The organism is Xanthomonas sp. LMG 8993, assembly GCF_009835065.2.
GTDB classification, from domain to species: domain Bacteria; phylum Pseudomonadota; class Gammaproteobacteria; order Xanthomonadales; family Xanthomonadaceae; genus Xanthomonas; species Xanthomonas arboricola.
This window is the reverse complement of the sequence record NZ_QVIF02000001.1, coordinates 230,687-288,357: the sequence shown is the minus strand read 5'-3', so window position 1 is coordinate 288,357 and position 57,671 is coordinate 230,687. Positions and strand designations below refer to the sequence as shown.

The 57,671-nt window shown below is 61.3% G+C and carries 47 protein-coding genes and 3 pseudogenes (2 of these 50 running past the window's edge); 17 read left to right on the top strand and 33 right to left on the bottom strand.

Annotation, left to right across the window (positions count from 1 at the left end):
• The 7 genes from DYQ94_RS01150 to DYQ94_RS01120 form a co-directional block, all read right to left on the bottom strand.
• Positions 1-202: the 5' end (the start) of an aspartyl/asparaginyl beta-hydroxylase domain-containing protein gene (locus tag DYQ94_RS01150; RefSeq protein WP_126965706.1), read on the bottom strand. The gene continues 1,082 nt to the left of window position 1, outside the view; only the first 202 of its 1,284 coding nucleotides appear in the window; the start codon lies at positions 200-202; its stop codon lies off the left edge, out of view.
• A gap of 171 nt (positions 203-373) precedes the next feature.
• Positions 374-1,339: a cation diffusion facilitator family transporter gene (locus DYQ94_RS01145; RefSeq protein WP_104593526.1), complete on the bottom strand. Its 966-nt coding sequence runs from the start codon at positions 1,337-1,339 to the stop codon at positions 374-376.
• A gap of 797 nt (positions 1,340-2,136) precedes the next feature.
• Positions 2,137-3,039: a 3-hydroxyisobutyrate dehydrogenase gene (mmsB, locus tag DYQ94_RS01140; RefSeq protein ID WP_181097777.1), complete on the bottom strand. Its 903-nt coding sequence runs from the start codon at positions 3,037-3,039 to the stop codon at positions 2,137-2,139.
• 158 nt (positions 3,040-3,197) lie between these two features.
• Positions 3,198-4,385 carry an enoyl-CoA hydratase/isomerase family protein gene (locus DYQ94_RS01135; protein WP_425518999.1) on the bottom strand — a complete coding sequence of 396 codons (1,188 nt, stop codon included), beginning with the start codon at positions 4,383-4,385 and terminating at the stop codon, positions 3,198-3,200.
• Entirely contained in the window at positions 4,370-5,167 is a 798-nt protein-coding gene (locus DYQ94_RS01130; RefSeq protein ID WP_016903185.1) for an enoyl-CoA hydratase, read from the bottom strand. The genes DYQ94_RS01135 and DYQ94_RS01130 overlap by 16 nt, the downstream gene beginning before the upstream one ends.
• A complete protein-coding gene (locus DYQ94_RS01125) occupies positions 5,164-6,345 on the bottom strand; it encodes an acyl-CoA dehydrogenase family protein (protein WP_024938048.1) in 1,182 nt (393 codons plus the stop codon). The genes DYQ94_RS01130 and DYQ94_RS01125 overlap by 4 nt, the downstream gene beginning before the upstream one ends.
• 10 nt (positions 6,346-6,355) lie before the next feature.
• Positions 6,356-7,861: a CoA-acylating methylmalonate-semialdehyde dehydrogenase gene (locus DYQ94_RS01120; RefSeq protein ID WP_065031849.1), complete on the bottom strand. Its 1,506-nt coding sequence runs from the start codon at positions 7,859-7,861 to the stop codon at positions 6,356-6,358.
• A gap of 123 nt (positions 7,862-7,984) precedes the next feature.
• Here DYQ94_RS01120 and DYQ94_RS01115 point away from each other — a divergent pair, with 123 nt between their 5' ends.
• The 4 genes from DYQ94_RS01115 (at position 7,985) to galA (ending at position 16,349) form a co-directional block, all read left to right on the top strand.
• Positions 7,985-9,370, top strand: a complete 1,386-nt coding sequence (locus tag DYQ94_RS01115; RefSeq protein ID WP_046342092.1) for a short-chain fatty acyl-CoA regulator family protein — start codon at positions 7,985-7,987, stop codon at positions 9,368-9,370.
• Positions 9,371-9,732: 362 nt separating this feature from the next.
• Positions 9,733-12,423, top strand: coding sequence for a TonB-dependent receptor (locus DYQ94_RS01110; RefSeq protein ID WP_126965705.1), 2,691 nt, complete (start codon positions 9,733-9,735; stop codon positions 12,421-12,423).
• Between the two features lie 162 nt (positions 12,424-12,585).
• A complete protein-coding gene (locus tag DYQ94_RS01105) occupies positions 12,586-13,785 on the top strand; it encodes a glycoside hydrolase family 53 protein (RefSeq protein WP_126965704.1) in 1,200 nt (399 codons plus the stop codon).
• Positions 13,782-16,349, top strand: a complete 2,568-nt coding sequence (gene galA / locus DYQ94_RS01100) for a beta-galactosidase GalA (RefSeq protein ID WP_126965703.1) — start codon at positions 13,782-13,784, stop codon at positions 16,347-16,349. Before DYQ94_RS01105 ends, galA begins: the two co-directional genes overlap by 4 nt.
• 192 nt (positions 16,350-16,541) lie before the next feature.
• Here galA and DYQ94_RS01095 read toward each other — a convergent pair whose 3' ends face one another.
• Both DYQ94_RS01095 and DYQ94_RS01090 read right to left on the bottom strand, forming a co-directional pair.
• Entirely contained in the window at positions 16,542-16,895 is a 354-nt protein-coding gene (locus DYQ94_RS01095; protein ID WP_126965702.1) for a hypothetical protein, read from the bottom strand.
• Between the two features lie 165 nt (positions 16,896-17,060).
• The gene (locus DYQ94_RS01090) at positions 17,061-18,986 is read right to left on the bottom strand and encodes an alpha-L-fucosidase (RefSeq protein ID WP_126965752.1); all 1,926 of its coding nucleotides are present in this window, start codon (positions 18,984-18,986) and stop codon (positions 17,061-17,063) included.
• 1,197 nt (positions 18,987-20,183) lie between these two features.
• On the opposite strand from DYQ94_RS01090, the gene DYQ94_RS01085 reads away from it, so the two are divergent.
• Together DYQ94_RS01085 and DYQ94_RS01080 are read left to right on the top strand one after the other, a co-directional pair.
• Positions 20,184-20,888 (top strand): hypothetical protein, encoded by a 705-nt coding sequence (locus DYQ94_RS01085; protein WP_119128947.1) that lies wholly within the window; start codon positions 20,184-20,186, stop codon positions 20,886-20,888.
• Positions 20,889-21,054: 166 nt separating this feature from the next.
• Entirely contained in the window at positions 21,055-21,426 is a 372-nt protein-coding gene (locus DYQ94_RS01080) for a hypothetical protein (RefSeq protein WP_104627773.1), read from the top strand.
• 45 nt (positions 21,427-21,471) lie between these two features.
• Here the strand turns inward: DYQ94_RS01080 and DYQ94_RS01075 are convergent, their stop codons facing one another.
• Positions 21,472-23,064: a MobA/MobL family protein gene (locus DYQ94_RS01075; protein WP_160954624.1), complete on the bottom strand. Its 1,593-nt coding sequence runs from the start codon at positions 23,062-23,064 to the stop codon at positions 21,472-21,474.
• Between the two features lie 257 nt (positions 23,065-23,321).
• On the opposite strand from DYQ94_RS01075, the gene DYQ94_RS01070 reads away from it, so the two are divergent.
• A complete protein-coding gene (locus DYQ94_RS01070) occupies positions 23,322-23,576 on the top strand; it encodes a hypothetical protein (protein WP_011346616.1) in 255 nt (84 codons plus the stop codon).
• Between the two features lie 148 nt (positions 23,577-23,724).
• Here DYQ94_RS01070 and cho read toward each other — a convergent pair whose 3' ends face one another.
• From cho to DYQ94_RS01030, 8 genes and pseudogenes are all read right to left on the bottom strand, one after another.
• Positions 23,725-24,588 (bottom strand): excinuclease Cho, encoded by an 864-nt coding sequence (cho, locus tag DYQ94_RS01065; RefSeq protein WP_160954623.1) that lies wholly within the window; start codon positions 24,586-24,588, stop codon positions 23,725-23,727.
• Positions 24,589-24,958: 370 nt separating this feature from the next.
• A pseudogene (locus tag DYQ94_RS01060) lies at positions 24,959-25,375 on the bottom strand (XVIPCD domain-containing protein); the annotation flags it as partial.
• A gap of 988 nt (positions 25,376-26,363) precedes the next feature.
• Entirely contained in the window at positions 26,364-26,639 is a 276-nt protein-coding gene (locus DYQ94_RS01055; protein WP_127169968.1) for a hypothetical protein, read from the bottom strand.
• Positions 26,640-27,152: 513 nt separating this feature from the next.
• Positions 27,153-27,344, bottom strand: coding sequence for a hypothetical protein (locus DYQ94_RS01050; protein WP_080948773.1), 192 nt, complete (start codon positions 27,342-27,344; stop codon positions 27,153-27,155).
• A 69-nt stretch (positions 27,345-27,413) separates the two neighbouring features.
• Positions 27,414-27,893 carry a JAB domain-containing protein gene (locus DYQ94_RS01045; RefSeq protein ID WP_160954620.1) on the bottom strand — a complete coding sequence of 160 codons (480 nt, stop codon included), beginning with the start codon at positions 27,891-27,893 and terminating at the stop codon, positions 27,414-27,416.
• A 396-nt stretch (positions 27,894-28,289) separates the two neighbouring features.
• Positions 28,290-28,514: a hypothetical protein gene (locus DYQ94_RS01040; protein ID WP_047128362.1), complete on the bottom strand. Its 225-nt coding sequence runs from the start codon at positions 28,512-28,514 to the stop codon at positions 28,290-28,292.
• Between the two features lie 372 nt (positions 28,515-28,886).
• Positions 28,887-29,630 (bottom strand): hypothetical protein, encoded by a 744-nt coding sequence (locus DYQ94_RS01035; protein ID WP_235858416.1) that lies wholly within the window; start codon positions 29,628-29,630, stop codon positions 28,887-28,889.
• 51 nt (positions 29,631-29,681) lie between these two features.
• The gene (locus DYQ94_RS01030) at positions 29,682-29,927 is read right to left on the bottom strand and encodes a hypothetical protein (protein WP_184429039.1); all 246 of its coding nucleotides are present in this window, start codon (positions 29,925-29,927) and stop codon (positions 29,682-29,684) included.
• 357 nt (positions 29,928-30,284) lie between these two features.
• On the opposite strand from DYQ94_RS01030, the gene DYQ94_RS01025 reads away from it, so the two are divergent.
• Together DYQ94_RS01025 and DYQ94_RS01020 are read left to right on the top strand one after the other, a co-directional pair.
• Entirely contained in the window at positions 30,285-31,676 is a 1,392-nt protein-coding gene (locus tag DYQ94_RS01025; protein WP_184428984.1) for a site-specific integrase, read from the top strand.
• A 180-nt stretch (positions 31,677-31,856) separates the two neighbouring features.
• Positions 31,857-32,696 carry a site-specific integrase gene (locus DYQ94_RS01020; RefSeq protein WP_237474886.1) on the top strand — a complete coding sequence of 280 codons (840 nt, stop codon included), beginning with the start codon at positions 31,857-31,859 and terminating at the stop codon, positions 32,694-32,696.
• Positions 32,697-33,011: 315 nt separating this feature from the next.
• Here DYQ94_RS01020 and DYQ94_RS01015 read toward each other — a convergent pair whose 3' ends face one another.
• From DYQ94_RS01015 to DYQ94_RS00990, 6 genes are all read right to left on the bottom strand, one after another.
• On the bottom strand, positions 33,012-33,683 hold the full coding sequence (locus DYQ94_RS01015) for an STN domain-containing protein (RefSeq protein WP_160954618.1): 672 nt from the start codon (positions 33,681-33,683) through the stop codon (positions 33,012-33,014).
• 389 nt (positions 33,684-34,072) lie between these two features.
• Positions 34,073-34,882, bottom strand: a complete 810-nt coding sequence (locus DYQ94_RS01010) for an OBAP family protein (RefSeq protein ID WP_160954617.1) — start codon at positions 34,880-34,882, stop codon at positions 34,073-34,075.
• Positions 34,883-34,922: 40 nt separating this feature from the next.
• Positions 34,923-37,532 carry a DNA ligase D gene (ligD, locus tag DYQ94_RS01005; RefSeq protein WP_160954616.1) on the bottom strand — a complete coding sequence of 870 codons (2,610 nt, stop codon included), beginning with the start codon at positions 37,530-37,532 and terminating at the stop codon, positions 34,923-34,925.
• Positions 37,533-37,545: 13 nt separating this feature from the next.
• Positions 37,546-37,722 (bottom strand): DUF3606 domain-containing protein, encoded by a 177-nt coding sequence (locus tag DYQ94_RS01000; protein WP_160954615.1) that lies wholly within the window; start codon positions 37,720-37,722, stop codon positions 37,546-37,548.
• 172 nt (positions 37,723-37,894) lie between these two features.
• Positions 37,895-38,404, bottom strand: coding sequence for a ferritin-like domain-containing protein (locus DYQ94_RS00995; protein WP_082340521.1), 510 nt, complete (start codon positions 38,402-38,404; stop codon positions 37,895-37,897).
• A gap of 154 nt (positions 38,405-38,558) precedes the next feature.
• Complete coding sequence (locus tag DYQ94_RS00990) at positions 38,559-38,741, bottom strand: hypothetical protein (RefSeq protein ID WP_160954614.1); 183 nt, start codon at positions 38,739-38,741, stop codon at positions 38,559-38,561.
• A 318-nt stretch (positions 38,742-39,059) separates the two neighbouring features.
• Here DYQ94_RS00990 and DYQ94_RS00985 point away from each other — a divergent pair, with 318 nt between their 5' ends.
• A complete protein-coding gene (locus tag DYQ94_RS00985; protein WP_160954613.1) occupies positions 39,060-40,886 on the top strand; it encodes an ATP-binding protein in 1,827 nt (608 codons plus the stop codon).
• Positions 40,887-41,041: 155 nt separating this feature from the next.
• On the opposite strand, the gene DYQ94_RS00980 is transcribed toward DYQ94_RS00985, so the two are convergent.
• The 3 genes from DYQ94_RS00980 to DYQ94_RS00970 all read right to left on the bottom strand — a co-directional run bounded on the left by DYQ94_RS00980 (position 41,042) and on the right by DYQ94_RS00970 (position 42,862).
• The gene (locus DYQ94_RS00980) at positions 41,042-41,542 is read right to left on the bottom strand and encodes a hypothetical protein (protein WP_237474885.1); all 501 of its coding nucleotides are present in this window, start codon (positions 41,540-41,542) and stop codon (positions 41,042-41,044) included.
• Positions 41,543-41,612: 70 nt separating this feature from the next.
• Positions 41,613-42,002 (bottom strand): class I SAM-dependent methyltransferase, encoded by a 390-nt coding sequence (locus DYQ94_RS00975; RefSeq protein WP_046342074.1) that lies wholly within the window; start codon positions 42,000-42,002, stop codon positions 41,613-41,615.
• Positions 42,002-42,862 carry a hypothetical protein gene (locus DYQ94_RS00970; RefSeq protein WP_160954612.1) on the bottom strand — a complete coding sequence of 287 codons (861 nt, stop codon included), beginning with the start codon at positions 42,860-42,862 and terminating at the stop codon, positions 42,002-42,004. The genes DYQ94_RS00975 and DYQ94_RS00970 overlap by 1 nt, the downstream gene beginning before the upstream one ends.
• Here DYQ94_RS00970 and DYQ94_RS00965 point away from each other — a divergent pair.
• The 3 genes and pseudogenes from DYQ94_RS00965 to DYQ94_RS00955 all read left to right on the top strand — a co-directional run bounded on the left by DYQ94_RS00965 (position 42,770) and on the right by DYQ94_RS00955 (position 44,584).
• A complete protein-coding gene (locus DYQ94_RS00965; RefSeq protein ID WP_311541747.1) occupies positions 42,770-43,360 on the top strand; it encodes a helix-turn-helix domain-containing protein in 591 nt (196 codons plus the stop codon). The two genes, DYQ94_RS00970 and DYQ94_RS00965, sit on opposite strands and share 93 nt — an antisense overlap.
• Positions 43,361-43,450: 90 nt before the next feature.
• Positions 43,451-43,597, top strand: a pseudogene (locus DYQ94_RS00960) (DUF4236 domain-containing protein); the annotation flags it as partial.
• Positions 43,598-43,741: 144 nt separating this feature from the next.
• Positions 43,742-44,584: a hypothetical protein gene (locus DYQ94_RS00955; protein ID WP_237474890.1), complete on the top strand. Its 843-nt coding sequence runs from the start codon at positions 43,742-43,744 to the stop codon at positions 44,582-44,584.
• 25 nt (positions 44,585-44,609) lie between these two features.
• Here the strand turns inward: DYQ94_RS00955 and DYQ94_RS00950 are convergent, their stop codons facing one another.
• Genes DYQ94_RS00950 through DYQ94_RS00940 form a run of 3 tightly spaced genes read right to left on the bottom strand, consistent with a single transcriptional unit; the run spans position 44,610 to position 48,028 of the window.
• On the bottom strand, positions 44,610-46,544 hold the full coding sequence (locus tag DYQ94_RS00950; protein WP_046342072.1) for a helix-hairpin-helix domain-containing protein: 1,935 nt from the start codon (positions 46,542-46,544) through the stop codon (positions 44,610-44,612).
• Positions 46,545-47,354 carry a PP2C family serine/threonine-protein phosphatase gene (locus tag DYQ94_RS00945; RefSeq protein ID WP_160954610.1) on the bottom strand — a complete coding sequence of 270 codons (810 nt, stop codon included), beginning with the start codon at positions 47,352-47,354 and terminating at the stop codon, positions 46,545-46,547.
• Positions 47,354-48,028 carry a vWA domain-containing protein gene (locus DYQ94_RS00940; RefSeq protein WP_046342070.1) on the bottom strand — a complete coding sequence of 225 codons (675 nt, stop codon included), beginning with the start codon at positions 48,026-48,028 and terminating at the stop codon, positions 47,354-47,356. The genes DYQ94_RS00945 and DYQ94_RS00940 overlap by 1 nt, the downstream gene beginning before the upstream one ends.
• A gap of 323 nt (positions 48,029-48,351) precedes the next feature.
• Between DYQ94_RS00940 and DYQ94_RS00935 the strand changes: the two genes are divergently transcribed.
• Complete coding sequence (locus DYQ94_RS00935; protein ID WP_144410714.1) at positions 48,352-48,777, top strand: hypothetical protein; 426 nt, start codon at positions 48,352-48,354, stop codon at positions 48,775-48,777.
• Between the two features lie 351 nt (positions 48,778-49,128).
• On the opposite strand, the gene DYQ94_RS00930 is transcribed toward DYQ94_RS00935, so the two are convergent.
• The 3 genes from DYQ94_RS00930 to DYQ94_RS00920 are packed head-to-tail and all read right to left on the bottom strand — an operon-like array spanning position 49,129 to position 55,663.
• Positions 49,129-49,344: a DUF8139 family protein gene (locus tag DYQ94_RS00930; protein WP_144410713.1), complete on the bottom strand. Its 216-nt coding sequence runs from the start codon at positions 49,342-49,344 to the stop codon at positions 49,129-49,131.
• Positions 49,344-52,823 (bottom strand): RHS repeat domain-containing protein, encoded by a 3,480-nt coding sequence (locus tag DYQ94_RS00925; RefSeq protein WP_160954609.1) that lies wholly within the window; start codon positions 52,821-52,823, stop codon positions 49,344-49,346. Before DYQ94_RS00925 ends, DYQ94_RS00930 begins: the two co-directional genes overlap by 1 nt.
• Before the next feature lie 44 nt (positions 52,824-52,867).
• Positions 52,868-55,663, bottom strand: a complete 2,796-nt coding sequence (locus tag DYQ94_RS00920; protein ID WP_160954635.1) for an RHS repeat domain-containing protein — start codon at positions 55,661-55,663, stop codon at positions 52,868-52,870.
• A 417-nt stretch (positions 55,664-56,080) separates the two neighbouring features.
• Here DYQ94_RS00920 and DYQ94_RS00915 point away from each other — a divergent pair.
• From DYQ94_RS00915 to hxsB, 3 genes and pseudogenes are all read left to right on the top strand, one after another.
• Positions 56,081-56,277, top strand: a pseudogene (locus tag DYQ94_RS00915) (DNA/RNA non-specific endonuclease); the annotation flags it as partial.
• A 217-nt stretch (positions 56,278-56,494) separates the two neighbouring features.
• Positions 56,495-56,803 (top strand): HxsD-related protein, encoded by a 309-nt coding sequence (locus DYQ94_RS00910; protein ID WP_075285952.1) that lies wholly within the window; start codon positions 56,495-56,497, stop codon positions 56,801-56,803.
• Positions 56,790-57,671, top strand: the 5' portion of a protein-coding gene (hxsB, locus tag DYQ94_RS00905) for a His-Xaa-Ser system radical SAM maturase HxsB (RefSeq protein ID WP_160954608.1). It continues 612 nt past the right edge of the window; only the first 882 of its 1,494 coding nucleotides appear in the window; the start codon lies at positions 56,790-56,792; its stop codon lies off the right edge, out of view. The genes DYQ94_RS00910 and hxsB overlap by 14 nt, the downstream gene beginning before the upstream one ends.

Below are 57,671 nucleotides of genomic sequence, written 5' to 3'. Positions count from 1 at the left end.
ATTCCAGCGCCGCCGTTGCATCGCCGCGCTGGTAGGCGTGCACGCCCAGGCTGTACAAGGCCTGCGGGTGCGTCGGCGCCAACTGGCGCACCTGTGTCCACAATTGCTCGGCCTGTTGCCATTGCCCGGCCGATGCTGCCGCGCCCGCCTCGGCGATCAGCGTGGCGATGCGTTCGTTGCGTTGTTCGATCTGTACCGCCATTGCGCCGCCGGCCTCGCAGTCTTCCCCGGCTCGATCATACGGCCTGGGAGGCAGCCAGGAAGCAGGACGGTTCTCCCCTGGATCGGACCCGATGACCTGGCTGGGCGCTGCTCCAGGCAACGCCATGCCACCGCCGATCAGACAACAAGCCCACTGGCGGCGTGGTCCGCGTCAGTGCGCGTGGCCGCCGTGCGAATGCGCGTGACCACGGTGATCGTCATGCGCGGCGCCTTGCGCGGCCGGGGCCGCGCCACACGGCTCGGTGCCGCAGTCGCCACTCTCCACCTGCAAGGTGACGTGGGTGATCTCGAAACGCGCGTGCAGCAGCTCGGCGAGGGCGTCGCGCAGGCGGTCGCGGTCGGTGGTTTCGCTGACCACCACGTGTGCGGTGAGCGCGGGCGTGCTGGAGGCCAGTGCCCAGACATGCAGGTCGTGCACGTCTTCGACGCCGGGGTAGCTGCTCAGCGCCTGCTGCACCTGCGGCAGATCGATGCCTTTGGGCACGCCTTCTAGCAGCACGTTGATCGCCTCTCGCAGCAGCACCCAGGTGCGCGGCAGCACCCACAGGCCGATCAGCACGGCCAGCACCGGGTCGATCCATTGCCAGCCGGTCCAGCGGATCAGCAACGCGCCGATGATCACCGCCACCGAGCCAAGCATGTCGCTCCAGACCTCGAGATAGGCACCCTTGACGTTGAGGCTCTCGCCGCTGCCGGCGTGCAGCAACTTCATGGCGATCAGATTGATCACCAGGCCGAAACCGGCGATCAGCAGCATGCCGCTGGAGGAAATATCCTGCGGTGCGCGGAAGCGCTGCGCGGCCTCCCAGAGAATGTAGGCGCCGACTGCGAACAACAGCGCCCCATTCGCCAGCGCGCCGAGCGCTTCCAGCCGCACATAGCCGTAGGTACGGCGCGCATCGGCAGGACGACGGCTCAGGCGCACGGCAAGCAGGGCGATCATCAGGCCCACGGTATCGGTGGCCATATGTGCGGCATCGGACAGCAGCGCCAGGCTGTTGGTGATGAACGCACCGATGACTTCCGCCAGCAGGAACGTGGCGGTGAGTCCCAGCGCCCACCACAGCGGTGTCTCGTGGCGGATTTCGCTGGGTGCGTGGTTGTGGTCGTGTCCCATGGATGCGGTGGCCTCGTGCAATGCGCGCACCTTAGGCGCACGCGATGGCGGAGACTATTACACCCGGGCGTGATGACATCACATCACGCGAGCGCGGCGCCGCACCTTGTTGCCCAGGCCGGATAGCGACTTGGGGCGGCCAACAGAACCTCTCGAACGCCGCAGCGATGGCGGCAACGTGTCGGCAACCCCCGCTTTCGTTAGCGGGTGGAGTGATGTCGTATTGGCAGTGACGTTGCTCGATAGAAAGAAGCCGATCAGACCGCACCTCGTCGGACGGCTGCGCTGCATGTGCTGCATGCACCGCCTGCCCCTGCTTGCAACCGTGCGTACCGACCATCGTGACTGGTCCTTGCTCGCCCACCGTCGCGGGACCTTACGCGGCATGGATGCCGCGTAAGAGCCTACAAGGACGTACTTGCGGCGTGTCCCGCGATGGTGGGCGGGCAAGGGCCCTGCAGCAAAACCACAGCGTCGAGTGCGCGGTGCCCTCACCGCGTCAGACAGTTTGCTGGCTGTGCTATTGAAAAAAAAAAATGCACACCGATCAACTCGACTGGTCCTTGCCCGCCCACCGTCGCGGGACCTTACGCGGCAAGGATGCCGCGTAAGAGCCTACAAGGACGTACTTGCGGCGTGTCCTGCGATGGTGGGCGGGCAAGGACCTCGCAGCCAAGCCGCAGATCATCCGCTCTACAGCCGACACCCCTAGTTCGATCAACTCTCCAGACAGAGACGAATCACCACTCCAGCCGCACCTACTTGACGGTGGGCGTAGACACTTTTGCTCGCCGCTCTCAAACCTTGGCCACCAGCTTGATCACGCTGGAGAAATCCAGCGCACCGTTGCCGGCCTGGCTGTTCATCGCGTACAGATTGCGCGCCAGCTCGCCGAGCGGAATCGACACGCCTGCCTGCACTGCGGATTCGGCGACCAGCCCCAGGTCCTTGAGCATCAGATCGTTGCCGAAGCCGCCGCTGTAACCGCGCGATGCCGGCGCGCTGGGCAACACGCCCGGCCACGGATTGCACACTTCGGTGGCCCAGCTGCGTCCGGTGCTGACCGCCATCATCTGCGACAGCACCGCCGGGTCCAGCCCCTGCGCAACGCCGAGCGCCAGCGCCTCGCCGGTGGCGGCCATGATCACGCCCAGCGCCATGTTGTTGCACAGTTTGGCGACCTGGCCGGCGCCGTTGTCGCCAACGTGGAAGATGTTCTTGCCCATTGCCTGCAACACCGGCCGCGCGCGCTCCAATACCTGCGCGGCGCCGCCGACGATAAACGTCAGGCTGCCTGCCGCCGCACCCGCCGTCCCGCCGGAGACCGGCGCATCCAGCACCGCCAGGCCACGCGCCTGCGCCTCGGCGGCGAGCTTGCGTGCGCTGGCGGGTGCGATGGTGCTGCAGTCGATTACCAGGGCACCTTCGGGAATCTGCGCCAGAATCCCGGCCTCGCCCAGGTACAGCGCTTCGACATGGCGGCTGGCCGGCAGCATCGAGATCACGATCTCGGCGTCGGCCAGGGTGTCGTGTGCGGAGCTGGCGGCATGCGCGCCGGCAGCGACTGCCGCATCCAGCGCAGCGGGCACCAGATCGAACACCCGCAGCTGGTGCCCGGCCTTGCTCAGGTTGGCGGCCATCGGCCCGCCCATATTGCCCAGGCCGATAAAAGCGATCTTGCTCATGGTGTGGTTTTCCAGGGTTGGGCGGCCATCACCGACTGGCGCGGCCGTTGAATGGTGTGCCCGGCCGCAGCGCAGTGCGGCAAACGGATGCAGTGGCGTTCCTCGGCCCTGCACTGCGGATGCGGCTCATTGTCCGCATCCGCCAAGACCGTTCGCAGCGGCGTGTCAGCGACTCAACCTGCACCAAGATCGGCAAGTGGATGCCGTGCAGGCGGCCAGGGCGATTGCAGGAATGCCGCCGCCCATTGCGCATCGGCCTGTTCGAGCGCGGCAGGCTGCCACTGCGGCGTGCGGTCCTTGTCGATCAACAGCGCGCGAATGCCTTCGGCGAAGTCGCCATGCGCGGCGGCATGCAGCGCCACCACGTACTCGGTGCGAAAGGTGTCTGCCAGCGTGCCGGTGCCCGGGTGACGTTGCAGCTCCCAGGCCAGGCGCGCCGAGCCGGGGGCGCCGGCGGCCAGCGTTGCACGCGCGGCCTGCAGCCAGGCATCTTCGCTTTGCAGTGCCAGGATTGCGGCGACTACCTCCTGCAGCGTCTGGCCTGCCACCAATTGCGCGATCAGCGCCGCATGCACCTGCAGCGGGCCCGGCGCCAGCGGTTGCGCAATCCCGTGCAGGAATGCGCCGAGCTGGGCGCGATCCTCATCGGCATCGCCTGTCCAGGCATGCGCGTCCAGGGCGTCCAGCACTGCCGCATATTGCGCATGCTCCAGGCGCACATCCGCAAGCCCGGCATAAATGGCATCGCTGGCGTCCAGCGGCGCGCCGGTCAGTGCCAGGAACAATCCGGCGCCGTGCGGCACGCGGCGCAACAACCAGCTGCCACCCACGTCGGGAAACAGGCCGACACTGATCTCCGGCATCGCCAGCCGCGAGCGCTCGGTGACCACGCGATGGCTGGCACCGGACATCAGGCCGATGCCGCCGCCCATGACGATGCCGTGGCCCCAGCACAGCAGCGGCTTCGGGTAGGTGTGGATGCGATGGTCGAGCCGATATTCCTCTTCGAAGAACGCAGCGGCGTGCGCATTGCCCTGCGGTTGCGCGCGACGTTGCTGCGCATCCGGCACCGCCTCGCGATGCGCGCGCATGCTCTGGTACAGACCATGCAGATCGCCACCCGCGCACAACGCCTTCTCGCCTGCGCCACGCAGCACCACGCAGGCAATCTGCGTATCGTCGGCCCAGATGCGCAACTGTGCATCCAGCAGGCGCGTCATCTGCAGGGACAGGCCGTTGAGCGTCCTGGGCGCATTCAAGGTGGCGATACCGATGCGATGCCCGTCGGCGCAATCGCGTTGTTCGAACAGCACCGGGGCTTCTTCGGGGAGGCTCACATCCAGCATCAGCCATTGCTCCACTGCGGTGCGCGCTTCTCGAGAAAGGCCGCCACTCCCTCGGCCTGATCCGCCTGCTCGAACAGGTCGACGAAGGCTTCGCGCTCTGCCACCAGCGCGGCGGCATGCGTGCCGTGGCGGGTGGACTGCACCAGGCGCTTGCACGCCGCAACGCTGGCCGGACTCTGCTTGCCGGCGCGCTGTGCCCAGGCAATGGCCAGCGCGCGCGACTCGCCCGTGCCCACCACCTCTTCCACCAGGCCGATGCGGTGCGCCGTGGCGGCATCCAGACGCTCGCCGAGCAGGATCATGCGCTTGGCCCAGCCCTCGCCGACCAGGCGCGGCAGGTTCTGGGTGCCGCCGGCGCACGGCAACAAGCCGACGCTGGCTTCCGGCAAAGCCAGTTGCGCGTGCTGCTCGGCAATGCGCAGATCGCAGGCCAGCGCGCACTCCAGGCCACCACCCATCGCATAGCCGTTGATGGCGGCGATCGACACGCCGCGAAACGCGCTCAAGGCTTCGAAAGCTTCGCCGAAGCGGCGCGCGGCCTCCCGTGCAGCAGCCTTGTCGCCATCGGCAAACTGCTTGAGATCGGCGCCGGCACTGAAGAACTTCTCGCCGTCGCCAGTGATCACCAGCGCGTAGATGCTGCGGTCCGCATCCAGCGCGCGGACCAGATCGCGCAAGGCTGCAAGACTGTGCACGGTCCAGGTGTTGGCCGGCGGATTGCGCAGGGTGACGATGGCGACATGGCCGTCGCGTTCGACATGTAAACCGGTATGCGTGCGTGTTGCCCAATCGCTCATCGCAATTCCTCCTCGCCGTTGAGCAGGTGGCGCGCAATGATCATGCGCATCACCTCGTTGGTGCCTTCCAGGATGCGGTGCACGCGGCTGTCGCGCAGCAGGCGCTCGATCGGATACTCGCGGATATAGCCGTAGCCGCCGTGGATCTGCAAGGCATCGTCGCAGATCGCAAAGCCGGCGTCGGTGGCGAAGCGCTTGGCCATCGCGCACCACACGGTGGCATCGTGGCTGCCGGCATCGAGCTTGCGCGCAGCGGTGTGCACCATCTGCCGCGCGGCCACCAGTTGCGTGGCCATGTCGGCCAGTTTGAATTGCAGCGCCTGGAAATCGGCCAGCTTCTTGCCGAACTGCCGGCGCTCGCCCATGTAGCGGCGGGCGGCATCCAGCGCGCCTTGCGCCGCTCCCAACGAGCAGGCGGCGATATTGATGCGGCCGCCATCCAGCGCCTTCATCGCCATCTTGAAGCCCTCGCCCTCCTTGCCCAGCAGATTGCCGGCCGGAATGCGCACGTTCTCGAAGCTCACCCCGCGGGTGGGCTGGCTGTTCCAGCCCATCTTCTCTTCCTTGCGGCCGTAGCTGATGCCGGGCGCATCGGCGGGCACCACGAAGGCGCTGATGCCGCGCGCGCCGTCGTCGCCGGTGCGCGCCATCACCACCAGCACATCGGTGGCGCCCGCGCCGGAAATGAAGGCCTTGCTGCCGTTGAGCACGTAGCTGTCGCCATCGCGCTGTGCACGCGTCTTGAGCGAGGCCGCGTCCGAGCCGGCACCCGGCTCGGTGAGGCAGTACGAACCCAGCTTGGCGCCGCTGGTCATCGCCTCGCCCCACTGCGCGCGTACCGCGTCGTTGCCGTAACTGGCGATCAACCAGGTGGCCATGTTGTGGATGCTGATGAACGCCGAGGTGGATGGATCGACCGTGGCGAGTTCCTCGAACACCACCGCGGCATCGAGCCGGCGCATGCCCAGGCCGCCCACGCCCTCATCGGTGTACAGCCCGCAGAACCCCAGCTCAGCCGCCTTGGCGATCGCCTCGCGCGGGAAGTGGCTTTCCGCATCCCAGTGCGCGGCGTGCGGTGCGAGTTCCTTGTCGGCAAAGTCGCGCGCGGCAGCGCGGAAGGCTTCCTGCTCGTCATTCAAATCGGCTGTATTGGCGTGTAGCTGGATGGCTGCATTCATGGCGATCGTGTCACTTGAGGGAGATGGTGGTGTTGACGCCGTGGCCCAGCGTTTCGTCGTCGAACCAGCGCGCGGTCACGGTCTTGGTCTGGGTGTAGAACATCACCACCTGCTTGCCGTACGGGCCCAGGTCGCCGAGCTTTGAGGCACGCGATCCGGTGAACGAGAACAGCGGCACCGGCACCGGGATCGGCACGTTGATGCCGACCTGGCCCACGTCGATGTCTTCCTGGAAACGCCGCGCCGCCGCGCCGGACTGGGTGAACAAGGCGGTGCCATTGCCATTGGGGTTGGCATTGACCAGGGCGATGGCCTCGTCCAGCGTGGCCGCCTCCAGGATCACCAGCACCGGGCCGAAGATTTCCTCGTCGTAGATGCGCATGCCCGGCCGCACGCCGGAGAAGATCGTCGGGCCGACGAAGTTGCCCTGCTCGAAGCCCGGCACGCTGGGCGCGCGCCCATCCAGTTCCAGTGTGGCGCCCTGCTCGACGCCGGAGGCGATCAAGCCTTCCACACGCTCGCGCGCCGCGCAGGAGATCAGCGGCCCGACCTCGGTGCCCGGCGCATTGCCCGCGCCCAGGGTCAGGCCCCTGGCCTTGGCCACCAGCGCCGGAATCCATTGCCGCGCCTCGCCCACCAGCACCAGTGTGGATGCCGCCATGCAGCGCTGGCCGGCCGCACCGAAGGCGGCGCCGACCATCGCATTGAGCGTCTGCTCCTGATTGGCGTCCGGCAGCACCACGGCATGGTTTTTCGCACCCATCATGCATTGCACGCGCTTGCCTGCCAGCGAGGCGCGCCGATAGACGTGCGTGCCGACCCTGGTCGAACCGACAAACGACAGCGCCTTGATGTCCGGGTGGTCGCACAACGCGTTGACCACGTCTTCGCCGCCGTGCACGACATTGAGCACGCCCTTGGGAATGCCCGCCTCCAGCGCCAATTCCACCAGCCGCATGGTCACCATCGGGTCCTGCTCGGAGGGCTTGAGCACGAAGGTGTTGCCGGTGGCGATGGCCATCGGAAACATCCACAACGGAATCATCGCCGGGAAGTTGAACGGGGTGATGCCCGCGCACACGCCCAGCGGCTGCAGCAGGCTATAGGTGTCCACGCCGTTGGCGACGTTGTTGGCCAACTCGCCCAACTGCAGGTTGCCGATTGCCGCGGCGTGTTCCACCACTTCCAGCCCGCGGAACACATCGCCTTCGGCATCGGCCAGGGTCTTGCCCTGCTCGGCGCTGAGCAGCGCGGCCAGCTCGGGCATGTGTTCGCGGATCAGCTGCTGGTACTTGAGGAAGATGCGCGCACGCGTGCCGATCGGGGTCTTGCGCCAGCTCACGAAGGCCTGGCTGGCCGCCGCCACCGCCGCGGCCACTTCGCCAGTGGTGGCGAACGGCACCTGTGCCAGCACCGACTGATCGGCCGGGTTGACCACGTCCTGCCAATGGGTGCTGGCGGAGGTGACGAACTGGCCGTCGATCAACAGGGAAACGCGCGGGACGGAATCACTCATTGCAGGGTCGCTCGCAGAAGGTCGCTACGGATACTTCGCATTGTTCGCAGCGGGACCTGGCATTCCCAGCCCGAGACTGCTTAATCGCGCTAAGCTGCCGCCACTATTTTGCGAATCTTGCGAATGCCGCAGTCGTCCCTCCCGCTCCGCCACCAGCTCGGCCTGCGCCTGCAGCGGCTGCGCCAGCGCCACGGCCTGACCCAGGCGGAGCTGGCACGCCGGCTCGGGCTGTCGCCGAGCTACCTCAACCAGATCGAGCGCAACCAGCGCCCCCTGACCCTGGCAATCCAGCAGCGGCTCAAAGCCACCCTGGGCGATCTGGACGGCCTGCTCGACCTGGACGACCCGGCCGCGCTGGTCGAGCCGCTGGACGAATCGCTGCGCAGCCTGGGCCACAGCCTCTCGGCCGCCGAACTGCGCGTGCTCACCGGCAACCTGCCGCAGGTGGCCCAGGCCCTGCTGGACCTGCACCGCGCCCACCAGCACCTGCTCGAGCGCACCGCCGCACTGGAAATACAGATCGGCGCCGACCACGCCGCACTGCCCTCGCTGTCGCCGGGCGAGCAGGTGCGCGATTACTTCAACCGCGCGCACAACTATCTGCCGGAACTGGATGAGCGCGCCGAGGCGCTGTATGCCGAACTCGGCCTGACCTCGGACAACCTGCCGCTGCGGCTGCGCCAACGCCTGGCCGATCGCCACGGCCTGCTGGTGCAGGACGCGCCCGATCTGCACAGCGACAAGCGCAGTGTGGATACGCAGGCGCGCGTGCTGTGGCTGCCCGCGCATCTGCGCCCTGGCCAGCAGGCCTTCCAGATGGCCGCGCAACTGGCCTTGCTGGAATGCGCGCCCTTGCTCGACGCACGCATCGCCGATGCCGGCTTCGAAGATGCCGAGCGTATCGCGTTGTCACGGATCGGGCTGTCGAACTATTTCGCCGGCGCGCTGGTGATGCCGTATGGCCAATTCCTGCGCAGCGCCCAGCGCTCGCGCTACGACATCGAATGGCTGGCCGATCGCTTCGGCGTCGGCTTCGAGGCGGTCTGCCACCGGCTCAGCACCTTGCAGCGGCGCGGTGCGGCCGGGCTGCCGATCTTCTTCATGCGGGTCGATCGTGCCGGCAACGTGTCCAAGCGCCACTCGGCCACCGACTTCCACTTCTCGCATGTCGGCGGCGCCTGTCCGCTGTGGATCGTCTATGAGGCCTTCAACCAGCCCGACCGCATCCTGACCCAGATCGCGCGCATGCCCGATGGCCGGCGCTACTTCTGGCTGGCGCGCCAGGTCAGCAGCGGCGCGCCCGGCTACGGCCGCCCGCGCAAGACCTTTGCGTTGGCGATGGGCTGCGACCTGCGCCATGCCGATCAACTGGTGTATGCGCGCGGCTGGGACCTGGACGCGGTGGACGATGCGGTGCCGATCGGCCCCGGCTGCCTGACCTGCGAACGCAACGACTGCATGCAGCGCGCCTTTCCGGCATTGCCCCGGTTATCTGCCCACCCGCGCTAGTGCAGAACCCTGGTCCGTCGCGCCGACCAGGCAACCTTGGTCCGCGGTACAGGCCACGCACACCGCAACTGTGACCGGGCAGACGCTACCGCTGCACTGCAGCATTCCAACGCGAGATAGCTCCCGCAAAATGCTTCATTGGAATGGAATGACTTGCGCTTCTACCCTGAAGCGGACACATGCAGGACAGGGGGACGTCAAGGCGATCGACCATCGTCGCAGCGTCACGCAAACGATCAATCAGCTCCACACCGCAGCAACCGCCATGCCCGCGTTGGACACGCCAACGCGCAGCCGCGCCACAGCGCCGCACCAGCGGCCACTATTTCATTCGGTAACTTTGTCCTGGGAGGGATCAAACGATGCCCGTTCACCACACCGGCCACCCGGCCAGCCGGCGCATGCGCCTGCGCCGCACCCCCGTGCGCGACGTTCTCTGCACCACCATCGCCTGTGTGCTGGCCACCGCGTTCAGTGCGCACGCACAGGACAGCGCGCCTGCCGCGCCGCCGGCCACTGATGCCACCACCACGGCTGCGCCGCCGGTCACGCTCGACAACATCACCGTGATCGGCCAGCGCGCCAGCCTGAACCAGGCGGTGCAGGCCAAGCAGATGTCCGATCACGTCATGGAAGTGATCTCCGCCGACAACATGGGCCAGATGCCCAATGTTACCGTCGCCGAAGCGCTGGTGCGCCTGCCCGGCGTCAACGGTACCCGCGACCGCGGCAACGAGAGCCTGGCGACCGTGCGTGGCCTTGGCCCGCGCATGACCATGGGCACCGTCAACGGGCGCGAAATCGCCTCCTCCGAGCCCAATCGCGCCGTGCGCTGGGAAGTGTTTCCCACCGAGATCGTCTCCACCGTCAAGGTCTACAAGACCCAGTCGGCGGACCTGGTCGCCGGCGGCCTTGCCGCGACGGTGGACATCTCCACCATCAGCCCGCTGGACTACACCGGCCCGGGCTTTGTCGGCACCGCCGGCCCGGTGTTCTACGACCACGCCAAGGACGTGGACGGCTATTCCCCGTGGGGCAGCCGCTTCGGTGCCAGCTGGGTGCACCAGATTAACGACAACCTCGCGGTTGCGCTGGGTGCCACCTACCAGAAACAGAAGAACTCCAACTCCTCGATCGGCAGCTGGGGCTATACCGATGCCACCACCTCGCGCGATGTGGACGGCGACGGCCGCGTGGACCCGACCCCGTGGGGCGCGGCCGACCAGCTCAAGCTGACCGAGCAGACCCGCACCGGTGCGATGGGCACCGTGCAATGGCGCTCGGGCAACTTCGAGTTGAAGTTCGACGGCCTGTATTCGCGTATCGAGATCGACGAGGACCAGTTGCAGAACTGGTTCAACGGCCTGGCCTACAGCACCTTCTCGACCGGCGCCAATCCGTACACCACGCCGGGCTCGTCCTACACTATCGTCGATGGCGACGTGGTGGCCGGCACGCTGGCCAACTCGAACCTGCAGGTCGACCATGTGGTCAGCCACTACAACGAGGTCAAGACGCTCACTGCCGGCGGCCTCAACGCCAAGTGGAGCGGCGATGTGTGGACGCTGGGCAGTGACCTGTCGTTCTCGCAGGCCAAGCGCGACAACACTTGGCAGGCGGTGCGCTTCGGCAGCAACCCGGACACCGTCTCGTTCGATTTCCGCCGCAGCGTCACCCCCACCATCAGCACCAGCTCGGACACGCCCGAGTGGGGCATCGCCGGCCAGACCGAGCCGCAGGGGCTGCGCGACAAGATCGCCGCGCTGGCGCTCAACGCCAGCCGCCCGGTCGATGCCGCGGCGTTCACCTCACTGGAATTCGGCGCACGCGCCGCGCGCCGCGAGAAGCAGAACCGCCGCTTCATCAGCAACCAGTCCGGTTACGACCAACCGATCTCGGCGTACCAGGGCCTGATCTATCCGGTGACCATGCCGGACTTGAACGTGCCCACGCTGACCGGCGGCAACATGGATGCCATCGCCCAGATCGGCTTCGGCGGTTTCGACCCGGCCACGCTCGACGAGCAGTTGCTCGACCACTGGAACGTCAAGGAAGACGTGCGCGAAGCCTTCGCCAAGGCGGTGTTCAGCTCGCAGCTGTTCGGCACCGATGTCACCGGCAACATCGGCGTGCGCCTGGTCAACACCAAGACCACCAGCGACGGCTTCGATTCGGTCGGCACCACCGTGCAGGCCAGCAGCGACAGCAAGGAATATACCGACGTGTTGCCCAGTGCCACCGTCAACTTCCTGATCGACGATCAACGCATCCTGCGCTTTGCGGTGGCCAAGGTCATCGCACGTCCGCCACTGGACGAGTTGCGCACCGGCCGGCGCTTGGACGACCCCAACGTCACCGTCGGCCAGCTCACCGGCAGCGGCGGCAACCCGCAGCTGGATCCATTCAAGGCCACCCAGGTCGACCTGTCCTACGAGTGGTACTTCCACAAGGAAGCGCTGGCGGCGATTGCGGTGTATCGCAAGGAAGTGGATTCCAGCATCGGCTACCGCACCGACCGCGAAGTGATCAACGGCCTGGATTACCTGGTCAGTGCGCCGTTCAATGGCGGCGGCGGGCATATCAACGGTGTGGAACTCACCTTCCAGACGCCGTTCTACTTCATCCCGCACATGGAAAACTTCGGCGTCTACTCCAACTTCTCGCTGGTCGATTCCAACCTCAAGGAATTCTCACCGGAAGACAACCCGCTGCCGCTGAGCGGGCTGGCACGCAAGACCGGCACCTTCGACCTGTGGTACAGCAACGGCAGCTTCGAGGCGCGCGTGGGTTACAAGTACCACAGCCCCTACACCGTGGTGTACGGCTGGAATGCGGCGCGGCTGGCACGGCTGCAGAGCGAAGGCACGGTGGATCTGAGCCTGAACTGGCAGTACAGCAAGCAGCTCGGTTTCCGCTTCCAGGCCGGCAACCTCACCAACGAACCGCTGCGCGCCTACACCGACAACAAGCCCAACCGTCTGGCCAACCAGGACGACGGCGGCTATCAGGTGTTCGGCCGTCGCTACGCGCTGGAAGCGACCTACAAGTTCTAAAGCACCGCTGACACCGCTGTTGCACGCCTGCTCCACCACTGCGCGCGGTGTGCGCAATCGCCTACGTCACTGACGTTGTGATTGCGCGCACCGCCCGCACGACGGCACCGCCGCATGCGGCAGGCTGTCACCCGCTCCGCGTTTCATCTGTCGAGGAATTGCATGCGCTCCACACGCCGCCTCTGGACGCCCGCGCTGCTCGCGCTGGCCATCTCCACCTTCGCACACGCCGCCCCGGCCCCCGCCACGCTGTATCTGGGCGCGGACCTGTCCTACGTCAACGAGATGGAGGAATGCGGTGTGCAGTACCGCGAGAACGGCGTGGTCAAGGACCCGTTCGAACTGTTCCATGCGCACGGCGCCAATCTGGTGCGCGTGCGGTTGTGGAACGATGCCCGCTGGACCCGCTACAGCGACCTGTCCGACGTCAAGAAGACCATCGCACGCGCACGCGCGCAAGGCATGCAGGTGCTGCTGGACCTGCACTATTCCGACGACTGGGCCGACGGCGAAAAACAGCTGATTCCTAAGGCCTGGGCCAGCATCACCGATACCGATGAACTGGCGCGCACGCTGTACGGCTTCACCTATGACACGCTCAGCGCGCTCGACCGTGCCGGCCTGATGCCGGAGCTGGTGCAAGTGGGCAACGAAAGCAATTCCGATCTGATGGACAGCAAGCCGTGGGACAAAAAGCGCCCCATCGACTGGCAGCGCAACGCCAAGCTGTTCAACGCCGGCATCAAGGCGGTACGCGACATCGGCGCACGCTCGGCGATCAAGCCGCGGGTGATGCTGCATATCGCCCAGCCGGAGAATGTGGAACCGTGGTTTGCCGCCGCGACCAAGGCCGGCGTCACCGACTACGATCTGATCGGCATCAGCTACTACCGCAAGTGGTCGACCCAGTCGATGGCCGAGCTGGGCAAGACCATCAAGCGCCTGCGCGGCCGCTTTGATGCCGACGTGGTGGTGGTGGAAACCGCCTATCCGTGGACGCTGGACTCCGGCGACACCTCGCACAATCTGCTCGGCCAAGACTCGCTGATTCCCGGCTACCCGGCCACGCCGCAGGGCCAGTTCCGCTACATGGTCGACCTCACCCAGCTGGTGATCGACACCGGCGGCGCCGGCGTCGTGTACTGGGAGCCGGTATGGACCAGCAGCAGCTGCAAGACACGCTGGGGCACCGGCTCGTCGTGGGAAAACGCCAGCTTCTTCGACTTCAAGCATGGCAATGAAGTGCTGCCGGCGATCGACTTCATGCGCCACCCGTATACCGGCGTACCTGCAACGACAAGCAAGCCTGCTGCGGGCACGCCAGGCAACGCTGCGGATACCGACAAGAGGACCCAGCCATGACCGGCATCAATCGCCGCGAACTGCTGCGCGGCATGCTCGCCAGCGGCGTAAGCGCTGCACTTCCGGTCGGTACGGCCGGTGCGTTGCTGCCCGCCATCGCCGCTGCAGCACCAGCTGCAGGTAACACCGCCACGCCGCTTGCCGCGCTCGGCGATGCAGCGTTGGCACCGCGCGAACGGCTGCTGTTCGACTTCGGCTGGCGCTTCCATCTGGGCCATGCCAGCGACCCAGCGCGCGACTTCGAGTTCGGTACCTTCCAGCGCAGCTTCGCCAAGGCCGGCAAGGACACTGCGACCGCCGCGCAACTCGCCTTCGACGACAGTGGCTGGGAACTGCTGGATCTGCCGCACGACTGGGCCGTCACCCTGCCCTTCCGGCAGGAACCGATCTCGGCCACCATCACCGAGGAAGATCCGGCCGCCGCGCACGGCTACAAACCGCTGGGCACGAGCTTTCCGGAAACCAGCGTCGGCTGGTATCGCCGCGTGCTGCAGATTCCCGCAGACGATCTGGGCAAGCGCATCAGCCTGGTGTTCGACGGCGTGTTCCGCGACTGCATCGTGTTCTGCAATGGCCACATCGTCGGGCGCAATGCCAGCGGCTATTGCGGCTTCGAGGTCGACCTCAGCGACGTGCTCGACTACGGCAAGCCCAACCTGATCGCGGTGCGCGTGGATGCCACCCTGGGCGAAGGCTGGTTCTACGAAGGCGCCGGCATCTATCGCCATCTGTGGTTGCACAAGACCGATCCGCTGCATCTGCCGCAGGACGGCGTGTTCGTGCGCAGCACGCTGCAAGGCACCACCGCCACCGCGCAGCTGTCCACCGAGGTGCGCAACGACGGCAGCGCCCCGCGCCAGTGCACGGTGCAGGCGCGCGTGACCGCGCCGGATGGACGCGTCGTCGCACAGGCAGCCAGCGCCGCGGTCACTGTTGCACCCGGCCAGGTGCACCTCGTCGAACAGACCCTGCCACTCGGCGAAGCGGCGCTATGGTCGATCGACACCCCGCAGCTCTACCGCCTGACCACCAGCGTGCACAGCGATGGCAAGGCGGTGGATGCGCTGGTCACCCCGTTCGGCGTGCGCACGGCCGTCTTCGATGCACAACGCGGCTTCCTGTTGAACGGCACGCCGCTCAAGCTGCACGGCACCAACAACCACCAGGACCACGCCGGCGTCGGCACCGCCATCCCCGACAGCCTGCACGAATGGCGCCTGCGCCAGCTCAAGTCGATGGGCTGCAACGCGTACCGCAGCTCGCACAATCCGGCCACGCCCGAACTGCTCGCGCTGTGCGACCGGCTCGGCATGTTCGTGATCGAGGAAACCCGCCGCATGTCCACCGACCCCGAAGCCATGGGCGAGCTGGAGACGATGGTGCGGCGCGGGCGCAATCATCCCAGCGTGATCCTGTGGTCGCTCGGCAACGAAGAGCCGCAGCAGGTCACCGAGCGCGGCGCGCGCATCGTCAGCCGCATGCAACAACGCGTGCGCCAGCTCGATCCCACCCGCCCCACCACTTTCGCCATGGACAAGGGCTTTGGCGATGGCGTCGGCCAGGTCGTGGATGTGGTCGGCTTCAACTACCGCACCAGCCAGATGGACGGCTTCCACGCGCAATACCCGCACATTCCGATCTACGGCAGCGAAACCGGCAGCACGGTGTCGGTGCGCGGCAACTACCGGCGCGACGACGCGCGCGGCTACACCCGCGCCTACGACACCGACCACCCATGGTGGGCCAGCACCGCCGAAGCCTGGTGGAGCTATGTCGCGCAGCGCCCATATATCGCTGGCGGCTTCATCTGGACCGGCTTCGATTACCGCGGCGAACCCACGCCCTACAACCGCTGGCCGAATGTCGCCTCGCAATTCGGCGTGCTCGACAGCTGCGGGTTTCCCAAGGACAACTACTGGTACTACCGCGCGCAATGGACCAGCGAACCGGTGCTGCATCTGTTCCCGCACTGGAACTGGGACGGCCTGCTGCAGCCCGATGACAAGGGCCGCATCCAGGTCTGGTGCCACAGCAATCTCGAAGCGGTGGAACTGCTGGTCAACGGCGTCAGCCAGGGCCTGCAGCAGGTGCCGGCCTACGGCCATGTCGAATGGCGCGTGGCCTACGCACCGGGCGTGATCGAGGCACGCGGCTATCGCGCTGGCAACTTGGTGCTCAGCGAACGCCGCGAGACGGCCGGCAAGCCGGCAGCGATCCGCCTGAGCTGCGACCGCAATGCAGTGCGCGCCGATGCCGAAGACGTGGCGGTGGTCAAGGTGGAGATCGTCGATGCGCAGGGCCGCCTGGTGCCGACCGCCGACAACCTGGTGCAGTTCGCGCTGCGCGGCCCTGCGCGGCTGATCGGCGTGGGCAACGGCGACCCCGCCAGCCATGAGGACGACAAGGCACCGCAACGCAAGGCCTTCAATGGACTGTGTGCGGCCCTGCTGCAGAGCACGCGCAGCGCCGGCAGCATCGTCTTGCAGGCCACCGCACCCGGCCTTGCCGCTGCCACCCTGCGCCTGGAGGCCGACAAGGCCAAACCGCGCGCATCGGTGGCCTGACGCAGGCCGTGGCAGCGGCTGCAGTGATCATCAGGAACCATGTCGGCACCAACCGACCGCAAGACTGGGAGTCCATGACCGGCTCCCGGCACAGTCAGTCGCCTGCGCCTGCGTGCGCAAGCGACAGGCAGTGGCGACACCCGCCCGGCCCACCGCCGCTAGGTCGCGCGACTGGATTGCTGGCGGGCCGGTTCACGCATCCGTGCTCCCTGCATCCGGCGCACGCGGAAAGTAGCGGCTGAGCTTTTCTTCCCACGCCTGGAACTGCTCAAGCGTGTAGGCATCCATCGGCCGCGGATCGGCGGCGACCGCCTTTTTCTGCGCCACATACGCGATGCGCTGGGACGACAGCTCGTCCCACGCCTTGCGCAGCATCACCGGGTCGGGATGCGAGACCATCATCGCTTCCAGCAGCGTGGCCTGCGCCACGCGTGCGGCCAGCAGGTCGCTGAGCGCCTCGGTCACGGCCTGCATCCACTCTTGCTGTTTCTGTTCCATACCCAACCGAATCGCTTGCCTCGTGCGCCGCGCACAATAGCGCGTCATCCGGAACGGCGGTGTGCAAGCACAGTTCAAGATTCAGGTCACCGCGTGCTGCGAACACGTGATTGATCTCTGCATCGCTTCGCCTGATCCATCTCATGCCCGCGACACTGCGTCACCGCAACGATGTGCTCCCGCGCGGCGCGTGGCGGCGCGGGAGCGCAAGCCTCATCGCAAGCGCGAGAACGCACCGATACCCGCGATCGCCAACCGGTCGGCGGGCACCGCCGTCTCCGCGAACGACAGCCGCAGGTAGCGGATCTGGCGGATCTCGGGGAAATTCAGGCGCTGGGTCGAGAGCGCATAGGCGATATTGGACAGCTCGCCGGCGCCAGCCGGCTGCCAGTGCTGCCCATCTTCGCTGGTTTCAGCGCGATAGCCTTTAGGCGGCGCCGCACCGTTCATCACCGTACGCGAGGGCGTGAGGCTGAAACCGGCAACCTGACGCAGCGCACCGAGGTCGATGGTCGCTTGTACGGGATGGCCCGGCGTGGGAGCGGGCGTGATCCAGATCGTACTGGCATCGTCGTCGAGCAACGTGTCCGCGCCTGGCGCGCTGGCCTCGACGATTCGCCAGCCGGCGGTGGACAGCACGTCTGGCGCGTTCGTGGTCGGCCGCGCGACCGGCACCGGCGCGACGGCGCGGAACAGCGCGAATTCGCTGATCGCCGGGCACACCGGCGCCTCCAGCACGAGCAGGCGCACCCGGCGTGCGGCGACCGGGCGATCCAGTCGCACGATGCGCTGTGCACCGATGCACTGCGCTTCGGCCAGCCGCCGCCATTGCCCATCGACCTCGGCTTCGACCGCGAAGCGGGTGACGCGCACGCCCAGCGGCAGATACTCGCGCAGCCGGATCAGGTCGAAGCTGTGCACCGCCGACAACTCCAGCGTCAGCGTCGGCGTGGTGACCTCGTCCGGCGTGGACCAGTAGCTGTCCGGCTGGCGGTCGAGGACGCGCGCCGGCTCGAACCCGGGGCCACGCGATGCGCTGGCACTGGCCTTGGCACCCTTGGCCAAATCAATGGCGAAGCTGGCGCGGATCGCGTCGCCAAAACTCTGCAGCACAGCCACATCGTGGTCGGGGATGCGGCCGCGTCGGTCGGGCGGAAGATTGAGGTTCATGTTGGTGCCACGCGCGACCGAGGTGTCGAAATAGCGCACCAGATTCTCCGGGCTGCGCACCTTGCCGTCTTCATCGGCATGGTAGAACCAGCCAGGGCGGATCGAGGTGTTGGTTTCGGCCGGCCACCACAGCGCACCACCGCGCACACCGGAATTGCCGTTTTCCTGGGTATACGGGGCATTGGGCATGGTTGGCCAGCTCGGATCGCCGGCGATACCGTCCTCGTTGCCGCCCCAGCGGATATCGGCGCCGAGCGGGTCGAAGGTGCAGGCCATCGGCTGGTGCCGATGCACAAGCTCGATCATCCGTGGCCAATTGTAGTAAGCGGGCGCATCGATCTTGCGCGATTCGCGCGCTCCACCGTAGTAGCCGTCGCCGCCATTGGCGCCGTCGAACCAGAACTCGAACAGGTCGCCATAACCCGTGCAGAGTTCGACGATCTGCTTGCGGAAATAGTCGAGATAGCCGGGACGCCCATACTCGGCATGATTGCGATCCCAGGGGGACAGGTAGATGCCGAACGCCAGGCCAGCGCGACGACACGCCGCTGCCATTTCGCCGACGATGTCACCCTTGCCGTTCTTGTAGGGCGAGTTCCGGATGCAATGCTCGGTCAGGCGCGTCGGCCAAAGACAAAACCCATCGTGATGCTTGGCCGTGAAAATAAGCCCTTTCAGATTGCCGGCCTTGGCAGCAGCAACAATCTGATCGGCTGAAAAATCGCTGGGATCGAATTTGCGCGGATCCTCGTCGCCGTAGCCCCATTCCTTGTCGGTGAAGGTGTTCATCGCAAAATGCACGAAGGCGTATTGCTCCCACCGATGCCAGCGCAGCTGTCGCGCACTGGGCACCGCACCCCACGGCGCGGGGCTGCTGGCGCGTGGCGTTTGCGCGATGCGAGCTGCCGAGGCACTGAAGCTGGCGGCGGCCACCACACCCGTGGCAAGAAAGGTACGACGATCGATCATTAGCGCCTCCGACTTTGCACAAGTTTCGATCTTAGCTTTTCCCAAGGCGAAAGAGTTCCAAAGCAACAGGCGGTTTGTGCAATGCGCCGCGCACACGCGGGCCTTTGCGCGGCGAGCGCCGAACAGCGCGCCAAGCAAGCCGGGCATGCGTCGTTTGATGGCTGATGGCCGCGCCGCACGCTGCGTTGTGGGTGCTCGCATGGCTGCATCTTGCGTACGCGAAGCGCGTTCCGCGAACAGAACGGACAATGGCTGACCGACGACAACCAACAAGGACCGCACGACAGCGTCGGCGTGCCAACACCTGCCAAGTTTTGGCATCAACATTGACCGTCGAGGTCTCATCTTGGCTGGTACTGACTTGCGGCAAGTCCACAGGTCATGACGTAGCGGCAAGTGCCTGGGCTGACCGAGCCACACGCTCAGGTGCCAGGCCGCCCAGCCGGCAGCCGTGCGCACTAGCGCCGCTGTCGCCGATTCATCTGCGACAGCGGCGGTATGCGTTGAGCGATCCGGCGATGGACGTTTGAAGGCCCCGGCCCAATGGCAAATCGCCCACCGGGACCCAGGGCCGGCACGCTCTCGACCGCCAGCGCAAGGATTTGTCGGTGGGTGGGCTTAAACTTGCGTCCGCGCCGACGTGAGGCGGCTCCTGGTTCCGTCGCAACATCCTGTGCCATTCCAACGCTTCGACCGTTTCGTCGCAACATCGATTGATCTCGTTTGGAGGGTCGTCGCAACAGCCTCGCAACAAATCACCGTTACTCGCCGCTGGCGACCCTGATTGACCGCCACATCCCGGAAGAACATTTCTTGCAAAGCACTGATACAAAAGAAAAAACCAAGAACGCTAACGGGGCTGTAGAGCACACCCCGCTGATGAAGCAATCTTGGCGTGTAGTGATCGTATAGCTCAAAAGCCTTGTGCAGCAAGCGTATTGAGGAAGCGGACAGGGAGTGTCTAGCCCGTCGCAACAATTTCGCAACATTCTTAGTCTGCTGCACTGGTAGCCGAGTTGCTCGGAGGAGCTCGACCATCACTGAACAGTGGTATCCCTGCCTCTGGCCCTTGGCAGCCGCGTTGCTGGCTTCGATCAATCGACATGCAGCGCACGCAATCAGAGACCGTGTATCTCAACCTATGAGAAAACCTTCGGCGACATTTTGGAGACGTCCCCTCCCACTTGAGTCGAGAAAATGGCCGAGCATCTTTTTGCCCCCATCCCCAGCACGGCCGAACTGCTGACGAAGATCAAAAGACCCCGAGAGGAGCGCTCGACCGCCGCGAAAGTTGAGCGGTGGTGCTTTTACGCGGCTTTGGTCATTGCGGTTCTTATGGCAGCAGCAGCTGGACTCGGAGTGACCGGGATACTGACTGCCGACACGACCAGAGCTGTCTTGATGATCCTGATGATCGTCCTCGCTGCAGATTTCTTGATTTGGTGTGTTACGCAAATTGTGGACATGGTTCTCACGCTTAAAGCCGGGTATCTCGGCGCTGCCACACGGGTAGATGAAGACATCATGCTTGAGCAAAAGATCATCGCCAGCCTGACACGCTGCGAACCGATCCGCCTACGAGAGCATGGCAAGCAACTGGATCTGAAAGCCAAGCTCCTGACCAGAAGATCGCAGATGGGAACAGTGCTATCAGCGGTTGGCGTAGTTGCAATCAATCTCAAGGAGGCTGGTGAAAAAGCCTCCATCTGGGGAAAACTCCAAGATGTCCCACCCTTCGTCTTTGCGGGCAGCTTGGGCGTTCTTATCGGAGCTGCCGCCATCATCATGCTCGCTGGCCAGCTGGAGCGACTATCGGGCTTGCTTATGCTCGCCGCCGACCGGATCGAATCGGACAAGAAACAGGTTGACCGGGCAGCGCCCGGAGACTCCTGTCGCTCCTGAATCACGTAACCAAGCGATTGCCTAATACGTGACGATGGAAGGCTAATACCTCCTATGAAATTACGGCGCAGCCAGCCATCAAATTTGTGAAGTGCCGCGTCAAGCGAGCTCTTGCGTGAAAAGAGCTAACTGATTTTATGGGTGCTTACCCAACACAGGAGCACCCATGCACCACCAAACGCAGATTCAGATCGCCAGTCGCTTGCTCGGCCACCTCCTTCAGCAGCGCACCACCCGCCTTCCCCCTCATGAGGTGGAGGACATCAAATACGCGCTCGACTTGGCTGCCGAGCTACTGAGACTCGGCGGGACAGGGCCAGCCGGTCAGGCGCAGGCATCGACCATGGCCCCATCCCAACCCATCGTCGTCAAACGAGCCGCTGTCGATCGTAGCGTCGTGCCGACCATGCCTGCTTCAATTGAGGAGTGGCGAGAGGCGCGCAAGAAGAACAAGGAGAAGGACAACGTCCCCCGCCCCAAGGAGTCCATTGGAGTCGAGCACATAGATTTGCGCCCTCGTCCTCGGCCCCAGCACTGAGGGCCAAGAGAAAAAGCCCCGCAGATGCGGGGCTTTCGATATTCATCAGGGCCGCGGCCGCCGGCGTGTTGGTTGCAGCGCTGGCACTGGCATCGGCGAAGGCTTGGGCATGGCTGGAGTAGCGTCGATAGATGCAACAGAGCCATGGACGATTTCATGCTCTGGACTTGCGAGCACCGCTTCGCTCCACTGCTCCACCTGAGCCGCGCGGATCTCAATCTCGTTCTCGTCGTCGTTCCACCGCTGCTCGGAGACCGCTGCCCGGGCTGTCGCCAGTTCGGCTGTTCGTTTTTCCAGCACGGCCAACCGCCGTCCTCGTCGCGTTTCCCATTCTTGAGAGGACCACTCGCCATCGGGCCGAGGATGGTCGCCGTTGAACTGCTCCCATGCCTGCTCAGCCAGGTGGAAGAGCTTCTCGGCACGCTCCAAGGCGCTGGTTCGTTGGGCGAACTTCACCACGCTGCGCTTGAGGCGGCCCAGTCGTTCGACCAGCCCATCAAGCCCTCGGCGAAGGTCGACGTTGTCGACAAACGTCGCCGTTTGCGCCGTCCAGTTCCGCAACAGTCGCTGAGTTGCCACCAACACCAGGTCGGACCGAATCGAGAGGATCTCTGCCAGGTCACGAGCCGCTTCCATGACCAACTCACCGATGGAGCGCATTGGTCGAGGTTCTCTCTCTTCTGCAGACCAACCAAGCGCTTCGGACAGGCGCATGCCTCGAAGCCCGTGGATTTCCAATCCAGGCAAAGAGGTCGGGAGATCGTTCTTGGAGCCAGCCCGGCGTCGACGGTCACGCTGCGCCTGGTCATGGCTATGACCATTGGAGCCCGGAACTGCCCTGCCCTCCTGGTCGGCTTGCGCGAGCAACCGTTCGAAGGCCTCTTCGTTTTCTCGAACGATGCGCGCGTTCTCGGCGCCCAGCTCTGTAAGCACGCCTCGGCGTTCGAGGGCGGAGGCCGCTTTGCCCATGTGTTTCGTGGGCTGCCGGGACAGCACCATGGCTTCGGCCCAGTTACCGCGAGCCAGAGCTTCCTCGGCTTGGACCTCCAGGCGGCGATGGTCGACCCGAGCATCGATTCCCGCAGCGGCCAAGTGCGCGTTGATGGTCGAAGCCATGGTGTGGCGAACCCATTCGATCTCGACCTTCCCCGACGCGCCGCCATCCAACTCCCGCGTTTTTTCGGCAAAGCCGTCGCTGGTCAACCTGCGCGTGGTGGCCAGCAGATGCACGTGATGGTTCAGCCCATCCCGTGAGCCCGGGGAGTGGATGCTGGCCTGGACGGCAAACCCGTATCGGGCGACCAGGGCTTGCCCAATGGCCATAGCGAGATCGGACCGCTGCTCGTCGTTGAGCTCGTGGGGCAAGGCCACCTCGAACTCGCGGGCCACCACCGAGTTCTTGCGGTTCTCCGCCGCCTCGGCTTTCGGCCAGAGCTCGGCCGGGACGAAGGCCCATGCCGGGGCATCCTCGGGAGCCAGACACTCAGACGCGACAACTCCACCGCGGCGGCGATAGTCGTGGCGCTGGCCGGTGAGGTGATCGATGAGAAGCAGCCCACCGCGATAAGCGGCAGCGGCGACAGCGGAATCGCCGCGGGAACGACTAAAAACTTTGACGCGGGAGTGGTAGATGGCCATGCAGAGCTCCGGATGAGGTTGCTCCCTTTATGCCGCGGCTTTTGATTTGCGCAAGCGCTTCGCGCTTGGGGTCCGGGGGCGTAGCACCTGGCGCGCGCTATGTCGCAGACATTGCATCAGTGCGCTCTTGCTTCTTTCTTTTAAGCCTTCTTTTTCAGGCTTTTCGATTTTCGAAGCGGCCGAAATTCGAGACCACCTCAACGCTTGACGCAAGCCGTTTTCCTGGTTGACTCATTTCCAAGCGACAGGAGAAACGCATGACCGCAACGAATCACTACCGAGACCAAATTCAGCGGGCCACCGAGCGCTTAGCACAGCTGCAAGCGAAAGAGCTTTTAGCCAACCAGCGCCGCGAAGCAAAGGCGCAGGAAACAGCAAGGCGCGAAGAGATGAGACGGCGGCAGCGAGTGGCTGACCTAGTCTTCCAGACGGGTGCACATGCACTAGACGAGGCAGAACTGGAAACGTTGCTGCTCAATCACATGAGGGACCGGGCAGGCTTGCTCCACTAACCTTGCCCTATCAAGTCAGCTTTTTTGCAAGCCGCCCAATGCTCGCCCATGGTCATCCGAGGCCCTTGCTCCTGCTGGACGCTCCCCGGCTGCATCGGTTCCATGACTTGCCAACGGATCTGGCCCTGTTTGATAGCGCGGAAGAGCTCTACGGGCCGAGGACGGTGATGGCGTGAAGTCCCGACTCTATCGCAGCCCTGATGATCCTGTAGCTGTCCCGGTCGAAGCCCAACGGCTCGCCTTTCAGCTTCCTGGCCGCCGTCAGTGTCGTGACGGTGCCCAGGTAGTGCCAGGCATCCAGCACGTGGAGCTGGCGCAAGTTCTCGCCCTTCTCTTCCAACGCAATCCGGCCACGAAAGGGCCAGGTTGAAAGCTCTAGACGAATGAGTGCAGAACGTAAGCGCTCTTCGTGCTCATCCAGGGTCTCACTTCCCGAGCAAGCGCCCGCGCATCGCTTGAGCATGGCGCGAAAGCATGGGCGGCCCAAAGGCAGCCGCTCGAGCCCTACCAGGGAGTAACAGAGCCGGTGGTCATCGGCGATGCGCCGCAAGCTTTTTTGAGCGGACTGCGGGCTGGAGTAGAGCCCGTAGAGCATCGGTGAGGAGGTCACGTCGTATTCCGCCGAGTGAACGATAGAGACCTCGCCCCGATAGAGGCGGATGGAGAACTGCCGCGGGACCTTCCGAAGCAGCTTGTTGTAGAGCGGCATCTGACGCTTGACCATTTGCGCCTCCAGCAAACGTGCACCAACGTCGCCTGCCATGGAGATACAGGAAACCGAGGTCGTTTGACGAAGCAGTGAGGCCTCTTCTGGGGTGCGGCAATGGTCCATCACCCGGGTGCGCACGTTGATGCTCTTACCGACGTAGAGCGGCAACAGGCCTTCCTTCCCGTGAAAGGTGTAGACCCCTGCTGTTTTGGGAAGTGCTTCCACGCAATCGCGTAAATGCTCTGGGTAAGCGTAATCGAAAACATCGGATGCGCGACGGGCGCGCCTGGCACTACTGGGCATGCGGTGTTGTGAAGGCGGTGATTGTAGGGTGACACTCTGGTGCAACGCCGTCTCAGTCTGTGCGACTGCACTCTGTCCCGCCCGCATCGATCCACTCCGAGCTAGCCTCAGCGTAGCCATGTTCAGCAGAACCTTGATGCAGGGACGCCACCAATCAAGTTAGCGGTAAAGCATCAAAGCGCAGCGGGTCTGGTGCTACTGACGGCTGGACCAGTTCAGCCACGGCATCTCAGACATTCCTAAGAACATGCTTTAGATATAGACCGGGGCAAGGAGAGCCATCTATCAACAACCAGCCTGCCTCTTCGACGCCGTGCGGCGGATAGGAAGGACATTTCTCAATTGAGCCATTCGAGAACGCTCCGCGCGACTACATCGTCATCCTTGGTCCCTGCTCCTGTTGAACGTTTTGCTGCTGCGTCTGTTCGAGCGCCTGCTGGCGGACCTGGTTCTGCTGAATGGTTTCAGCCTGCTGCAGATTCTGCTGGGCCGGCTGCTGGGAGGCTTCGCGTCCATCGACATGGGCATGGAACATGGGCGCGACCCCCACCCCATGTGGAGCGTAGACCGCAAAGACGTTGTGCGCCCCATCTCGGCCTAAGCCCCCGGTGACTTGGTCCACACGTTTCAACAGCGGATCGTCCACCTGCTGCCTGTAGAGCGACGCCGACACGTTGCGGCTCTCCTCGTCGTTCCAGTTGCCCGTGCCTTTGACCCAGTCGTGGATGCGGGCATAGGTCTGATGGTCAGCGTGAGCGGGATTGTCTACCAGCACCTGCGAAGGTGACTGAAGCGAGGGGGGCTCAATGTCCGGGCGATGCTGGGCTGGACCTAGTTGGCGCACTTCCACCTCCCGCTGCTGACCATGAGAGGTATCGACGAATCCGAACGCCCTGCCCTGCCCGCCCAAGTTCAGCCCGGCTCCCTCCAGCTTGACTGTATCGGTGCCGAGCTCTGCGAGGTTGTAACCCAGCCGCGGCAAGGCCTGGGTCGTCGAGCCTGCGCGATCTTTTAGCAACGCAGCCCCTGCGCTCACAGGGTAAGCCGCGTAGTAGCCGGGGTAGTTAGCCGTGCCTTGGCGCCCCATGCTGCTGTCGCTTCTATCGAAGTGGCAAACGGCAACGGCCTCCACAGCCGGGCTGGAAATGCTGTTTCCCGTCCGCTGAAGTCCGCGCTCGTCCAAATGGATGCCTGGCTCAAGCTTTCCGTCTTTCACGCAAGCGGTTGTCGGCTCGACGCGACGCAGAAACTCGGCCTGGTTGAACTCTCCCGTAGTCGTCGTCACTCGACTGGCCACGGAATTCATGCTCACCAACTCGGCCAAGGCTTCGTTCTGCCTCGCGGACGCGATGTATTCCTTGGATGGCGCTGTCACATCAACCACCGATTCACCGTATTGGACGCCGTCTTTTAGAGCGGTATCGAGCTTGAACACAAAGGTGTTCAAGGAAACCTGCGCCGACGGCGCCATCAGCGCATGCCCAGTCTCGTGCCCCAACGTTCCCGCCAACATGTCTAAGCGGTCGGACCGAATGGACGGCGCGAAAATCGAGGTGTTGATGCTGACGGTGCCCGTCCTGTCATCGTAGTGCCCGCCCTCATTCGGCTGGTTGGACACTTCCAGGCGACGGAGGGTGCCCAGATCGATGGCTTGGGTCATGACCGAAGCAAGGTAAGGCGAAGTATCTATGGCTTCACGGAGGTCACGCATCGCACCTTTAGGGAGGCCCGGCTGCCGCTCCAGGTCCTGGAGCAACCGGTCAATGTCGCGCTGATCAGCCATCACGCGGCTCCATTTCGAGCCTGACCCGCGAAACGCAGTGTGGGTCCTCGTGCTTGTCCGTGCTGACGACAACATACAAGCCAAGCCCGTCTGCGAGTGCTCGCTCAAAGTAGACCGTCGGTTTGAAGCCCACCGCGTTCTTGGTCACACCGAACCCGGCTGCAACCAATGGGTCATGCAGTGATTTAAACGACAGGTCGCAGGCCTCGGACGGCCGCACGGTCAGCTCGATGGTGTGCCCAGGATGACGCGCGTAAGGCTTCCACACAGCGAACTCATAGTGCCCCGCACCTAGTGCGCCCTGGAGCCCTGTGCGCCGCCCTTGACTGTCTGGCGTCACCTCAAGCCCTGACACGTGCGCAACGTGAGCCGGGGCCGTGTCTGCTCTGGTTTCGAAAGATTTGGCCATTCGAACGATGGCCTCGACCAATGCACCTGACGTTAGCGCCGGGCCTTGCGGCAATGGTGGGTAATCGCCAGACACCACAGCATTGGGAGCGGCTCGCCGGGTGGCCTCGTCTGCAGCCCTGTCCGCACTAGCAGCGGCTTTGTCTTGCTCGGAGCGCACGTCTGCAGCGCTGGGGGGATGTCCTTCCATTGTTTTCTCCTGAGTGCCTTGGCTACTCGCCGGCCCTTGAGCACAGGCCTGCGTCCCTAACGAAAGAGTAAGCACGACAATGCTGCGAATCAGTAACCGCAAGCTGAGCCTCCGTGGGTGCTCGATGTGCTTCGTTGCCACCAGAGTCTAACCGTCAGGTGCGGCGCGCGTCCCAGAATGGAATCACGCTCTCGGATCACTGGCACCATCAGCACCGTCTACGACAGCGAAGTCACTCACCAGCCATCCGTAAGCATCGCTAAGCGCATCGGCGATGTCTTCTTCGCTCGCGCATTCGACCGTGGCTTCAGTGGGCAATTTAGGACGCTTGCCATCGGTCTCCCAGACAATTCCTCGCACGCGGAACGCTTTCATTCCTGCTCCATGGATGTGGATCTGCCTTGGCAGTCTAGCTTCGGCAGGCGGCACAGGTGAAGGGGCGGGCTATGCCCACCCCCTGCTGGCCAAGCTGACGCTCTTCTGGCCACCGATGACCAGGTGGTCGAAAACCCGGATGTCCAGGAAGCCCAAGGCCTGCTTCAGACGCTCCGTGACTTTGCGGTCGGCTTCGCTGGGCTCCGGGTTGCCGCTCGGGTGGTTGTGAAACAGGATGACTGCGGCGGCGTTGAGGTCCAGGGCACGCTTTGCTACGACTCGCGGGTGGACATCGCACCCGTCGATGGTGCCGCTGAAGAGGTGCTCGGTGGCCAAGATGTGGTGCTTGGTGTCGAGGAAGATGCATCCGAAGACCTCACGCGGCAGGTGGGCACAGCGGGCGACCAGGTAATCGCCAGCCTGCTCGGGGCTGTGAATCCGCCCTTGGCGTTGAAGGCGTTGTTCCAGGATGGTCGCGGCGGCGAGCAAGATACCCTCCTCGTCCATCTGGAGTTGGTATTGAGCCTTCAGATCTTGGGTGCGCTTCATCGGTTTGTCTCCACCGGCGCGTTGTGCGCCTCGTGGGAACCGACAGGCGAAGCGTCCGGGCCTACCGCACCCGAGAGCGAGCACCGTTAGGCGCGCAGCGAAGGGCCGCAACAGAGCGTCAGCGTCGAGAAGGAGGCCTGCCCTTGCGGTCGGGACAGCGGAGCCAAGGTCCTTTTGAGAGGCCCAGCGCATTGTGGAGAAAACACCATGCATGCCAACAAGGCTTACGGGCCAAACGGCGTGCGGATTGACGAAGCGACTGACGTTGTCAGCAGGCTATGGCTGGGTTTTGCAGCCATTGATGAAGCCACTACCTAGCTTTGCTTGCCTTACGCACGCATCACTGCGCACGAGAAGCACGCAACCATCGGGATGGCCTTGGCAACACTCATGAACTCAGACTTGGTTTTCGGTGTTTTCCAGTCCGTGCCAGGACAAGATTTCCTCGGCCCGACGGCCGACGAACTGTGCGTCTTCGCTCGTCGCTGCCTTGCTCTCGATGGCAGCGGCCATGACTGTAAAAGCTCGCCAAAAGTGGCGGCGATCAGGACTCGACGCCCGCAATGTCGGAACGGCTGCGTCCAGGCGTTCGAGGTGAAGGCGAAGCTCGGCTCTGTCCATGGGCTTGAGTATCAGCAGCCTTGTCGCACTGCTTGAGACGCATCCACCAAGGCAGCGCGGAATCAGTTCCGGGTGCCGGCGTGACGCTGCTCAAGCGTCACGCGGGGTGAGCGACCATCGGTCCCGCGTCCGGCAAAGTCAGGTTGCGCTGCAGGCGTTCCGTGGCCTATAGGCCTGACACCGCTTAGGCTGTCAGGAAGTTCTGAGCCGCGCGACACTTGTCACCTACGCAATTGAAACCCGGCTTGGCCGAGGCCGAGCGGCTGGGTCTTCGTAGGCACCTTGATTCCAGGAGTGATAGCGCCAGGGCACGACATCCTCCAAGAACGTGATTGCTGGCGCGATAGTGTGCGTAGCTATACCTAGCGCGCATCAAGGCACACGTTCAAAAAACACCGTGTCGCGTTGACCCCTGACGAACATCGAAAACGTCGCGCTGCCATCCGGACGAACCTGCATGGCGGCTTGGCCGTCGCTGAGCTGACGGCAATATCCACGGTCATTAGCGCCGATCCATGCAGTCAACGCACCATCGACGCGGCCGGCGTATCGCAACTCGACTTGACAATCCCTGGGAGCGCCATAGCGCAGGCGACCAAGCACATCCCCAGGCCGGACGCTGGTCGCAACAATCTCTAACTGTGAGGCCATGAGGCCCGCACCTCGCCAGCGACCGGCTTCGGCCAACTCTGCCCTTTTCTGGTCTAGGGTGACGACCAGAGGCTGCTCATGTCCCAGCACTGTGAGCTCTATGCTCTCTGCTGTCTCATCCATCACCCGAAGCTGAGCCTGTTTACCGGTCTGCACGTCGCAGAACTTGCCACCATTGCGCGACAGCATTGCGTAACCATCGTTCTGCGCCCGCAACTCCAGAGAGCAGTTGAAGGGAGGCCCAAACCGCAAGTCCGCGGTCTGCGGGCCACCAGCACCTGTAGCGCGCTCACTCAAGCGGACATAGACCGGGCCTGTGGCTTCGCTCGTGCGCAGGATTCCGCGCCAATCACCGGCTGGAATGCCATCAGCCGGAGCTGCCTGAGCGATAGGTGGCTTTATACAACTCGCCAAGACTAAAGCGACGCGAAAGATGTGATTCAGAAATTTTCCTTCATTAGACATTGGCGCCTCTCACCAAGTTAGACAGAATGAAATCATCAATTACGGCGTTGCTCACACGCTGCCATTGGCAGCCAGGGGGGCACGTATATGATGACCATGAGTCGCTCTTGGGACCGAGACCTTTAGCAAAAATTTCAAAGCCAGCTCCCGGCACGGCATGCCGTCACCCAGCAACATCAGTGCGGACTCGGTGCTCGGATTGCCCCCCCATGGAAGCCCGATACAGCACTGGCTGCTGACGAACAGCGCGCGATCCGCACGCAGGTAGTCCAGCACCACGCCCTCAAAGGGGTCCATGTTAGTTAACTCCCGTTTTTGGCCGCCTTATTTACCGAGATAATACTAACATCTGATTGATTATTTAGGAACGGTACACCTTAAAAGCTAACATAAGAGCTGTTTTAGTTAGCTTATTTGCATTAAACAGTACAATAATGCCAGGGCAAATCACTCAAAAATATTTCGCCAGTCAGACTTAAATCATTGAATTACATGGATCTATCGAGTTGAAAGCGAACATAATAATTTTGGCTCAAGTCCATGCGACACCGTTGCGGTAGAGTTTGCTTCAGGAAAAGAAAAAACAGCCCGTTTTGATTGACGAATTTCCGGGCTGTTTTATCACTACTTCCATTGAAACAATGGAAGCAAGCAATGTCCTCTATCGTCCAGCAACAACTCCGCGATTACATCACCTCCCCGTTTGGGCTCCTACAAATCAAGGATGTCCATGTTGGCAACGTCCGGGCCTCCGAAATCAACATTACGGGCCGTGAAGCCGCGATCCACGCATTAGAACTCTTTGACCGCGCGGATGAGCGCTCCCGTAGAGTGCGCCTCAGTAAGAATCGGACGCTCTACCCAGAGCCCCTGCCACTCGGATCGCCGGCGCGCTTGCTGTCGGTCGAGATCTCGGACTACCTCAGCTATCGCGAGCGGTGCGGCTTGGCCAAAGAGACCGTCGAGGACACGGCTCGGTCGCTGAAGCTCTTGCGGATTGCCTGCGGTGACGTCCCTGTCTCGCGCATCGACCACGCTCACATCTACAAGCTTTGGGACCTGTTGCGTTGGGCACCACCGCTTCTACTATCCGACTTCAAGTATCGGGACTACACCTTCGAGCAGGCGGTGGCCCTTGGTAAGGAACTTGGCGTGACGCCGCCGGCTCCCGCCACACTGGAGAAGCACCGGCGGTTCCTGGTGACCTTCTTCGGCAAGCTGGTGAAAGCCAAGGCGATTCCCATGTCGCCGATGGAAGCGTTCCCGGAAATCAAGAAAGACTTAGTCGTGGACACGAACAAGCCCGAGCGCTTGTTCGACGAGGAAGAGCTTCAGCGCATCTTTTCACCCAAGACGTTCCCGGCTTGGGCCAAGAAGTATCCACACCGGTGGTGGCTCCCCATGATCTCGCTCTACACGGGCGCTCGCATCAACGAGCTCGCTCAGTTGAAGGTGGCCGACATCGTTGAAGAGGCAAAAGTCTGGTGTATCCGCATCCAAAAAACGGTCGACGCCGATCTCAGGCATAAGGATCGAGACAGGAGCCGTCAAAGCCTGAAAGGCAAAGCAGCAGTTCGCACCCTGCCCATCCCCAAACCATTGCTCGATGCCGGCTTCCTGGACTTTCTGGAGGACATCAAGGCTACTGGCCATCCCAGACTCTTTCCGCATCTGTCTGCGGGCGTGAACCGGGAAACGGGTGAGACCAATGCGCGCTACAGCCAAGGCGCGGTGAACCAGTTCAGCAGCTACATGAAGACCTTGGGCTTCGGAAAGGGGATCGGCGCTCACACCTTCCGCCACACGCTTGCCACCGAGCTTCACCACAAGAACGTGTCCGACCAAGACATCGCCCTCATTACCGGCCATTCGCTGCGGAAGAACGTGCCCGTCTTGCATGACGCGTATTTCCACAAGAAGCCCAAGCTTGCTCGGGCCACGCAGATCAGAATTCTGGCGAAATACAAGCCGCCGGTTGAGCTGCCCAAGTATCGCCGAGGACAGTTCGCCGAACAGTTGTCGGATCCCCGCAAGTTCTACCCCTGACCGCACCTTGCTTTGCTATCGCGACTTGCGATCTTGCTGCCGCGTCATCGCCGCAGCAAGGTCACTTGTTTCGACCATCCGTTGCTAAGCAACTGAAAACGGATGCCAGCGACCAAGTAGCGGGCTCAAACCTCAACGCCCTTCTCCACCCTCCCTTCCCCACCCTTTCGGAATTCAATCATGAGCATCACCAGCACGCCTACTGCCGAACATCTGTCCTCTCTTCTCAATCAATGCCTACCTGGCAAAGTAACCTTTCGAACACCTCGCAGCACCGCAAGCAAAGCATTTGTTATGAATGCCGAATCTCACCGCCAACGCCCGCAGCGTCTTGCTGAGAGCGACCTAGCGACGATTTTCGCATCTCCGGCCTACGATCAATGGGCAGCCAACGAACCGCTGCTTTTTTGGGCCCCCTTGCTCGGACTCTACATGGGTGTCCGGGCATCGGAGGCGGCTGCGCTGTCTATCGACGACATCATCGAACCCGCCGGGCTGATGTGCATCGTGCTCAAGAATCGAGCTACGCCGGAATCGGAAAGCGCCACTGCCTCCAAATACCGAACTCGACAGAGGCATAGCACAGGGTCAATTCCGGTGCCGAAAGTGTTGCTTGATGCCGGGTTTCCGGACTACGTCGCAGCCATCAAAAGCAAGGACAGGCGGGAACTCTTTCCCACCAGCCAGAGGGAGCGAACAGCCGACACAGCCGCATGGCTTAGGAGCAAGTTCGCTCGATACTTGCGCTCTCATGGCATCAAAAAAAGCGGATTCTCAGCGCTACGCCAGACCTTCGGGGAGCGCTTGATGGATGCTGACATCAGCTGGGCTGATAAAAGGGAGTTGGCCCGAGCGTCAGAGCGCCACTTCCCGGCTTTTACGTGGTTCTTTTACCCAAGTTGTCGGATGAGTAGCCTAAAAAAATCGCTGAATAAGATCTCCTGTGATGGGCTGACCTTGCCACGCTTTATGGGCGACCAGGTGCTTGTGCGCACGCATGGGGCTGCCCGTTACGGGTGACTCTTCCAGCCTCAGAAAAAGCGAAGCAGATCTCAAAAGAGCGGAACCCTAGCTTGTGCTACCCAATTCGTTTTGCACTAATGGTCAACATAGGATTTCTCCCTGCGACCAAAAGGAGTTTGATACATGTCGAAAATCACCCTGATCAACCAGACCAACGAGACCGTTCGCAAGTTCTATCCGTAATTGGACTCAGCGGTCGATACTGGACAGCCATGGACTACAAAGCTCCATAGAGTGCTCACCCGTTGTTACCGATCAACCGTCCTCGTGCACATGGTCGGTTAGTAGCCCATCGATACTCTGGCTACCTCATCACCGAGGCAGACGGAGAACCTCAAAGCCGCCCTTGATCGAACGCATCTGGAGGCCTGTTCCATTGAGCATTGCCTGCAAGGCGGCGGTTGGAGTCATTGTGCCCACCACTGGCTGGGAACGCTTACCGCGCGCGAGATCGGTGCCAGAAATCGGACAGCGGGTCGTCAAGCGCAGCTGGTCGAGGGCGCGGTCGAGCTGATCCCCTGGGATGGCAATTGCGACCGGTTCGTTTTGGCAATCGTAGCGGAAGCTCCGAGCCTGGCGCTTGCTGTCGGATGCCACCAACGCATCATTTCCGTAACTGCGGGCGACGCCGCGACGATCGAGTTCAACATCGATTGCACCCAAGGTGCGATTGTACGAGGCCAATTGTCCTGCACTCACGAAACCCTGTTGGCGAGAAAGGCGGTCCATGCTCGCCTGGGTCTGCTCCACCTGGCGCTGAAGCGTGGTCGCACGAACGCTCGTGATTGCGCCGCCACGCAGAGCCTCCTCGATCCGCTCTCCCGTGGCCCCGATGCGAGTGCGTAGGTCTGCGGTCGCCCGATCGTTCAATGCTCGCTGAGATTGTGTTCCATCCTGCTGTTCTGCGGCAGCAATGGTAGACGTGGTTACAACTGCCAGGCCGAATGTGACGGAGAGTAGGGCTCGCGAGAAAGACATAGGCATTTATGCGCTCCTTATGGGCGTAGATGGTCTAAACCGTATGACGCATATACGCAAAAGAAACTGAATAGATGCTGCGTGACCATTATGGAAGATGGCCAGGGTGGAAGTCGCCTTCGCGCCGGAGACACAAAGTGATTATTTCGTTTTATGGTCACAGTGAAATAGGCACTCAACCACCTACTCAACCGCTATGTCAGCACCCGTGAAGCCAACCTGGGCGAGAACGACCCTTGCATAGGAGAGCCGCGTATACGAGGTCGTTTCATGAGCGCTGGTCCAAGCTTGCCTAGGACCTGAATCATCTGACTGCCCCCTATCAACCGACTGCGAGCGCTGCATGAGAGGAGTGCATCGGGCCTGGTCGGCCGCCCGACCGAGCATTCCTGGAGCTACTGGTCGGTCGAGCCTTTGGACGTCGCGTTCTCCTTCTGGTTGGAAGGCTCCTTATCCCGGCTCTCGGTCTCGTGAGCGTGTCTACCGCTTGGGTCTTGGATTTGGATCACCGTCCCCTCTCGCCAGGCGTCTGCGCCCGGGTCTATGTTCGGCGCAGCAATATCGGCGCGGCGCTTTCGCTTGTCCTCGCTGCTGACGCCAAGCCGCGTGTCGCGGGCCGCCACCATCGCCGGGTCCGCTTGGCCATTTTCCGTGAAGCCCATCATCAACTGCGGCATGCCTCGCGGAAGGTCTTTGTCCAAGTCGGTGTGCCAGGTGTGCCACGTTTTCCCATACGTGCGGATGAGTTTCTCCATGAGCTCATGCTCAGCCACCTCCGGGATCCCTGGTGCGATCAGCTGCCCCGATTTCACTTCTTGGACGTGGCTATGCCAGAGCGCTTTCTCCTGCTCAGGGAGGCCCGCGAATAGCTTCTCGCTGATGATGTATTCCACGCCCATCAGCTTGGCGTCTTTCACATTGCCATCGTAGATGGTGCACTGAATGACATCCTCGTTGAGGATTGAGCAGTAATGATGAGCCTCCATCTGGAGCTTCATCTGACCATTGTAGAAATGAAAGCCGTCCAGGTAGGCGTTGACGGCATCGATCGGCGGCCGATCCTGCATCACTGCCGCACCCGTTTCCAAAGCCTTCGTCTTGGCAGTTTCCTCCGCCCCAGGAGCTTGGACACTGGACTCGGTGTTTCCGCCCCCGCACGCGGTTAAGACGAGGGCTGCGGCAGCGGATAGGATGGATCGACGCATCGGTTTCTCTCCCAAATCAGTATCAAGGCAGGCGGCCAGATCAAGCGTCTTGCGCCCACCGGGCCAGGTTTTGCTGGATCGTGTTGATATCCGCCCAAGGATCTTTATTGCGTCTAGCCAACTTCGCCGGCACGTCTTTCATGGCGAAAGCATCCGCACGGGTCAGCTTGGCAAGCTCGCTCCAGGCAATGGGCATGGCCACCGGGGCGCCGGGGCGGCCGCGCAGGGAATACGACGCGACCGCTGTCGCCCCGCGGCCGTTGCGCAGGTAGTCCACAAAAATGCGTTTGTTGCGGAGACTCTTGGTCGAGGTGGCCAAAAAGCGGGTCGGCTCCGATTGTGCCAACGCGTCGGCAAACCCCTTGGCGAAACGCTTGGTCAGGTCCCAATCGCACCCCGGGTTCAACGGCACCACCACGTGCAGCCCCTTGCCGCCTGACACCCGCAAGAACGACTCCAGTTCCAACTGTTCAAGCAGCTTGCGGATATCCACGGCTGCCTTTTTGACTTCGGAAAAGGGCACGTCGGGGCCGGGGTCCAAGTCAAAGACAACGCGGTCGGCGCGATCAGGCGCTTCCGCGTGGCTGCCCCACGGGTGGAACTCCAGCGCGTTGAACTGAACCAGCTCAAGCAAGCTGGCTGCATCCCTGACCACCAAATAGTGGGCGTTGATCCCGCTGTCTTCTTTTAGCCGCACCGAATCCACGAGCTCCAGGCCTGCGGTGTGGTGCTTCTGGAAGAAACAAGGTTTGGCGGTCCCACTGGGGCACCGGATGATCGACAAGGGGCGACCGATAACCTCGGGCAACAAGTGGTCGATCACGGCCGTGTAGTAATCCCACACGTCCTGCTTAGTGGCCTTGATGTCAGGAAAGATCACCTTGGTCGGACTGGACAGCCGAGGCGGTGTGCGGCCTTGGGTTCCTGTCGGGGTCGTGCTGTGCTCTGAAGCGGTGCGGTGCTTTGAAGCGTTGCCGTGCTTTGAGGCGCTCTTGAGCTGCTTGCCAGGGGTTTTGAGCTGGGGGGCATCGGCGGGCTGTTCGACGGTGGCAGCCCTATCCGAGTCGGCCAAATCGGCCACGTCCTTGTCTCGCCTGACCGCCTTGAGCGAGGCTTGGCGCAGCAGTTGCTGCCCGCCGATGCCGCGATAAAAGACCTCCACCACGAACCTCGGCTCAAACCACGTGGCCGAGCGAAGGTCGGTGTCCTCGGTGGGAACGTAAGCGGTAGGCGTCTTTCCACCAGCTCGGCCGACCAGTTGGGCAATCTCTTTGATCAGCACATCGGAGAAGCCTGAACCCACCCGGCCCACGTAGAGCCAGCCGTGCTTGGGGTCAGGCTTGGCCAGAAGCAACGACCCAAAGCCCGTGCGGCTGCCCTTCGGGGCCGTGTAACCCACCACGGCAAACTCGTCGCTGGCCAGCTGTTTGGTCTTCTTCCAGTCCTCGCCCCGGCCCCCGTGATAGGCCCGGTCTGCACGCTTTGAAATGATGCCTTCAAAGTGGCGCTCGCCTGCCAGCCGGTAGGCCGATTCCCCATCGCCCTTGATGTGGGAGCTGAAGGCCAAGTGCCCTGGGCTGCCCTCCAACAGCTCCTGCAGGAGTTCCTTGCGCTCCAGCAGGGGCGCATCGGTAACGTCTATCCCATCGATATGGAGCAGATCGAACAAGACATAGGCCAACGCGCCTTGCCGTTCTCCAGACAGGGTGGCCTGCAGGAGGTTGAAGTCTTCCTTTGTGCCGTTGCCGGCGATGAGTTCCCCATCCAGTGCCCCTGACTTCAGCCCGAGGGCTGCAACGGCATCCCTGATTTCAGGAATCTTCTCGGTCCATTCCAGGGCATTGCGTGACCAGAGGCGCACCTCGCCCTCCGCAATGGTGGCCAGGATGCGGTAGCCATCCCACTTGATCTCATGCACCCATTCGTCGCCCTGAGGTGGAGCGTCGCCGAGCTTGGCCAGCTGCGGTTCGAAGGGAACCTCTGGCGGCTTGGCTTTTTTGGCATTGGTCAGCGCGGCGGCCTTCTTCGCCCAGTCCTTGCGACGGCCCTTACTTGGCAGGGCCACGGCCGTGAGCTTTTTCTTGCCTGCCTTGCCAGCCCCTGCCCGCTTCAGATCTTCAGGAGGCGGCGAGGTGACGTCGCCCAACAGGTCATCTGCCTCCACATCGCTGGCGAAGGCATCGTCTTCTTTGAAAAGGAGCCATTGCGGCTGCTTGGCCGGCTTGCCCGACCGGACCAGATGCCAACCGCCTTTGAGCTTGGTGCCAAAGAGCTCGAAACGCAGGTGTCCCTTGGCGAGTTGGGCCTCCGGGTCGCCTGAGGTGGCCCACACCCCGTGGTCAAACTGGGCGACGTGGCCGCCCCCGTATTGCCCTTTCGGAATCTCGCCTTCGAAGCCGGCGTAGTCCACGGGATGGTCTTCGACCTCCACCGCCATGCGCTTGACCTTGGGGTCGTAGCTGGGCCCTTTGGGAACAGCCCAACTCTTGAGCGCATCGCCTACCTGGAGCCGGAAGTCGTAATGACGGCGGCTGGCATGGTGGAGTTGAACCACGAAAATCGCGCGCTGCCCGGATGGCAAGACCTTCCCTGGCTCGGGCTCCTTGGTCTTGTCAAAGCTGCGCTTCCGGCGGTATTCGGTGAGGGACATGCCCTACTCCCGGTTACTTGCCCAGGTGTTTACGCACTGCCGCCGCGGTTGGGCCGACGGCTTTGACCGCTGCCCGAAGCTCCTCCGCGCTGACGCCCAAGGCCTTAGTCCAATATTGCAGCTCGTAGTCTTCATTGACGTTGATCCGATCGCGGTCCGGGCTACCCGTGTTCTTCTTGTCATCAGTCATGGTGATCTCCTCGATCTGTGGCTATTTGCCATCGTGCTGGTGTTGCTTCTTACGGTGCTCGCTCTCTAGAAGTTCGGCACCCACGTCTATCGCAGAACCTAGGATGTAACGCAGATCAGCGCCCGTCGGCCGTCATAGCGCATCCGACAAGGCGCCGATGAAGAGCCAATCGTTACTTCTTCGCCTCAACGCCCGGAGTGGCATCGCGCACCAGGAACTCTTCGGTGAGTTCTGGCAGGTGCGTCGCAAGCCAGTCGGCCATTGCTTCCTCCTGAACCAAGATCTCCTCGCACACGCGTGCCGTTTCCGGGTCACCGGCGGTCTTGGCCGCCGCGATCAGCGCGGTATAAGACGCGATTTCGAGGTGTTCAAAGACATAGCCGGCCATCGCGCCTTTCACGATTTCGTCTGATGCGGTCATCCCACCCACCGCTTGGCCTAAAGCCGCCATCTTGCCCATCACGTCCTTGATCGTGGAGGGAGAACCGCCCAAACGCTTGATACACCCATCGAGCAACTCTCGCTGGCCGATCGTTTCTTGGATGTGCTCTTCAATCCGCGCCTTCAAGACCGGGTAGTGCTCAATGCGGGACGCTTGGCCCCTCAACATGGTTTCGGCCTGCTGTTCCATCGCATGAGCATCGCGGAGCCAATCAAGCAGGTTTTCTTTGGGTTCGGCCATGAGAATGTCCTCGTTAGATTAGGGGAAACTGCACCCTATCCAGCCAAACATTGAAGAAAAGCGATGTTGAAGTGACGACGGAGCGAATCCGATCAACGGGGCGTCAATTACACATGTGGAAGCATGAAGCTCAGAGACCGCGAGCCGGCTACCCTCAAGCCGACGTCAGGAAGATACTTTGCCTTCCCCCAACCACATAACCCAGGCTCTCGATCGATTTCTTGGCACCTATATCAATCCAGAGATCGCGCTCGACCAATGCGCTCGCTGCCCCGGTCCCGTCCGCCACATTGTCGCCCTCATGTGCTCCAGGTTTGCCCGTGAGCTCGGTTTCCATGCTTTACGACATGTGGTCACCAAGCTCAAGAATGCCCGGGTTCGCCAAGAGGACGTGACCAACATTACGGGACGTTCGAGAACAACCGCTTCCCAGTGTTGAACCTCTATCAAACCACGGAGAACCCCGAAGAGCGGGCCCATCAGATGGCGGTGCTCCAACGGTAGCAGCTGGGTAAGGATGCGAAGTTCTAACCCCTAGATTTTGGTGCTGTCAGCTGGTGGGCGAAACCACCCCGTTGCCGCCCCGCCTGCCCCAAGGCATGATTCTGAGGCGGCCGACTTGGCCGTATGGAAGACGCTCAGGGGGAGCGACGATATGCGCTTGGAAGCAGTCAGTATCTCCAACTTTCGCTGCTATGGCGAAGAAGTCCGGGTTGAGCTCGACGACTTAACGACGTTCGTGGGTCGAAACGATATCGGCAAATCAGCCATCCTCGAAGCGCTGGAGATTTTTTTCAACTCGGACGTGGTGTCTATGGAGCAGGGCGACGCCCATGTCCACAATGCCAACAAGACTGTGTCGGTCACCTGCGAGTTCTCGGAGCTGCCACCGACACTGACGCTGGACGCTGGAGCAGACACAACCTTGGCCGACGAATATCTGCTGTCGCAAGATGGTCGGCTGAAGATTCGGAAATCTTACGATTGCTCCAGCAAAAAGCCGTCTGCTGATGTGTTTGTCCTGGGCTTCCACCCCACTGCCACGGATTTCGACAATCTTCTGGAGCTGAAGGAGAAAGAGCTTCAGAAAAAGGTGAAAGACCTTGGCTTGGAGGTTCCTCTGAAGGGCAATCCCGGTATGCGTCGCGCTCTATGGGGTGCCGCAGGTGACCTCAAGCTTCAAGAGGTCGCCATCTCGGTAGGCAAACCCAAAGAGGACGTCAAGCGCATATGGGATCAAATCGAGCCGCACATGCCCATGTTTGCGCTCTTCCAAAGTGATCGGAGCAGCCGCGACTCCGACACTGAAGTCCAGAGTCCGATGAAAGCGGCCGTAGCTGCCGCAATTGCCGAAGTCCAAGACGACATCGCCCGAATTCAGGCAAAGGTCCGAGAGAAGGCAGAGGAGATCGCTAAGAACACGCACGCGGCTTTGGCCACTATCGATCCCAGTCTTGCAAGCGAATTGACGCCTGAGTTCAGCCCCCCTACTCCCGCCAAGTGGCAGGGCCTCTTTTCGCTGGGTCTAAACACGGACGATGGCATCCCGCTGAACAAACGCGGTAGCGGCGTAAGGAGGCTTGTGCTGGTCAGCTTCTTCAAAGCTGAGGCCGAGCGCCGGCTCAAAACGAGCACAAAGCGCAGCATTATCTATGCGATTGAGGAGCCGGAAACCGCGCAGCACCCCAACAACCAACGCATCCTCATCGATTCGTTCAAGTCGCTTTCCGAGGATCCAGGCTGCCAGGTCATCCTGACCACTCACAGTCCCGGGTTCGCTTCATCGCTTCCCCAAGACAGCATCCGCTATGTTTCTCGCCACACCGAGACCAAAAAACCTCAGATCGAATCGGGCGTAGACGTGTTTGGCAGGGTCGCAGAGGCACTGGGCGTGACTCCTGACAGTCGGATCCAAGTATTGGTGTGCGTGGAGGGACCTACCGATGTCCTCGCAATAAAGGCCCTATCTAACGCTCTCCACGAAGCTGACTCAACATTGCCAAACCTGGGCACTGATTCGCGCGTAGCGTTTGTCGTCTTGGGAGGGGGGACGTTAGAGCATTGGGTCAATCAGCACTACCTGCGCGGCCTCGGAAAGCGGGAGGTGCACATCTACGATGGAGATGTTCCGGCCTACGCGGATAGCGCGGAGCAGGTGAACGACCGAGGAGACGGGTCATGGGCCGTGATCACCATTAAGCACGAGATCGAGAGCTACCTGCACAAGGATGCCATCGCGTTGGCATTTGGGTTTGAGATAGAGGTGACGGACCATCCCATAGAAGGAAAGGCGACACCCAAAGTCTTTGGCGAAGCATTTGCGGCACAACGAGGTCATGGTGCCCCGCTCGGTGACAAAAAAGCCAAAGCCAAACTAGCAGACCGAGCCTTTCCCCGCATGACCTGCGCCATGCTAGATGAGCGCGACCCCAGCGGCGAAGTGCGGGACTGGATGCGACGCCTGGGCGGCATGTTGGTCTAACTTGCCAACCGCGACGTGTCACAACCAATCGATCGGCCGGGGAGCGCTTTAGTTCCCCGGCCTGCTAACTACGTGGTTATTGTCAGGACAAGCGACGACATTTCTTCCGACGCATCGCTGCTCACTTATTGCGAACTTGTGAATCTTAGGAACAGCTAATTTGGAGGGGGCGCCGTGCGCTCCCATGCCCGCCTCGCCCAGCCAACGATGAGCGCTGGAGCCACCACGATCACGCTGCCCCACAAGAACGCGAGGTAGAAGGCAGCCGTAGCGACCTCACCGTAGACCCGATGTTCCGCGAACTTCCAGCCAAGCACGGCACAGCCGAAGACGATAGCAAGCCCCAATCCGCCGCCCACGAGCGCCCCCTTCAGGAATCCGCCTTTGCGAAAGTAGGGAATGCGACCGGTCCTGACATGCCAAGCCCAGACCTGCTGGGCGCGGATGTGCAGCATCAGGCAGAACACCAGGAAGCCGGCGATCAGCAGCCCACCTACACAGTAGACCAAGCCCATCAGCTGCTGGGTCTTGAAGACAGCGTCGAGGCCTGCTCCAAACAACAGCATGCCCAAGGGCCCGAGGATGACGCAGGGCAGGATCATGGCAGCCGGCCCGGTTGGTGCATAAAGCCGCTGGTAGTTCGCTTGGTGGTTCATCTCTTTTCCTCTGTTAGGAGCAAGACCAAACGGTGTCACGGCAACCGCATGGCAAGTGGTTGGTCGAGGGTCAGCCCGCAGATGTTCCGTTGTCGGTCACGTCGACCAGTTCCCAACCTTCGCCCGCCGGCCGGAACTTCATCGTCATCTTTAGGCGCATTTCCTTGGCCTTCGGCGTCGTAGGCTGATCGCCAATGAAGCCCAGTCCATCGACACTTCCGGAGATCCGACAGTCCTGATCACCGTTGGGCAGTTTTGTGCAGGCGATCTCCAGCCCGCTCGCTTCCTTGACTTCGAACCGCCAAGTCCGCTGAAGCGTTGCCTGCCTCCCCTGCTCAGTAAAGAATCGCTCTACCGCTTTGGCAGCGTCCTCCTTGCTCGGCGCATGCTCTGCACCACAGGCCGACAAGCCCAACGCCAAGAAGCACGCCGAAATCCAAACACGTTGAATAGTCCGCATCACGACTCTCCCTTCTTCTGTTTGGTCAGGTCCACTCCGATGACCTCGTTTCGGTAACCCACCTGGACGCGCTCGACGTCCACCTCGGCGCGCGGGTCTCCGTTCTCCAACCAGACCCGCTTGACGGTGAAGACCACCAGATCGTCCCTGGCGTCCCTGCCCTGCTTGAACAATCCGGCTGCCTCGCTTTCGCTCATACGGATCGGAAGATGAAAGTGCCCGGCATGCTGGGGTGTCCAAACAGATCGCTCACTGCGAGCACTGGTCGGGACAAACCCCTCGCCGGTGATGCCCTCTACCTGGAATCCGGTGATCCAAGGAATCGGCACGTAGATATCCAAGATGCCGCGCTGCCGGTCATAAGACGGCTGATCCACGATGTTGGGGCGAACGGCAAAACGCTGGATTCCACGGAAGCGCTCGGCCCGCGCATCAAAGGCCGCGCCATACTTGCGCTCAACGGCTTCCGGCTCCTGAGGGGTGATGCCATTCGGGCCGTTCCGCTTCGTGTCGATCAACCACTCGCCATACAAGCACTGCTCGCGCTCGGTCTTGCTCAACCGGTAGCTGGACCGCGTCAACGCAATCAGCCCCGCATCGCAGGTGTGGTAGCCCGCCGAGGCCGTGGACGCCAACCCAGCGCGGATGTGTTGCGCGCCTGCCAGTTCGTCCTGGTCGAGGTCCCAGTAGGTCCCTTGCGGATCGAGATACGGGCTCTTGGCCCTGTCCCTTGATACCTGCGGAGCCCAGGTGATAGCCCGCCCAATGTGCTGAAGAAGATTTCCCCTGTCCTGCGCTTGCACCGCCATGCTTGCTGCCAGGACGCACGCGCCCGTGACTGCAGCCCACTGCTTCTTCATGCCCTGCTCCTTGTGCCAAGTTGCGACAAACTTACGTGTCACGTAGAGTCTACCCGTGGCGTAAGGCTTCCGTCATGCTCTTTCCATGCCTGCACTGCATCGATTCAGCCTGTGAAGCCCGCCACTCCCGCCCCTCGGGAGATCGTGGCCGCGCGCCTGCGCCAAGCCCGCGAACGACGGGGCCTGAGTCAGCGCGAGGTAGGGATGCGAATGGGCCTGGACAAAGACACAGCGTCAGCGCGGATATCCCGGTATGAATCCGGAGCCATGTCCATCAGCCTCGAGGCTTTGTTCGAGATGGCCGAAGCGCTGGAAGTGCCGCCTGCTTTTTTACTGGCGGGCACCCCTGGGATGGCCGACGCAATTTTGGCATTGGGGGAGCAGAGCCATACTCAGCAAGACCAACTGGCAAAAGTCTTGGTGGCGCTATCTAAGCTGGAGCCCAAGGTGCGTGCTGCGCGCGTCCAAAAGCTGTTGATGCCAAACGCTGACGAATAGCGGAACCATCCGAGGCACCCCGAACCCGCTACTGCAGCGGAGCCACGTGCTATACAAGCATCTGGCACGGAGGCCTAGGGGGGCCTAAGCATGGGACTTTATCTGCGCAAGAGCGTGAGGGTTGGACCTCTGCGGTTCAACTTGTCGAAGGGCGGGATTGGCGTCTCGGCCGGGATCAAGGGGTTCCGGGTCGGGACTGGTCCGCGGGGTAACTACGTGCACATGGGTGCAGGCGGCATCTACTACCGCGCGACCATTCCTTCGGGAGCTACGCGTCCTCGTCCGGTGTCACCACGCGGTTCCGTCCGTCCCGTGCCTGGTGCCCAGTACTCCCCGTCTTCACCCCCACAATGGCCTGAAATTTCGCGCACGCATGGCCCGATGGTCGACATAGATTCGGCCGACGCGACCACGATTGTGGACTCGTCCTCCCAAGCACTGCTGGAAGAGCTCAATACAAAGAAGAAGAGGTGGCGCATGTGGCCAGGCGTCGCTATGGTTTCGGCGCTAGTCCTTTTGATTGCGGCTGGCAACGAAGCCCCGGACTGGGCGCTGGTCATGATGGCCTTCTTGGGCGTGGGAGCTATCATCGCAGCGCATTTGAAGGATCAGCTCCGGAAGACGGCAGTTCTGATGTATGAACTGGACGAGCCGATGGAGAAGGCGTTGGAAGCACTCCACGCAGGAGCCCACGCCATAGCCTCCGCTTATGCCACGTGGCACGTGTCCTCCCACGCCAAGGTCTTCGACCGGAAATACCACGCTGGGGCAGGAACCCTTGTTAAGCGCAAGCCGACGCGTTTTGCCTCAGCGCCCCCCCCATTTGTCAAAACGAACATCAAGACCATCGCCGTCAATGTCGGAACCCAGGCACTCCATTTTTTCCCGGACCGCGTTCTGATCTACGACGCGAATGGCGTTGGCGCGGTGGGCTACAAAGAGCTACAGGTGCTGGTGTCATCCACTCGCTTTATTGAGGATGGCAGCGTTCCGCGTGATGCAACGGTGGTGGATCGGACATGGCGTTACGTCAATAAGAAAGGAGGCCCTGACCGCCGCTTCAAGGACAATCGGGAGCTGCCGGTATGCCAATACGAAGAGGTCGCCCTGCGCAGCGACACCGGCCTCAACGAGCTACTACAGATTTCTCGTCTGGGATCAGGAGCGGGGTTCGCCTCAGCCATTGCGGGCCTATCCCGAGTCATGCCTAGAGAGCTGCCCTAGCGATCGCCTCTGTCAGCAATGACTTTTAAAGAACCCCGGCAGCCCTAGCGTCTGCTGTCCGCTGTGAGAAATCTTCCACCGCGGCACTCATGGCTTCCTCTAAAGACCTGCGACGAGCCATCGCGGCCTGTCGCATCTGGAGAATGGCACTGCGGCCGGCAACCAGGTCTGCCTCGATTTGGGCCCTTCTTGCTTGAATGGTTCGATCTAGATCCGCGACCTGCCTGGGATCGATTGCTGAGTTCGGGTTGAAGTGGAATCGTGCTTCTTTTTCCTGCCGCCACTTCATAAGGCGGTCGGTCAGCGCGGGCCCAAACCCCGGAACGTTTAGAACCGCATTGCGATTCACATCTGCTGCCGTCTCGATGCCAAACGATTCCAGCATGACTTTCTTCGCCGCCCCGATGCCCGGAATAGTGGCTCGCTCAATCTCGAACTGATCCAAGAACTGTTTGCGTGCGATCTGTTCGCGGTTGTTGGACAGCGCTCGATAACGCCTTTCTCGTTCCGCATGCAGACCGGCATGCTCATCCCGCAGCGGACAAAGCTGATTCTGCTTCGCTTGAAGCTGAGTGTCCGCTTGCTCTTGCTTCCATCGAGCGACGAGCCCGTCGTATTGGGCTTTCGCTTGCTTATAGCCGGACGCCAGTGGTGCAAAGTCCGAACGGCCACGGCTGTTGACCCACGCGCCCATCGCCCACCCCAGACACGCCCACACGGGGGCTAGCACCGCAGAAAGCGCGATGCCAAGCACCACAATAAGCAGCCCCACCAGCCACCCGGTCGTTTTCCAGAAGGTGTGCCTGCGGCCCAATGCTTGAATCTGGGGATTGGCAGGCACTACCTTCACCTGTGGCAGCGCATGCATGGGTGGCAACACTGCTGTCGTGATATCTCGCCAAATCGCATCCAGGTTGAAGGGACCGGAGGCCAGCTTGGGGATGACGACCGCTGCACCGCCAAAGAGCGAAATCCCGGCGCGTTCAATTGGACACCATGGGCACTCAGCCAGCCCATTGAAATAGGAATGGGACGGCCTGGAAGAACACCGTTTGAAGTGCTGCTCCAGCTTCGTCAGGGCCTGGACCCAGTCTTCTGCCTTGGGCCGCCCGCCCGGCTTGGCCCCCTCGATGCCAAAGGCCTTTTCCCAGAGGTCTGCAACCCAAGGTGATGCCGCGGCCGGCGAGGCACTCAATGGCGGGGGCTTCATGCGGGTGCGCGCAGTGTCTTTGCCGTAGGCGTAGCGAAACTCAGGGATCGCCTTCTCGATTGGCATGTCGCCCGGCCCGCTGTATCGGCCAGCAAAGGGATGCCGACCGTTCATGAGCATCTGAAAAATCAGGACGGCCAAGCCGAAGTTGTCGTGGTTGGCGGTTCGTGTGACTTGTTTGAAGGCCTTTCCGTGGAGCTCGGGCGGCGTAAAGTCTTGAACGCCGACCTCACAGAGGAAGGTGCGCCCTTGATGCGAAACCTGGAAGCTGTCCGTGTCGATCAGCTTCACGGTTGCATCGGGTGACACCCGCACGCCTCCGTGATTGACATCCCCAACCAAGTGACCCGCATGGTGAATAACTGAGAATGCACGGGCCGTGTTCAAGGCGGCACGAACAACCAGTCTCCAATCGGCCTGGGGAAATTCCGCCAGACGGCTTTTCGGACTGTAGAGCTTATGTATGTCCTTCGACGCACGAAGGTTGGCCATGACGAAGCCACAGACCTTGCCATCGGATTGCCGCAGCACTTCAGTAGGCCAAGCAGTGAGCTGATCCAGCGCAGCGGTCCGAAGGGCAGCCATGGCCACCAGCTTGTCGGCTCTCTCACTGCTTACCGCAGCCAAATAGATTTTGGCAGCCGAGTCCGGCCTCCCCTCGACTTCGAAGACCGTTCCCTCTCCCCCTTTGCCCAGTTGCTTTCCCAGCCGAACCGGTCCGGATTTACCAACCAGAGCAGGTGAAACCACTTAGGCGTCCTCTACTGGCGCCGGTGCGTCTGGCAGCTTCGCCAGCCGACTGGCAAGCAGGAGCGTCTTGTCGTCGTCCGTCCGCTCGCAGATCACTGGCGAGGCAAGATAGGCTTCCAACTTAGAGGACAAATCTTCGCTGTAGCCTGCCCCCTCTAAGGCACGGACCGGCGCGAATATCTTGTCGAAGAAGGGCGAATGAACGCTCTGCGTGGCTTGGTGGAGCACCAAGGCTTCGATGCCATCGGTGAACACCGCGACCTCATCCACCGCGCCCACATTGCAGGAAAACTCCGCGTTTAACACGGCCGCCGGATCGGTGACGAAGACGGTCGTGTTGATGTATTCCCCGTGCTGGGGCCAAAACACATAGGCCCAATCATCGCCGCGAGGGCGAATAACAATGGCCCCGTCGCCCACCTGGAAGAAGCATGTATGCGTCGGGGAGACGATAGCCGCCACCAACGTGCAAGCATACTCTCTGACCTCCAACCCGTCGGCCGCAGCCCTGTGCGCAATACGGGTCGTAACGCCGGCGAGCCAGTTCAAGACCACGTCCCGCGTTATCTCTTCAACGCCATGGCCGTCTTCAAAGTGGTTGCGCACACAATCCCGAATCTCCGACGTCGCTAGCTTCGCACCGGTCTCTGATTGAGATGCACTTCCCGCACCATCCGACGCCACCAACAGCACGGTGCCGTGCTCTGGAAAGAATTCCTGTCCATAGGCGTCCTGGCAGTCCGTTCCAAACTTGATGTGGGAAGTGCCGATGGAGGACGCCGCCACGATGCGCCAGTCCTGCAGATCCATTAGACGCTCGCCCAGCCGTCCGGGGCAGCGGGGTTGACCAGAGGCACATTGTCGCCCGGGGTCGAACGCGACACCGCGCTCATTGAGTTGGACAGCCATTTGAACAGTTCTTTGAACTGGAGGCCCTTGAGATGCAGCGGTGCACGTGAGGAGATTTTGCCAAGAGTGTCCATGTCTGCCCCCTGCACGCCAACCGCGAAGAACTGAAAGTTCTTTGTCGCTTCCCCTTCCCGGACCAAGGCTGCGGCGCGTTGCCATGCGTCGGTCGGCGAACCATCGGTGATGAGAAACACCCAAGGCCGGTAGTAGGAAACACCATTGGCTTTGTAGATCTCCTTACGTTGCCGAACCATCTCCAAGCCTTGCTCGATCGCCGCACCCATCGGTGTGTCTCCGGTGCACGACAGCACGGGAGGATAGAAGCTATCTGCCGTGACAAAGTCGGTTACGGTCTGGACCGGACCGAAGGTGACGATGGCGACCTCCACCCGCTTGGCGGCGAGCGAGTCCGAGTTCAGTTCTTCCTGGAACTGCAGCAGGCCCGCGTTGAGCTGCTCGATGGGCTTGCCGCCCATGGAACCTGAGGTGTCCAGCAGCAGCAGGCAGGCGCATCGGTTCTCGGGGTTTTCCGCAAAATCGCTGGCGCCAAAAGGCACCTGTTCAAAATCGTTCATTACGCTGGATCTCCCTGTCCATTGGCTTGAAGCGCCATCATAGCTCCGCCAATCAACCCAATCTATGATGGGCCATGGTGACTCGCCCTACTCCTACCTCATTGCCAGCTTGGGCACCGCAAAAAGTTGCAGATTGGGCTCCATTAGCTGTTTCTGCGGTGATCATCTTGACTATGACGGTAGCGCTAACGCTTCGCACTGCTGACGTAGAGAGCGCACCAGATAAGACGACAGTAGAAACTGCAGCGAACTCATCAGTAACGCCTCCGTTGAATGCAGGAACCCCTGCTTTTTCGACCGAGCGCGTCGGTTCCATAAGACTGGTGCCCACCACTCAGCTGCCTTCGCCAAAGCAGCAGCTGGTGGCGGACGAGCAATGCCCACGGTCGTCGCCGCCCAACCCATCCCCTGAGGCCAAGGCGGCTATCAAAGCGGGCTGGCACGTCAGTGCGGACATGACGTTCAAAGGATTTCGCTTCGTCATGGTGGACGCCGGTGCGAAGAAGGCTTCCGCTGGCTGCGTGGCTATTGGAGCCAGCGCTCTGGTGTTCAACGCCCATGGCCTCATCGCCATTGCCTACGACCGAAATGCCAAGCAGTCGTCCAGGATGAGTTCGTTAGCCATCGCGGAATCTGGTGCCTTACAGCTCGGAGCTTTGAAAGGACCACTTGCCGAACTCAGGGTCAGTGACCAGCAGATCGCTCTCAAGCGGCTAGTCACGAACAAGCGGAAACCAGCTTCCCGGTGATGCAAGACATGCCCGATATCTCGCCATAGCGCTCATCGCAGCAGCATGCCCGCCAAACTGGGAGCCATGCCTGCCTGGTGCTACTCCGCACAACCGGTTCTTCTGGTAGCTCTCGCTCAGCCTTATCTTCCTGGCTCCGTCAGGCTCGGCGGGGCTGCGGAAGGCGGAGTTCTCCATCCACAGGTGGCCTATGTAGCACCGCTGCATTACCAAGCTTCAGCTGAGGACAGTCGTTGTTCTGAAATCGCTACAGCTGGTCTTGGTTCTGTGCCTGTAATTGAGTGCATAAAATTTGTCTCCCTCCACATCGTGGGAGCCATACCTTGGGCGTCAGAAAAACATGGCACCAAACTATTCCAAGGCTTCCAAGTCGACCTCATGTATCTCCAGAGCTTGGCCATCCTCGAATTCTATCGAATAGACCACACCTTCTGGAAACGCTTGGAAATATTCTCCGGCAGGCCGGCTCTCAAAGACTCCAACGACCCACCCATTGGCGCCTTGTCTAGCTGATGCGCCAGCACCGCTTATCACACGAACACGGTCGTCATAGTTGAACTTCGGCATTAATTATCCTCTCGCTTTTCAGGGATTGGCGGGTTTAGCGGCAAGTGCGGATTTCCCGTGTCATCAGTTACACCAGGGCGATGCCCGTGAGGTCCCTGAGCTTTTGGATCAGATTGTCCCTTGTGCCCGCCTTTGTCCAAACGCGTTCCTGTTGGCCTGCCATCTTGACCGAGAACCTGCTGATATCTACCGTCAGGCGAACCCTTTATCTGCTCTCCTTGTTCAACCGGGATAGCGTTGCCATCACCATCTACTACGATGACGGGACTGTCCACCGGGCCATCATAAGGATTGTTGCTAGTCTGTGGCTCCCCACTTTGGGTAACGTTTGCAACTGCTTGGATTGCCTGGACGTAGGCGATTGCGGTGTCCAATACAGCGGTCTGCATAGTGATGGCGGTGTATCGCGGCAAATCGACCGCCAAGAATTCGTAACCATTACGGCTATTGATGTGGCACTTAACTCCGTCACATTTGACATCTCGCCCATCCGGGTCGGTGAACCGATACGGATTGTTGTTCGCATACCAATAGCGATTGAAATTCGCCGAGAACACCGAGTCCGCGGCCACCGGATCCACGCTCAAGAACCGGCCGAGGTCCTGGTCGTAGTAGCGCTGCTGCATGTAGGTCAGCCCGGTCGCACCGTCCATGGCATGACCGGTGTAGCCGATGCCATCGACCGTCTTGCCGATAGGGCTGCCGTAAGGCTGGTAGTCGGTGCGCTCTACTACCTGGCCGGCGGTGTCCGTCACAGCTATCGGGCTGCCCAGCGCATCGGTGTGCTGGAACTTGATGGCCCCCGCGTTACGCGTGGCGAGCAGGCTCCCATTGAGGTAGACGTATTCAACGCCGCCTTTGCCCGACGCTTCCGTGTAGAACAACTGACCCGCCTGGGTGTAGACCTGCGGCGTCAGTGTGGTTGGTCTACCCGCCACGGTGCGGCGACCGTAAGCGTCGTAGGCGTAGCTTTCCTTGCCGGAGACATCTCGCAGACGGTTCCCATAGTCAAAGGTGTAGACCTGGCCATTCTTGTTCTTCAGGTTTCCTTGCGGGTCGTAGCTCAATCCAATCGTTGTTGCTCCGGAATTGTTGAAGACGCTGGTCAGACGGTTCTTGGCGTCATACCAATAGTTCTTCTCGTTCACCCCAGGCAGTTGAGCAGTGAGGATGTTATCCAGCACATCGTATGTGTAGCGATTCCACGAGTCACCGCCAAACCGGCCGGACCCGGCTTCGACTAGCCGATCAAGGCCGTCATAACCCATGTGGCGGTTATAGCCGACGCCCCTCTGCTGATCATAGATTGTCGTGACGTTGCCATTGGCATCGTATTGATATTCAAACGACGCAACGTTCGCATCACGGACCTGTTGCGGCATCTGACGGCCGTTGAGCACTAAGGAGTGGGCGATGCCATTGCCGTAGGTGAACTGGCGAGCAGCCCCATTAGGGTAGTAGCTAATCCCAGACGCGTAATAGGCTCCTGTGTGGTCGCGGACCGCTGTCGGCTGCCCTAAGGCATTCGGCGCATAGCTGACCTCTAACCCAGTCGGATACCTCTGACTTGCGAGGGCTCCGTTCGCATCGTATCCATAACCGATCGCCCAATTAAACCAACCGGTCTGGTTCGCGGATTCGGAAATTAATTTCCGACGCTTATTGTAGTTGTAAACGTTGATGAACGATGAGCCGCCTGCATCGTTTAGCGTTGTCACTTGAGCAGGAAGCCCATCCGGGGTGTAGGACCAGTCCTGGTTGCCATTCTTGTCAGGGAACCGCAGAGTCTTCAGACGATTGCGGCTATCGTAGGTTCGCAGAACCTGGCGGCCACTGGCAGCAGCGGCATCCAAGTCACAGCTGGTCGTGCTGGGCAGGTCCAGACCGCTGGCTGACCAGCTTAAATTCCCGGCAGCGTCGTAGGCCATGACCGTAGACCCGCTTTCGGGTTCGATGACCTTGCAGAGCTGTTGGTTCGCGTCGTAAACATAGCTACGGGCGGCTCTGGCCGGACCCTGAGGAGTCCTTACTGTAAGGGCGACCTGGCCAGACTCGGCAGTTAGCCCATTCACGTCACGAGCTACAGCCTTAAAACGGTAGCTACCTACCGCCAAATTGTTCAAGGTAATTTGATACGGTGCGGCGCCGATGGTTCCAACTAGAGCATCGTTGGAATAGAACGAAACACTGGCCAGACCGCCTTCCGGATCACTGGCATTGGCGCGAAGGGTAGCCGTGCCAGGCGCGTAGAGCATTTTTCCGTTGACCGGCTCGATCAGTGAAACGCTCGGTGGTTGGTTGACCGCCTGCACGGTAACGACCTGGTTGGGACTCGCTTCGCCAAACCAAACCACGCCCTCCTGCAGTAGCTTCCACTGAAAATTGAGCGCGCCAGACATTTGTGGAACCACTGTGAACGGAATCCTGATCGACTGGCCTGGCGGCACATCGTTGGGCAGCTCCACACGGCCTGTTCCCCATCTGCCATTGTCCAGCGGGTTCGCAGAGCCCAAACGATAGGTGGATGATCTGCGCCAAGTAACGTTGCCGGTATTCCGGAAGGTCACCTCGACAGGGTAAGACTGACCCACCGTCATGGCTGCCGGCACTGCCTGACTGACGAATACCGAACTACGATCAATAGCAGGAACCCGCAGACTTCCAGAACCCGCGATCGTGTCGTGCGCCGCACCCACCGGCGAAATGCCATGGATGAAAATCACCTTCCCCCCGTTTTGGAGAATGAAGTTCTCATCTATGGGAAACAAGAAACGGTAATTTGTCGCTGATGTTCCGCACTCAGCCGCCACCCCAGCCTCGCTAGGAAGATTCGCTGTTTTGGCGCCAATAAAGTTTCCTGTCCCTCCCGGGCCGTCGAGATAAAAATGCACATCGACTGATTGAGCCAGGTTCGTGGAACAGGCCCAGCCAGAAATCACCGTTGAGTTGATACCGTCAATGCCGCCCTTTATGACGGACGGAAGAACATTGATGTCCACCGGATAGCCAAGCCCGCCAAACCAAGCCACGCCGTCCCGAACCATTCGCCATTGAAACAACTTAGTCCCGGCGGTCAGCGGCGCACGGACTGTAAAATTGAAGGTTGTGTTCGCGCCGGGGGCAACGCTGGATGCCAACTCAACTCGCCCTGTCCCCCAAGTCGAATTATCGGTCGGCCCTTGGCTGCCAAGACGATATGCTTCTTGTGACGTCCACGCCTTCCAACCTGTATTTTGGAAAGTAATGCTTGCGGCATAAGATTGGCCGACGACCATCGTGGTCGGCACGGATCCACTGATGTATTTGGGGTCGTTCTCTTTCTTCTCTACTGGAGTCGGGCATTCATTGGCCGAGCCAGCCGTTGACCCATCAGGACACTGGCGTGCAGCCTGTGCAGTGCCGGGAAGCGCGAGCACCAGAAGCAGAGCGACGGTGCGCAACACGACTCGAAGTGAATTGGATGGAACAACAAAATCCATTTGGCCAGTCTCCAACACTTGATTCACTCGCTTTGGGGGCTGGCTCATTGCGCGCCCCGCTCGATCCTGACGGCCTTGCCAAACACATCGCGGGCGATGTCGGTCCTACTGGACTCGGGGAGCAGTACCCACACCGGAGCGTCGTAGACAGGTTGATCAAACATCTGATAGCCCGTCCGGGTCTGGGCACCCCGGGGATTGGTGACCAGGGTTTGAGAACCTGGCAGATACTGCGTGATCGTGGTCAGTAGTCCCTGCTCACTGTCCTGAGATACGGCCGTGGGCCGACCCACTACGTCGAACTCTGTCCAGACTCCGGTGTTGGCGGTCTCGTTGCTACTCGGATAAGAAGCAAAGACAGGCCTTCCTTCATGGTCGTAGACGAAGCGCTTGACCCGGAGTGTTCCCCCAACGTTTGTCGCATCGTATTCCCGCGTCAGTAGCGGCTGCCACAGCGCATCGAAGTAGGTAACTTTTTGTGCGTTACCAGTGGTCACGGTCTGCCGCCAATGGCCGGCACCGATGCCGTATTCGTCGCCGCCCACTCGCTCGAACGCCTGTGCAGTCGAGTTCCAAGGGGTGCTGTCGCCCGATGGGTAGTTCGTGGCGTTCAGCCGCCCCATCGCGTCGTAGCCATACGTCGTCGCAAATCCATTCTCGTCGTTGGTCTGACGGATCCACCCATTGTCGTCCACGGATGCGGACTTGGCCGTGCCATCGGCATTTGCAACGGTCTGGGGGATGCCACGCTTCCAGCCAGACAAGGTTGTCGCGTTTCCCAAGCCATCCTTGACTTGGGCCAGGGTCCCATCGGGATTGTAGGTATAGGTTGCGACCAGCTTCCCATTGCGCCGTTCCGTCTGGGGCAACGCATTGCTGCCGTAGTCGACTTGAGAGGTAACAATGCCGGTGTTGATGTTGCGAGCGATGGCGGTCTGTCCCAACACCCACGCACCGCGCTCATCGTAATACGTGGTTTCGTCGGTGCGGCTGTGCCAGGGACTGAAGCGTTCGATCCGCAACGGACGAGCAAACTCATCGAAACACGGCTGCCCATTGCAGTCCGCAATCCGCCACACGAACTGGTCGCCCTTGTCGATCGTGATTACCTGACGCACGGGCCGCTGCCTGGCCGCCACCGTGTTATCGCCATAGTTGCCACCCGGATACATCGTCCGTGCCGCATAAGGAGCCGCATCAAATGCAGCGTAATCGGTCATCCGTGTGCGAACGGCTGTAGAACCATTCCAACCGAAGTCCTGCTGGAGTAATAAGCCTTCGTTGGACCAATAGCGATTTCCAAATCGATAACGCGTGGCCTGCCCTGCAGGATCCTTGACGGTGATATCCCGAGTAATGGGCGAGCCAGCATTACACTCAACGTATTTGGCAGGGTCGAGAGGGTTTGGGTTGGGACTTGGCTGCCAGCAGTTGTTGGGTGTGCCGTAATCATATGTCCAAGTGAGGCCCTGCGCCGGCAGCCCGGGGCCGGTGATGCGTCGGCTGGTCACTGCCATGACATAGAACTGATAGGGGATGTCCGAGTAGGCCTCTTCTCTTCTGCAAACCCTGGGCACCCACGACCGTCCCATCAGCATGGAGTTTACGGTGTAGTCGCTGCGAGCGCCGGTCGGAGCAGTAATGCTGCCCACCCTAGTGCCCCCCGACCAAGGGCGTATGTTGTCGCACCCCGGCGGCTGGCTGTAAGTTACGCGTGCAAGAGACAGGTCGACCAAATCAAAGGTCCAGCTGCTGCCGTCAGGCAACGTCACTGTGTCCAGGGTGTCGCTGTAGCCGTAAGACCAGGTTCGCCCCCCTGTGGTCACGGAGGTGATGGTGTTGCCATTCCCTCCGGCATACGACAGGTCAATGCGACGCCCATCGCTGGCAACAATACTTAGAAGCTGCCACGGAGCACCGGGATTCCAGTTGTAAACCACTGTATTGCCGAAGCGATCCGTCACTCGCGTGGGATAGATCAAGACCTCCTTGCGAACCAAGATGTAGTTGTTAGCGACCATCGGGACGATTCCACCGACGCTTGCGGTGGTCATCGCCGAACCTGCAGAAAGGGCCGCTGGGCCAGGGGAGGACTTAGCCAACGCTGGATAGGAGCGAGTGACCATGTGGTTGAAGGCATACACGCTGCCTTGCGTATCAACTAATTCAAATCCTTCACCACGCACTCCCGATTCGCTGGCTCCATCTAACGACGCCAGACAACGGATAGCAGAGCCGTCTTTTAGAACAATGGGATAGTTGCGTCCATCGTTTGGACGAAGGGCTTGAGCAGAAGCTCGCAGCAGCTCCTGGTCACCGCTTCCAGGGCGATAGAGAAAGCTGCCACGCCAAAATTCGGAAGACTCAAAGATTCCGCCTTGGTTCTCGGCAGCAGGGGGAACGCTATAGTTACTGCATCGGTTATAAACGGTGTCCCTGGTCCCGTTGATTGCCCAGCCGTCCGGTGCAGTGTTGCCGCCTGGAAAGGCGAAGACCCCGTGCATGTTGGGGATGTCCAGGTCCCAGAGTTTGAAGTGTCCCCTACTCGGGCTACCCACCGTGAACCGACGGCCTATCCGGACCTGGAGTGCGTTGTTGCCCTTCAAGTCGACGTCGGTCTGCGTGATTTCCATCGACCCTGTATAGAGGTTGATGTTGTCCCCGAAGAGCTTGTCACCTGGACTTGCGACCACAGCCCCGGACTGAATCAGCTTGCCGTAGTCGTCGTAGACGTTCTCGGCCAATCCTGCTGCGGGCAAGATCCCTGCCAGCGCAGCCAGCCCCAGTCCAATCGCGCGCATCTTGCGCGAGGTCGTGCCCCATTCCATAGCATTTTCCAGGTTAATGACTGACCGAGGTCCGGTTAGACCTCATTGCTCCCACGAACTCACGCTCATGCAAAGGCGAGGCATGGCAACGCATGCCCAGCCAAGCCATTGGCAGGTGTTCGTGTTCAACGAATCCGGAGGGTGCGCGAAGCGCGACCGCGAGGTCATTCCCCAATACCCCCACGCGCATTAGAGTTGCTCGGCGCCAGTTTGATGTCAACTGCCTGCTATCGGCTACCCACCGTTGAGGGAGCTAAAACGCAGGACGACAAATTTTTGACGTTATGAGGAATGCTTACGAAAGGCGAAACTAAGGGTCGCTTCCCTATGCTGGATTCAGAAAACTCTGACACTGTCATCAGCGGTTATCTGACAAGGACCCTGCGTCACCCCATCACTCGCCCAGTTGGGTCGCCTTCGGCTGTCCGTATTGTTCCGCAGGTCGCTAGCTTCAACCAAGGCACCAAGTGTCAGGGAAGACATCGCCGAGTGCTACCGGGACATCGCCAGCGCCCAGGTCTACAGTGACGTCATCTAAAGCGACATCACCAACAACTACTTCCTTTCCAGCCACGGCATCCGGACGCCGGACTTCTTCCAAAAGAACAGTCATTACGGCCAACCCTATGCAATACCCGGGGCCGTCCAGGCGGCACCATTCTTTCCGGATTTGACTAAGGACGTTGAGCGTTCTTTAAAACCTGAAGACGAGCGCACTCGCGTTCGCTTAGTCTGATGAATGAGCCGCTTGAGTTCGCTCATGGCAGCTAAGGCAGCGCAGCTAACGACTTGCAACCAGAGGCGCCCTGAGGCTAACGTTGCTTATCCAAAGGGGGATGAGCAATGGAACGCTCGCATTATTTCGTTGATCGCAGCCTATACGGCGATGAAGTGGTAGCTCGAGCAGCCCACCGTTACACGGGCATTTACGACGTAGAAATGCGGGTGGAAGGCGACTCACTTATAGTCGCTTTTTCGAGCAAAGACGACGTTGCCGTTGCATCCGGACTTCATGCCCAGTTCTCTCGTGACTTACTTGATGAGCGTTTGCGCGCGCTGGTTCGCACCGAAACGCAGGGCTTGCAGCAGGAACTAGTCCGTGCGGCATTGAACCAAGCTCAACCGCTGACGCGTTCTAATGTCGAGGTTTAAGCCCAAGGAGGCCTTTGGCTACTCATCCTCATACAAGTTACTACCCCTTCGGTTTCGGCGCCTGCCGTGGGGTGAGACCCGCGCGTTCGTGTCATCAATGGCTGGCGACTGGCTCCTCATGGACATGGCCGACCTTCAGCGGTTTGTCTCCCATGAGCTCTCTGCAGACTCTCCTTTGCTCGCAGATCTACAGGCTAGGCACTTGGCGATCGTAGAGACCGACCGCAGCAGTCTATCGCCGCTTCTGAGTCAGATCCGCACCCGGAAGTCCTACATGGTGGGTGGGCCAGCACTTCATATTTTCGTTGTGTCTTTGCGGTGCCACCACACCTGCAGCTATTGCCAAGTGTCCCGCCAAGCAACAACCGCCACCGCCTTTGATATGACTGGCTCGCATGCGGAGCAAGCGGTCGAGCGGCTCTTCGAATGGCCCAGCCAAGAACTCACTATTGAATTCCAAGGTGGCGAGCCCCTGCTCAACTTTGAGCAAGTCGTTGGCATCACGAAGCTCATCGTCAAGCGCAACGTCTCCGAACGGAGAGACTTACGGTTTGTCTTGGCTTCCACCCTTCATGACCTCACCGAAAGCCAACTGGCATTTCTGGCAGAGCACCGCTTTAAGTTATCCACCTCTTTAGACGGTCCAGAGTGGCTCCACAACGCGAATCGCCCGCGACCTGGCCGCGACAGCTATCGTCGCACCCTAAACGGCATCGACCTGGGGCGGCGCTGGCTTGGGGAAGATGGAGTTTCTGCTCTGACAACATTGACCAAGCTGAGCTTGGAAGTCCCAGAAGCGATCATCGATGAGTATCGGAAGGTAGGCCTTCACTCCATCTCGTTGAGGCCTCTTAGCCCCTACGGATTC

What these genes read in the sequence shown, in the direction of transcription:
- DYQ94_RS01145 (WP_104593526.1), bottom strand. Translation starts at nt 1,339, where the DNA reads ATGGGACACGACCACAACCACGCACCCAGCGAAATCCGCCACGAGACA.
- DYQ94_RS01130 (WP_016903185.1), bottom strand. Translation starts at nt 5,167, where the DNA reads ATGAGCGATTGGGCAACACGCACGCATACCGGTTTACATGTCGAACGC.
- DYQ94_RS01125 (WP_024938048.1), bottom strand. Translation starts at nt 6,345, where the DNA reads ATGAATGCAGCCATCCAGCTACACGCCAATACAGCCGATTTGAATGAC.
- DYQ94_RS01120 (WP_065031849.1), bottom strand. Translation starts at nt 7,861, where the DNA reads ATGAGTGATTCCGTCCCGCGCGTTTCCCTGTTGATCGACGGCCAGTTC.
- DYQ94_RS01115 (WP_046342092.1), top strand. Translation starts at nt 7,985, where the DNA reads ATGCCGCAGTCGTCCCTCCCGCTCCGCCACCAGCTCGGCCTGCGCCTG.
- DYQ94_RS01110 (WP_126965705.1), top strand. Translation starts at nt 9,733, where the DNA reads ATGCCCGTTCACCACACCGGCCACCCGGCCAGCCGGCGCATGCGCCTG.
- DYQ94_RS01105 (WP_126965704.1), top strand. Translation starts at nt 12,586, where the DNA reads ATGCGCTCCACACGCCGCCTCTGGACGCCCGCGCTGCTCGCGCTGGCC.
- galA (WP_126965703.1), top strand. Translation starts at nt 13,782, where the DNA reads ATGACCGGCATCAATCGCCGCGAACTGCTGCGCGGCATGCTCGCCAGC.
- DYQ94_RS01095 (WP_126965702.1), bottom strand. Translation starts at nt 16,895, where the DNA reads ATGACGCGCTATTGTGCGCGGCGCACGAGGCAAGCGATTCGGTTGGGT.
- DYQ94_RS01090 (WP_126965752.1), bottom strand. Translation starts at nt 18,986, where the DNA reads ATGATCGATCGTCGTACCTTTCTTGCCACGGGTGTGGTGGCCGCCGCC.
- DYQ94_RS01085 (WP_119128947.1), top strand. Translation starts at nt 20,184, where the DNA reads ATGGCCGAGCATCTTTTTGCCCCCATCCCCAGCACGGCCGAACTGCTG.
- DYQ94_RS01080 (WP_104627773.1), top strand. Translation starts at nt 21,055, where the DNA reads ATGCACCACCAAACGCAGATTCAGATCGCCAGTCGCTTGCTCGGCCAC.
- DYQ94_RS01075 (WP_160954624.1), bottom strand. Translation starts at nt 23,064, where the DNA reads ATGGCCATCTACCACTCCCGCGTCAAAGTTTTTAGTCGTTCCCGCGGC.
- DYQ94_RS01070 (WP_011346616.1), top strand. Translation starts at nt 23,322, where the DNA reads ATGACCGCAACGAATCACTACCGAGACCAAATTCAGCGGGCCACCGAG.
- cho (WP_160954623.1), bottom strand. Translation starts at nt 24,588, where the DNA reads ATGCCCAGTAGTGCCAGGCGCGCCCGTCGCGCATCCGATGTTTTCGAT.
- DYQ94_RS01050 (WP_080948773.1), bottom strand. Translation starts at nt 27,344, where the DNA reads ATGAAAGCGTTCCGCGTGCGAGGAATTGTCTGGGAGACCGATGGCAAG.
- DYQ94_RS01045 (WP_160954620.1), bottom strand. Translation starts at nt 27,893, where the DNA reads ATGAAGCGCACCCAAGATCTGAAGGCTCAATACCAACTCCAGATGGAC.
- DYQ94_RS01040 (WP_047128362.1), bottom strand. Translation starts at nt 28,514, where the DNA reads ATGGACAGAGCCGAGCTTCGCCTTCACCTCGAACGCCTGGACGCAGCC.
- DYQ94_RS01035 (WP_235858416.1), bottom strand. Translation starts at nt 29,630, where the DNA reads ATGTCTAATGAAGGAAAATTTCTGAATCACATCTTTCGCGTCGCTTTA.
- DYQ94_RS01030 (WP_184429039.1), bottom strand. Translation starts at nt 29,927, where the DNA reads ATGGACCCCTTTGAGGGCGTGGTGCTGGACTACCTGCGTGCGGATCGC.
- DYQ94_RS01025 (WP_184428984.1), top strand. Translation starts at nt 30,285, where the DNA reads ATGTCCTCTATCGTCCAGCAACAACTCCGCGATTACATCACCTCCCCG.
- DYQ94_RS01020 (WP_237474886.1), top strand. Translation starts at nt 31,857, where the DNA reads ATGAGCATCACCAGCACGCCTACTGCCGAACATCTGTCCTCTCTTCTC.
- DYQ94_RS01015 (WP_160954618.1), bottom strand. Translation starts at nt 33,683, where the DNA reads ATGCCTATGTCTTTCTCGCGAGCCCTACTCTCCGTCACATTCGGCCTG.
- DYQ94_RS01010 (WP_160954617.1), bottom strand. Translation starts at nt 34,882, where the DNA reads ATGCGTCGATCCATCCTATCCGCTGCCGCAGCCCTCGTCTTAACCGCG.
- ligD (WP_160954616.1), bottom strand. Translation starts at nt 37,532, where the DNA reads ATGTCCCTCACCGAATACCGCCGGAAGCGCAGCTTTGACAAGACCAAG.
- DYQ94_RS01000 (WP_160954615.1), bottom strand. Translation starts at nt 37,722, where the DNA reads ATGACTGATGACAAGAAGAACACGGGTAGCCCGGACCGCGATCGGATC.
- DYQ94_RS00995 (WP_082340521.1), bottom strand. Translation starts at nt 38,404, where the DNA reads ATGGCCGAACCCAAAGAAAACCTGCTTGATTGGCTCCGCGATGCTCAT.
- DYQ94_RS00990 (WP_160954614.1), bottom strand. Translation starts at nt 38,741, where the DNA reads ATGGAAACCGAGCTCACGGGCAAACCTGGAGCACATGAGGGCGACAAT.
- DYQ94_RS00985 (WP_160954613.1), top strand. Translation starts at nt 39,060, where the DNA reads ATGCGCTTGGAAGCAGTCAGTATCTCCAACTTTCGCTGCTATGGCGAA.
- DYQ94_RS00980 (WP_237474885.1), bottom strand. Translation starts at nt 41,542, where the DNA reads ATGAACCACCAAGCGAACTACCAGCGGCTTTATGCACCAACCGGGCCG.
- DYQ94_RS00975 (WP_046342074.1), bottom strand. Translation starts at nt 42,002, where the DNA reads ATGCGGACTATTCAACGTGTTTGGATTTCGGCGTGCTTCTTGGCGTTG.
- DYQ94_RS00970 (WP_160954612.1), bottom strand. Translation starts at nt 42,862, where the DNA reads ATGAAGAAGCAGTGGGCTGCAGTCACGGGCGCGTGCGTCCTGGCAGCA.
- DYQ94_RS00955 (WP_237474890.1), top strand. Translation starts at nt 43,742, where the DNA reads ATGGTCGACATAGATTCGGCCGACGCGACCACGATTGTGGACTCGTCC.
- DYQ94_RS00945 (WP_160954610.1), bottom strand. Translation starts at nt 47,354, where the DNA reads ATGGATCTGCAGGACTGGCGCATCGTGGCGGCGTCCTCCATCGGCACT.
- DYQ94_RS00940 (WP_046342070.1), bottom strand. Translation starts at nt 48,028, where the DNA reads ATGAACGATTTTGAACAGGTGCCTTTTGGCGCCAGCGATTTTGCGGAA.
- DYQ94_RS00930 (WP_144410713.1), bottom strand. Translation starts at nt 49,344, where the DNA reads ATGCCGAAGTTCAACTATGACGACCGTGTTCGTGTGATAAGCGGTGCT.
- DYQ94_RS00925 (WP_160954609.1), bottom strand. Translation starts at nt 52,823, where the DNA reads ATGGATTTTGTTGTTCCATCCAATTCACTTCGAGTCGTGTTGCGCACC.
- DYQ94_RS00910 (WP_075285952.1), top strand. Translation starts at nt 56,495, where the DNA reads ATGGAACGCTCGCATTATTTCGTTGATCGCAGCCTATACGGCGATGAA.